This window comes from Daejeonella rubra (assembly GCF_900103545.1).
Lineage (GTDB): Bacteria > Bacteroidota > Bacteroidia > Sphingobacteriales > Sphingobacteriaceae > Daejeonella > Daejeonella rubra.
In genome coordinates, this window is sequence record NZ_FNHH01000025.1 from 1 (window position 1) to 57,671 (window position 57,671).

55 protein-coding genes are annotated in these 57,671 nt (G+C 38.5%); 46 read left to right on the forward strand and 9 right to left on the reverse strand.

Translation table 11 applies throughout. The features are described from left to right. Positions 1-232: 232 nt before the first annotated feature. Positions 233-1,636, forward strand: a complete 1,404-nt coding sequence (locus BLR27_RS14430) for an MBL fold metallo-hydrolase RNA specificity domain-containing protein (protein WP_090706045.1) — start codon at positions 233-235, stop codon at positions 1,634-1,636. A gap of 50 nt (positions 1,637-1,686) precedes the next feature. Further along, on the forward strand, positions 1,687-3,036 hold the full coding sequence (locus tag BLR27_RS14435; RefSeq protein ID WP_090706047.1) for a M20/M25/M40 family metallo-hydrolase: 1,350 nt from the start codon (positions 1,687-1,689) through the stop codon (positions 3,034-3,036). On the opposite strand, the gene BLR27_RS14440 is transcribed toward BLR27_RS14435, so the two are convergent. From BLR27_RS14440 to BLR27_RS18565, 3 genes are read right to left on the reverse strand one after another with little or no spacing between them, the layout of a single operon-like run. Continuing rightward, on the reverse strand, positions 3,037-3,837 hold the full coding sequence (locus BLR27_RS14440) for an ABC transporter permease (protein WP_090706048.1): 801 nt from the start codon (positions 3,835-3,837) through the stop codon (positions 3,037-3,039). Between the two features lie 6 nt (positions 3,838-3,843). Further along, positions 3,844-4,743, reverse strand: a complete 900-nt coding sequence (locus tag BLR27_RS14445; protein ID WP_090706050.1) for an ABC transporter ATP-binding protein — start codon at positions 4,741-4,743, stop codon at positions 3,844-3,846. Positions 4,744-4,749: 6 nt separating this feature from the next. Further along, on the reverse strand, positions 4,750-4,926 hold the full coding sequence (locus BLR27_RS18565) for a hypothetical protein (RefSeq protein ID WP_176767713.1): 177 nt from the start codon (positions 4,924-4,926) through the stop codon (positions 4,750-4,752). A 201-nt stretch (positions 4,927-5,127) separates the two neighbouring features. Between BLR27_RS18565 and BLR27_RS14450 the strand changes: the two genes are divergently transcribed. Both BLR27_RS14450 and BLR27_RS14455 read left to right on the forward strand, forming a co-directional pair. Continuing rightward, positions 5,128-6,138 carry a sensor histidine kinase gene (locus BLR27_RS14450; RefSeq protein ID WP_090706051.1) on the forward strand — a complete coding sequence of 337 codons (1,011 nt, stop codon included), beginning with the start codon at positions 5,128-5,130 and terminating at the stop codon, positions 6,136-6,138. Between the two features lies 1 nt (position 6,139). Beyond that, positions 6,140-6,859, forward strand: coding sequence for a LytR/AlgR family response regulator transcription factor (locus tag BLR27_RS14455; RefSeq protein ID WP_090706053.1), 720 nt, complete (start codon positions 6,140-6,142; stop codon positions 6,857-6,859). Positions 6,860-6,873: 14 nt separating this feature from the next. Here the strand turns inward: BLR27_RS14455 and BLR27_RS14460 are convergent, their stop codons facing one another. The 3 genes from BLR27_RS14460 to metK all read right to left on the reverse strand — a co-directional run bounded on the left by BLR27_RS14460 (position 6,874) and on the right by metK (position 9,528). Next, positions 6,874-7,605 (reverse strand): lysophospholipid acyltransferase family protein, encoded by a 732-nt coding sequence (locus BLR27_RS14460; RefSeq protein WP_090706054.1) that lies wholly within the window; start codon positions 7,603-7,605, stop codon positions 6,874-6,876. A 40-nt stretch (positions 7,606-7,645) separates the two neighbouring features. After that, the gene (locus tag BLR27_RS14465) at positions 7,646-8,203 is read right to left on the reverse strand and encodes an NUDIX domain-containing protein (protein WP_090706056.1); all 558 of its coding nucleotides are present in this window, start codon (positions 8,201-8,203) and stop codon (positions 7,646-7,648) included. A 68-nt stretch (positions 8,204-8,271) separates the two neighbouring features. Continuing rightward, positions 8,272-9,528 (reverse strand): methionine adenosyltransferase, encoded by a 1,257-nt coding sequence (metK, locus tag BLR27_RS14470; RefSeq protein ID WP_090706057.1) that lies wholly within the window; start codon positions 9,526-9,528, stop codon positions 8,272-8,274. Between the two features lie 220 nt (positions 9,529-9,748). Here metK and BLR27_RS14475 point away from each other — a divergent pair, with 220 nt between their 5' ends. The 34 genes from BLR27_RS14475 to BLR27_RS14640 all read left to right on the forward strand — a co-directional run bounded on the left by BLR27_RS14475 (position 9,749) and on the right by BLR27_RS14640 (position 44,076). Further along, entirely contained in the window at positions 9,749-10,621 is an 873-nt protein-coding gene (locus BLR27_RS14475; RefSeq protein ID WP_245704530.1) for a diacylglycerol/lipid kinase family protein, read from the forward strand. 3 nt (positions 10,622-10,624) lie between these two features. Beyond that, positions 10,625-10,969, forward strand: coding sequence for a translation initiation factor (locus BLR27_RS14480; protein ID WP_090706061.1), 345 nt, complete (start codon positions 10,625-10,627; stop codon positions 10,967-10,969). Positions 10,970-11,125: 156 nt separating this feature from the next. Beyond that, a complete protein-coding gene (pckA, locus tag BLR27_RS14485) occupies positions 11,126-12,727 on the forward strand; it encodes a phosphoenolpyruvate carboxykinase (ATP) (protein ID WP_090706142.1) in 1,602 nt (533 codons plus the stop codon). 338 nt (positions 12,728-13,065) lie between these two features. Further along, positions 13,066-13,893, forward strand: a complete 828-nt coding sequence (locus BLR27_RS14490; protein ID WP_090706063.1) for a MotA/TolQ/ExbB proton channel family protein — start codon at positions 13,066-13,068, stop codon at positions 13,891-13,893. Positions 13,894-13,979: 86 nt separating this feature from the next. After that, positions 13,980-14,606 (forward strand): ExbD/TolR family protein, encoded by a 627-nt coding sequence (locus tag BLR27_RS14495; protein ID WP_090706065.1) that lies wholly within the window; start codon positions 13,980-13,982, stop codon positions 14,604-14,606. A 24-nt stretch (positions 14,607-14,630) separates the two neighbouring features. Next, positions 14,631-15,182 (forward strand): ExbD/TolR family protein, encoded by a 552-nt coding sequence (locus BLR27_RS14500; protein WP_090706066.1) that lies wholly within the window; start codon positions 14,631-14,633, stop codon positions 15,180-15,182. Between the two features lie 38 nt (positions 15,183-15,220). Continuing rightward, complete coding sequence (locus tag BLR27_RS14505) at positions 15,221-16,045, forward strand: energy transducer TonB (RefSeq protein WP_090706068.1); 825 nt, start codon at positions 15,221-15,223, stop codon at positions 16,043-16,045. Positions 16,046-16,050: 5 nt separating this feature from the next. Continuing rightward, a complete protein-coding gene (locus BLR27_RS14510) occupies positions 16,051-16,272 on the forward strand; it encodes a hypothetical protein (protein ID WP_090706070.1) in 222 nt (73 codons plus the stop codon). Between the two features lie 11 nt (positions 16,273-16,283). Beyond that, positions 16,284-17,183, forward strand: coding sequence for a PstS family phosphate ABC transporter substrate-binding protein (locus BLR27_RS14515; RefSeq protein WP_090706072.1), 900 nt, complete (start codon positions 16,284-16,286; stop codon positions 17,181-17,183). Positions 17,184-17,194: 11 nt separating this feature from the next. Continuing rightward, positions 17,195-18,877, forward strand: a complete 1,683-nt coding sequence (locus BLR27_RS14520) for a tetratricopeptide repeat protein (RefSeq protein WP_090706074.1) — start codon at positions 17,195-17,197, stop codon at positions 18,875-18,877. A gap of 85 nt (positions 18,878-18,962) precedes the next feature. Next, on the forward strand, positions 18,963-19,334 hold the full coding sequence (locus tag BLR27_RS14525) for an NADH-quinone oxidoreductase subunit A (RefSeq protein ID WP_090706076.1): 372 nt from the start codon (positions 18,963-18,965) through the stop codon (positions 19,332-19,334). Positions 19,335-19,442: 108 nt separating this feature from the next. Continuing rightward, a complete protein-coding gene (locus BLR27_RS14530; protein ID WP_090706078.1) occupies positions 19,443-19,985 on the forward strand; it encodes an NADH-quinone oxidoreductase subunit B in 543 nt (180 codons plus the stop codon). Beyond that, entirely contained in the window at positions 19,985-20,488 is a 504-nt protein-coding gene (locus BLR27_RS14535) for an NADH-quinone oxidoreductase subunit C (RefSeq protein ID WP_090706080.1), read from the forward strand. The genes BLR27_RS14530 and BLR27_RS14535 overlap by 1 nt, the downstream gene beginning before the upstream one ends. Then, positions 20,485-21,696: an NADH-quinone oxidoreductase subunit D gene (locus tag BLR27_RS14540; protein WP_090706082.1), complete on the forward strand. Its 1,212-nt coding sequence runs from the start codon at positions 20,485-20,487 to the stop codon at positions 21,694-21,696. The genes BLR27_RS14535 and BLR27_RS14540 overlap by 4 nt, the downstream gene beginning before the upstream one ends. After that, positions 21,689-22,204, forward strand: a complete 516-nt coding sequence (locus BLR27_RS14545; protein ID WP_090706084.1) for an NADH-quinone oxidoreductase subunit NuoE family protein — start codon at positions 21,689-21,691, stop codon at positions 22,202-22,204. Before BLR27_RS14540 ends, BLR27_RS14545 begins: the two co-directional genes overlap by 8 nt. A gap of 85 nt (positions 22,205-22,289) precedes the next feature. Next, positions 22,290-23,660 carry an NADH-quinone oxidoreductase subunit NuoF gene (gene nuoF, locus BLR27_RS14550; protein ID WP_090706086.1) on the forward strand — a complete coding sequence of 457 codons (1,371 nt, stop codon included), beginning with the start codon at positions 22,290-22,292 and terminating at the stop codon, positions 23,658-23,660. 68 nt (positions 23,661-23,728) lie between these two features. Continuing rightward, the gene (locus BLR27_RS14555; protein ID WP_090706088.1) at positions 23,729-24,730 is read left to right on the forward strand and encodes a 2Fe-2S iron-sulfur cluster-binding protein; all 1,002 of its coding nucleotides are present in this window, start codon (positions 23,729-23,731) and stop codon (positions 24,728-24,730) included. Then, positions 24,730-25,767 (forward strand): NADH-quinone oxidoreductase subunit NuoH, encoded by a 1,038-nt coding sequence (gene nuoH, locus BLR27_RS14560; RefSeq protein WP_090706089.1) that lies wholly within the window; start codon positions 24,730-24,732, stop codon positions 25,765-25,767. Before BLR27_RS14555 ends, nuoH begins: the two co-directional genes overlap by 1 nt. Positions 25,768-25,834: 67 nt before the next feature. Continuing rightward, positions 25,835-26,332, forward strand: a complete 498-nt coding sequence (locus BLR27_RS14565; protein ID WP_090706091.1) for a NuoI/complex I 23 kDa subunit family protein — start codon at positions 25,835-25,837, stop codon at positions 26,330-26,332. A gap of 109 nt (positions 26,333-26,441) precedes the next feature. After that, the gene (locus BLR27_RS14570) at positions 26,442-26,939 is read left to right on the forward strand and encodes an NADH-quinone oxidoreductase subunit J family protein (RefSeq protein WP_407641189.1); all 498 of its coding nucleotides are present in this window, start codon (positions 26,442-26,444) and stop codon (positions 26,937-26,939) included. 2 nt (positions 26,940-26,941) lie between these two features. Further along, a complete protein-coding gene (nuoK, locus tag BLR27_RS14575; protein ID WP_090706095.1) occupies positions 26,942-27,271 on the forward strand; it encodes an NADH-quinone oxidoreductase subunit NuoK in 330 nt (109 codons plus the stop codon). Positions 27,272-27,317: 46 nt separating this feature from the next. Then, entirely contained in the window at positions 27,318-29,225 is a 1,908-nt protein-coding gene (gene nuoL, locus BLR27_RS14580) for an NADH-quinone oxidoreductase subunit L (RefSeq protein ID WP_090706097.1), read from the forward strand. A gap of 23 nt (positions 29,226-29,248) precedes the next feature. After that, positions 29,249-30,712, forward strand: coding sequence for a complex I subunit 4 family protein (locus BLR27_RS14585; RefSeq protein ID WP_090706099.1), 1,464 nt, complete (start codon positions 29,249-29,251; stop codon positions 30,710-30,712). A 4-nt stretch (positions 30,713-30,716) separates the two neighbouring features. Continuing rightward, positions 30,717-32,096: an NADH-quinone oxidoreductase subunit N gene (locus tag BLR27_RS14590; protein WP_090706102.1), complete on the forward strand. Its 1,380-nt coding sequence runs from the start codon at positions 30,717-30,719 to the stop codon at positions 32,094-32,096. Between the two features lie 45 nt (positions 32,097-32,141). Beyond that, positions 32,142-32,801: a DedA family protein gene (locus BLR27_RS14595; protein ID WP_090706103.1), complete on the forward strand. Its 660-nt coding sequence runs from the start codon at positions 32,142-32,144 to the stop codon at positions 32,799-32,801. 5 nt (positions 32,802-32,806) lie between these two features. Next, positions 32,807-33,349, forward strand: a complete 543-nt coding sequence (locus BLR27_RS14600) for an inorganic diphosphatase (RefSeq protein WP_090706105.1) — start codon at positions 32,807-32,809, stop codon at positions 33,347-33,349. Between the two features lie 5 nt (positions 33,350-33,354). Next, complete coding sequence (locus BLR27_RS14605) at positions 33,355-34,674, forward strand: hemolysin family protein (RefSeq protein WP_090706106.1); 1,320 nt, start codon at positions 33,355-33,357, stop codon at positions 34,672-34,674. Positions 34,675-34,689: 15 nt separating this feature from the next. Beyond that, positions 34,690-35,391: a 16S rRNA (uracil(1498)-N(3))-methyltransferase gene (locus BLR27_RS14610; RefSeq protein WP_090706108.1), complete on the forward strand. Its 702-nt coding sequence runs from the start codon at positions 34,690-34,692 to the stop codon at positions 35,389-35,391. Continuing rightward, on the forward strand, positions 35,388-36,059 hold the full coding sequence (locus BLR27_RS14615; protein WP_090706109.1) for a DUF4159 domain-containing protein: 672 nt from the start codon (positions 35,388-35,390) through the stop codon (positions 36,057-36,059). Before BLR27_RS14610 ends, BLR27_RS14615 begins: the two co-directional genes overlap by 4 nt. Positions 36,060-36,062: 3 nt before the next feature. Next, positions 36,063-36,563, forward strand: a complete 501-nt coding sequence (locus tag BLR27_RS14620) for an acetyl-CoA carboxylase biotin carboxyl carrier protein subunit (protein ID WP_090706111.1) — start codon at positions 36,063-36,065, stop codon at positions 36,561-36,563. A 116-nt stretch (positions 36,564-36,679) separates the two neighbouring features. Further along, on the forward strand, positions 36,680-38,419 hold the full coding sequence (locus tag BLR27_RS14625; RefSeq protein ID WP_090706113.1) for a GMC family oxidoreductase: 1,740 nt from the start codon (positions 36,680-36,682) through the stop codon (positions 38,417-38,419). 4 nt (positions 38,420-38,423) lie between these two features. Beyond that, positions 38,424-39,110, forward strand: a complete 687-nt coding sequence (locus BLR27_RS14630) for a gluconate 2-dehydrogenase subunit 3 family protein (RefSeq protein WP_090706115.1) — start codon at positions 38,424-38,426, stop codon at positions 39,108-39,110. Between the two features lie 180 nt (positions 39,111-39,290). Next, positions 39,291-41,750, forward strand: a complete 2,460-nt coding sequence (locus BLR27_RS14635; RefSeq protein ID WP_090706116.1) for a bifunctional YncE family protein/alkaline phosphatase family protein — start codon at positions 39,291-39,293, stop codon at positions 41,748-41,750. Positions 41,751-41,832: 82 nt separating this feature from the next. Further along, positions 41,833-44,076 carry a TonB-dependent receptor gene (locus BLR27_RS14640; RefSeq protein WP_090706118.1) on the forward strand — a complete coding sequence of 748 codons (2,244 nt, stop codon included), beginning with the start codon at positions 41,833-41,835 and terminating at the stop codon, positions 44,074-44,076. 439 nt (positions 44,077-44,515) lie between these two features. Here the strand turns inward: BLR27_RS14640 and BLR27_RS14645 are convergent, their stop codons facing one another. Next, positions 44,516-46,111, reverse strand: coding sequence for an SUMF1/EgtB/PvdO family nonheme iron enzyme (locus BLR27_RS14645; protein ID WP_090706120.1), 1,596 nt, complete (start codon positions 46,109-46,111; stop codon positions 44,516-44,518). A 425-nt stretch (positions 46,112-46,536) separates the two neighbouring features. On the opposite strand from BLR27_RS14645, the gene porV reads away from it, so the two are divergent. Both porV and ispF read left to right on the forward strand, forming a co-directional pair. Next, positions 46,537-47,691 (forward strand): type IX secretion system outer membrane channel protein PorV, encoded by a 1,155-nt coding sequence (gene porV, locus BLR27_RS14650; RefSeq protein ID WP_090706121.1) that lies wholly within the window; start codon positions 46,537-46,539, stop codon positions 47,689-47,691. Positions 47,692-47,695: 4 nt separating this feature from the next. Continuing rightward, on the forward strand, positions 47,696-48,178 hold the full coding sequence (gene ispF, locus BLR27_RS14655; RefSeq protein ID WP_090706123.1) for a 2-C-methyl-D-erythritol 2,4-cyclodiphosphate synthase: 483 nt from the start codon (positions 47,696-47,698) through the stop codon (positions 48,176-48,178). 4 nt (positions 48,179-48,182) lie between these two features. Here the strand turns inward: ispF and BLR27_RS14660 are convergent, their stop codons facing one another. Then, a complete protein-coding gene (locus BLR27_RS14660) occupies positions 48,183-48,350 on the reverse strand; it encodes a FeoB-associated Cys-rich membrane protein (protein ID WP_090706125.1) in 168 nt (55 codons plus the stop codon). A 273-nt stretch (positions 48,351-48,623) separates the two neighbouring features. On the opposite strand from BLR27_RS14660, the gene typA reads away from it, so the two are divergent. The 6 genes from typA to BLR27_RS14690 all read left to right on the forward strand — a co-directional run bounded on the left by typA (position 48,624) and on the right by BLR27_RS14690 (position 56,644). Beyond that, positions 48,624-50,435: a translational GTPase TypA gene (gene typA / locus BLR27_RS14665; RefSeq protein WP_090706127.1), complete on the forward strand. Its 1,812-nt coding sequence runs from the start codon at positions 48,624-48,626 to the stop codon at positions 50,433-50,435. Between the two features lie 143 nt (positions 50,436-50,578). After that, the gene (locus BLR27_RS14670) at positions 50,579-51,904 is read left to right on the forward strand and encodes a flippase (protein WP_090706129.1); all 1,326 of its coding nucleotides are present in this window, start codon (positions 50,579-50,581) and stop codon (positions 51,902-51,904) included. Continuing rightward, on the forward strand, positions 51,901-52,545 hold the full coding sequence (locus tag BLR27_RS14675) for an FkbM family methyltransferase (RefSeq protein WP_090706131.1): 645 nt from the start codon (positions 51,901-51,903) through the stop codon (positions 52,543-52,545). The genes BLR27_RS14670 and BLR27_RS14675 overlap by 4 nt, the downstream gene beginning before the upstream one ends. A gap of 1 nt (position 52,546) precedes the next feature. After that, positions 52,547-53,317, forward strand: a complete 771-nt coding sequence (locus BLR27_RS14680) for a class I SAM-dependent methyltransferase (protein ID WP_245704531.1) — start codon at positions 52,547-52,549, stop codon at positions 53,315-53,317. Between the two features lie 26 nt (positions 53,318-53,343). Further along, entirely contained in the window at positions 53,344-55,629 is a 2,286-nt protein-coding gene (locus BLR27_RS14685) for a DUF7133 domain-containing protein (protein ID WP_090706133.1), read from the forward strand. A 109-nt stretch (positions 55,630-55,738) separates the two neighbouring features. Next, positions 55,739-56,644, forward strand: a complete 906-nt coding sequence (locus tag BLR27_RS14690; protein WP_090706135.1) for a glycosyltransferase family protein — start codon at positions 55,739-55,741, stop codon at positions 56,642-56,644. On the opposite strand, the gene BLR27_RS14695 is transcribed toward BLR27_RS14690, so the two are convergent. Further along, positions 56,641-57,393 (reverse strand): class I SAM-dependent methyltransferase, encoded by a 753-nt coding sequence (locus BLR27_RS14695; protein ID WP_090706136.1) that lies wholly within the window; start codon positions 57,391-57,393, stop codon positions 56,641-56,643. The two genes, BLR27_RS14690 and BLR27_RS14695, sit on opposite strands and share 4 nt — an antisense overlap. Between the last annotated feature and the right edge of the window lie 278 nt (positions 57,394-57,671).

A 57,671-nucleotide genomic window follows, 5' to 3' on the forward strand; every position in this document is an offset into this window, starting at 1 on the left:
TACATCAATATACTGATTATCAATATATTATGCAAATTAACTTGTATATTTATTCCATAAAAAAGAGGCTGTCCTTTTGAGACAGCCTCTTTTTTTATTTATAGTCTTTTTTATTTGAGATTTGATATTAAGAAATAAAGTTCAGATATCGTCTTAACTTTTCTGGATCTTAACACAATTGTAATTTTTTCGACTAATTTTGAATGAAGCCTGATAAAATGGGTCAAAGGATATGCGAATAAGTTTTCATGGTGCCGCAAGAAATGTTACAGGAAGTAAACACTTGCTTACTCTGGATAATGGCACAAAGATTTTATTGGATTGCGGTATGTTTCAGGGTATGGGTGAAGAGACTGATGCCCTCAATGAGCATTTCGGATTTAATCCTGCTGAGGTTAATTATTTGATACTAAGTCATGCACATATTGATCATAGCGGATTGATACCTCGCCTGGTTGCCCAGGGATTTAAAGGAGAAATTTATTGTACTGCAGCTACAATGGATCTGGTCCGAATTTTACTGATGGATTCAGCTAAAATTCAACAGCAGGATTCAGAGTATAGCAATAAACACCGGGTCCGTAAAGGCCTGCCATTGTTGAAGCCATTATATACTGAAGACGATGCAATTGCTTGTTTGCGGCAATTCCGGATAGTGAAATATAATACTGAACTGCAAATTAATGAAGATATTAAGTTTGAACTGACTGATGTAGGGCATATTATTGGTAGTGCAGCCGTTCATTTGACCATAAATGAAAATGGAAAAACAAGCCGCCTAACTTTTAGTGGTGATGTTGGTCGCTATGGTGATCTGATCCTGAAATCACCTGAAACATTTGCACAGTCAGACTATATTCTTTTGGAGTCAACCTATGGAGATAGCCTGCATCAGGATGCAGAACCTGCTGAGGAATTACTGAAAGAGATCATTTATCAAACCTGCATCTTGCGTCAAGGCAAGGTGATCATTCCTGCATTTAGTGTTGGCCGTACGCAGGAATTACTTTATTCATTGAACCACCTTGAAGAAAGAGGAATTCTGCCGGATGTAAAATATTATGTAGATAGTCCTTTATCAATAAAGGCGACCAATGTTGTGAAAAGTCACCCTGAGAATTTTAATAAGCATGTTCAGGATGTCATGCTGCATGATGATGATCCCTTTAATTTTGAAAAATTAACCTTTATCCAGGATACTAGCGCCTCAAAGGCATTAAATATTGATCCTGATCCATGTGTTATAATTTCTGCTTCCGGAATGGCAGAGGCCGGAAGGGTTAAACACCACATCAAGAATAATATATCTGATGAAAAAAATACAATTTTGATGGTTGGTTATTGTGAGCCCAATTCTTTGGGAGGACGATTAATGGCGGGATATACTTCTGTTTCTATATTCGGTGAAGAGTATGCCGTCAAAGCTGAAGTCAGAACTATACGCTCAATGAGCGCACATGGAGATTATGAAGATCTCCTGAAATTTATTGCATGTCAGGATCCGTCAAAAGTGAAGAAGTTGTTCCTGGTTCATGGAGAATATAATGTCCAGGAAGCATTCAAAGAGAAGATCCTGGAAAAGGGATTCACTTCTGTAGAGATCCCGGAAAGACATCAGGAATTTATTCTTGAATAAAATCAGTATTGTTTTCATATTTATCAGAAATTAACCTACTTATTTATCACATGAAATATTTTTTATCCTTCATTCTAATTGCATCAGGTCTTAACAGCTGGTCGCAAACCTCAATTATCAGGCAGGATCAGCAGATCAAAACAATGGTTGAAGAGGTTTCTTCTCAAAATATAGAGGCTATTGTCAGGAAACTGGTGAGCTTTCAGACTCGTCATAGCATGAGCGATACTGTAAGCAACACTATCGGCATTGGGGCAGCCCGTAACTGGATAAAATCAGAACTTGGACGTTATTCTGCTGCCTCAGGAGGCAGACTTAAAGTTGAGTTTGATACATTCACCCAGGCTGCTGACGGAAGGAGGATAGCTACACCTACGGTAATGAAAAATGTATTAGGCATTCTTCCCGGAACAGACCCTGCAGATGACCGTGTATTTATTGTATCTGGTCATTATGATTCGAGGGCATCCGATGTAAATGATTCTAAAATATTTGCACCCGGTGCAAATGATGATGCATCAGGAACCGCTGCTGCTATGGAACTGGCCAGGGTAATGAGCAAGTTTAAGTTTAATTGCACGCTAATCTTTGTGGCCATGGTTGCCGAGGAACAAGGCTTATATGGAGCTGCCAATCTTGCAAAACGTGCAAAAGCAGAAGGTTGGAATGTTGCTGGCATGATCACTAATGATATTGTTGGTAATACTTATGGTATTGAAACCGGTTTAAAGGATAATAACAGTGTCAGGATATTCAGTGAAGGAGTATCGGTTGTAGAAAGCACTGAAGAAGCAGCCCGCCGGGCGAGTACAGGATCTGAGAATGATGGTAATGCAAGGCAGTTTGCAAGATATTTTAAGGAAATAGGTGAGCGGTATGTAAATCAGTTAGATGTTAAGCTGATCTATCGTCGCGACAGATATCTTCGTGGTGGTGATCATACACCCTTTTCTCAGCTTGGTTTTGCAGGAATCAGGATAACTGAAATGAATGAAAACTTTGATCGTCAGCACCAGACAGTACGCAAAGAAAACGGCACTGATTATGGTGATCTGCCTGATTTTGTAGATTATGAATATACCCGTAAAGTTACCCGTATGAATCTGGCTTCCTTAGCTAACCTGGCACTGGCTCCAAGAGAACCACTAAAGGTAGGTATCGTAACAAGTGGCCTGACAAATAAAACTGAACTTAGGTGGGAAATTCCTGCAGGTGAAAAACCTGTTGGGTATTATGTCGTAATGAGAGAAACAAGCAGCCCTCTTTGGGAAAAGAAATTCTTTGTCACTGATACAAAAGCTATTCTCAACTATTCAAAGGATAATTATTACTTTGGTGTACAGTCAGTTGATAGCGACGGGCATGAAAGTCTGGTTGTGATTCCCCGTTCAGTACGTTAATTATTTAACACTTCTGTTTCTGATCACAAAATAGCCAATAACAAAGGTTACAGTAGCAACTGCCAGACTAAACCATATTTCTTTGCTCATCAGATCAAAGGTCATTTGCTGATTCTTATTGTTTAGGACCTGTTTCATGATACTGTTTATTGCAAGCATAGGATGAGTGTACGGAATAGTAAATGCATATTTCCAACCTAAATTGGCTGTAATTATTCCAAACACTGTTAGTAATAGTCCAATACCCATTGGTTTCAGGAAATCAGCCCACAATAAACTGAACAGAAACTGGATTGATAAAATACCGGTGGAAGCCAGAAAAAGCTTCATATGCAGTTTGAAAAGGGTCCCCGCGAAACTGAATTCATTGAATTTTAACTCTGGTTTAAGCAAGTCAAGTATAATTCCCGACGCTAATATGAATGTGGCAAATAAGGTCAGGCACAAAGCGTTTAAAAATAATGCATAAACAAATTTAGCCGAGTATATACTCCATTTAGGAATAGGCAATGAAAAGAGGCTTTTCCACATTTCTGCCTTGTGTTCAATATTATTGATTGAAAAGGATTGAAATATGATAAGCAATGGTAAGAGTAAGCTGCCCATAACTCCAATAAACGCACCGCTAAATCTCATCCACTGCATTTCAGCAGAGTGGTTAACCATTTTATGGGCATTTAAATAAAATCCTGCAGAGACCATTAAACAAAGAGCCAGGGGTAACAGGATTGCTGACAAAAAGGCCAGTGTTTTGCGGGTTTTATAGAACTCAGACTGTAATGAAAGTATGAACCCCTGCATAAATTTTTATTGAGTGATAGAAAGAAATAAATTTTCCAGATTTTCCTGGCTCTGACTTAAACTATAAACTTTATGATTGTTTCTTACGAGTAGACTATTAATTTCAGCATTTTGCTCCTTTGATATGTATGGCGTATAGAGTATTTCAGCTAAAAGGTCTGTAGGATATCCGTTTTCTGATAATAGTACCTTTGCTTTAACAGGGTCACTTGCCTGAATCAGGATCTGTTTCTTACTTATTTTGTGAAGTTCTTCTAAACTTCCCTGGAATACTAGTTTACCGCGATTAATGATTCCGAGATGAGTAACCATTTTTTCAACTTCAGAAAGCATATGACTTGAAATGAAAACAGTTTTCCCCATTTCTGACACTAGTTTCCTTAGTAAGTTTCTTACATCAATAATTCCATTGGGGTCTAAACCATTAGTTGGTTCATCCAGAATTAGTAATTCTGGATCTGGTAAGAGTGCTAATCCAATGCCAAGCCTCTGCTTCATCCCTAAAGAATATTTACCTGCTTTCTTGTCTGCACTTTCTGTCAGGTCAACTAGTTTCAGTATTTCACCCACTCTGATTTTGGGAATCTGAAGGAGTCGGGCTCTGTTAATTAAATTCTCTCTGCCTGATAAGTGATGATATATTGCCGGCTGTTCAATAAGTGATCCTATCTTTGAAAGGATCTCGATTCGGTTCTTGCTGAATTCTTTACCAAAGAGATATACCTTATCTGAATCTGAATGCAACAGATTAAGCAATATTTTAATTGTTGTTGTTTTACCTGCTCCATTGGGGCCAAGGAATCCATAAATACTGCCAGCCTCAACCCTCAGAGATACGTTGTCCAATACCTGATTAATACCGAAATGGTAAGACAGGCTTTTAGTTTCAACGATCTGGTCAGGCACAATTAATTATTTAATCGCAGTTTGGATTATGGTCCTGATCGATGGTACCTGTAATTTTAAGCTAGCATTTTGCTTCTCAGCAGGAATTTCATTGTTTACACTTAATGCAAGAATTCCAATAAGAAAGAACAATGGCACTAACAACATGATGAATGGAGAAATACAGTTCGTCAACTTTTTCATATTACCTGATTTTGATTAAACAAAGAAATACCTAATAAATCTCATCCTGAAATGTATTAGACCAAGCTGCTTATTTATAAGACAAACTGTACTTTTTTCCTCTCTAAAGTTTAATAGCCTATATTGGGCGGTTGGCAGATTGCTTTTGCCTGTTGGTCGAAACTAATGCCCTCAGACAGTCTGAAATAATACTTTTAGGTTATGAATAAGTTGAAGCAAATAGTTCTTCATGCAATTGTTTGGATAGCAATTGTGCTGTTCTTTATGTATATGGCAAGTAATGGCAGGATTGTCCAATCAACCGTTGTGATTTTTGTTTATTTCGGATTTATAAATATTTCTCTTTTTTATATTAATTATCTTTTCATTCTGCCTACTTTTCTGAACCGGAAGAAATATTTATGGTGCGCCCTTGCTATGGTACTCCTGGTAATTGTTTCAGCTTTTATTAAATGCGGACTCGCTTATTATTTTTATGATATTGTAATAAAGAGGGATGGTGGCAAACATATTATGGACTTCTGGGATTATTACGCCAGTGCTGCGTTTGTTAGCTGTTTCTTTATCTTCCTTAGTACAGTATTGAAATTCATGCTGGATTGGTTCCTGAATGAGAAAGTTAAAAGTCATCTGGAAAACGAAAAGCTAATCGCGGAGCTTGCATTTTTGAAATCTCAAATAAACCCTCATTTTTTATTTAACTCCTTAAATAATATCTATTCTCTTGCCTATCAGAAAGCTGAGAAAACACCTGAAGCTATATTAAAGCTTTCCGAGATCATGAGATACATGCTTTATGAAAGCAATGTTGATAAGGTAGCACTCTCTGACGAAATCAGGTACCTTGAAAATTATATTGAACTTCAAAAGCTAAGATTTAAAGACAATATTTACATAAGATTTGAAGTAAATGGCGATCCTCAGGGGCTTAAGATTACCCCACTTGTGCTGATCTCTTTTGTGGAAAATGCCTTCAAGCATGGGATTGCAACAGATATTGAAAATCCGATAAGCATTATCCTGAATCTTTCAGCTGGTAAGCTTTTCTTTCAGGTAATTAATAAAAAAAGTACAATGAATAAGGATATTACAGGTGGGATTGGTTTGCAGAATGTGCAAAGGCGATTAGACTTATTGTATAAGGACCAGTATCGTCTGCATATTGATGACAGGAATGATGTATATAATTGTGAATTATATCTAAATTTATAAAATGATACGTTGTCTGGTTGTTGACGATGAGCCTCTTGCTCTGGATATTTTAGAAGATTATATCAGTAAGGTTCCGTTTTTGACCCTTGTAAAGACCACAACCAGTGCTATTGAGGGCTTGTCGCTTGTCCAAAGTGATGCCATTGATCTGGTTTTTCTTGATGTACAGATGCCTGAACTTACCGGTATACAGTTTTTAAAGATCATAAACGGGAAGTGTGATGTGATACTTACTACAGCGTATTCTCAATATGCACTTGATGGATATGAACTTGATGTGGTGGATTATCTGCTTAAGCCAATCGCATTTGATCGATTTTATAAAGCTGCACAAAAAGTGCTTCAGAATTCGGGTAATACTAATTCTTCAGCACCTGAAGTACTTCCTGCTCAGAAAAACCATGATTTCATTTTTGTAAAAACTGAACATAAGATCCAGAAGATCTACCTTGATGATATATTATACATTGAGGGCCTTAAGGATTATATCTCAATTTTTACCAAATCTGAAAGGATAATCACCTTGCAGAATATGAAAAAAATGGAAGAATCTTTGCCCTCAAAATCTTTTATCAGGGTACATAAATCATATATAATTGCTCTCGGCAAGATTGAAAGCATAGAGCGTAGCCGGATACAGATTGGTGAAAAGATAATACCAATTGGAGATACCTACCGTGAGTATTTTTTCAAGCAGATAGAAGATAAAAATATTGGATAAATAATCTTTGGAATTTATTTCAATGCTTCTTTTATAGCTTCTTCTGCCGCAGCTACAATTTCTTCCATTGTTTTCTTTTCCGGTTCTATTGGCTCAAGTACTTCCCAGGTTATTTTTTGTCCGGCACTTAATGGAAATTTCCCATATTGAACCAGCTTCCATGATCCGTTAATTGCAATAGGTACGATCAGAGCATTAGGTACTTTTTTCAATAATGTAGCTACCCCACCAATAGCAAAAGGTTTTAATTGCCCATTTTTTGCTCTTGTTCCTTCCGGAAAAATAACGGTAGACCAGTTGAATTTTTGCATGCGTTCAGCCAGTTTAAAAATTTCGGAAACTGCTTGCTTACTGTCTTTCCTGTCAATATTGGCCCCGCCTCCGTACTTCAGATTGAATGAGATGCTCGGAATACCTTTTGTCAGTTCTATTTTTGAAATGAACTTTGCATGATACCTTCTTAGAAACCAGATAAGTGCAGGTATATCATACATGCTCTGATGATTTGCAATAAAGATGATTGGCCTGTCTGTTGGTAAATCGTAGGGGTTTTTGAAGATTATTCTGCTTCCCATTATAAAATAGGTACCCAAAAGAAAGAAATTTAAAAGATCAACAGATTTTTTATGTCCTTCCTGACCTCCCAATTTTAAACATACCCATTGTACAGGGTGGAACAAACAAAGAAAAAGTCCGAATAGAAGATAGTGTATTGGAGTGAGGATATAGCCAAATAGTTTATTCATGAGTATCTAATTAACCTCGTGCAATTATTTTCTAATTTAATTATAATGAGTTAAAGTGCGTGATCTTCACTTTTAAAATGGCAGCCACACTTAAAGAGTCAGTTATTTCTCCAGTTAATACCATTTCATAGGCTTCCAAAAATGGTATTTTTCTAATAATAAGCTGTTCACTTTCTTCTGGGTTTGATTCTCCAAAGCTTAGATCCTGCGCAAGAAATATAATACCTGTTTCATCACTCACAGAATTAGAAAGGTGTATCCGCTGAATTTCTGTCCATGAAATTGCCTCAATACCTGTTTCTTCGAGTAATTCCCGTTTTGCTGAGGTCAGTGGATCAATATTTTCAGGTCCGCCGCCTTCAGGAATTTCCCAGCTATATGCTTTCAAAGGATAGCGATACTGACCAACGAGCCACGTATTATTAGCATCATCCAATACGATTACACCTATTGCCAGATTTTTGAAATGAACTTCTCCGTAAATACCCTTTCCTCCACCCGGATTTATTACCTGATGCTCTGTTAAACTGATCCAGGGATTGTCGTATATCTTTTTACTGGAAAGTGTTTGCCAGGGGTTAATGTCTTGCTCTTTCATCAATACAATATTAAAAAAAAAGCCTTCTTTCTACAAAGAAAGAAGGCTTTCAGATATAAGAATAACGATTAAGCTAAATTGAAAGCTTTTTTAACCTGATCCGTAAAATCAAGCTTTTCCCAAGTAAACAACTCAACATCTACAGTTTTTGATTCTCCGTTCGAACCATTAAATGTTTTCGTTACAACTTCATTTATTCTGCCCATATGTCCATATGCTGCAGTTTCAGAATAGATCGGATTACGAAGTTTTAAACGGGTTTCAATACCGTAAGGTGTCATGTCAAAAAGCGAAGATATTTTTTGTGCGATCTCACCATCGGTGAAATCAACATTTGCAGTACCGTAAGTATCTACAAAAATACCCATTGGATCTTTAACACCGATCGCATAGGATACCTGAACAAGTATCTCACTGCAAACACCTGCCGCAACAAGATTTTTAGCAATATGTCGTGTTGCATAAGCTGCAGAACGATCCACTTTGGAAGGGTCTTTTCCAGAGAATGCGCCGCCACCGTGTGCGCCTTTTCCACCGTAGGTATCAACAATGATCTTACGACCAGTTAATCCAGTGTCACCATGGGGACCACCGATCACGAATTTACCTGTAGGATTGATATGGTACTTTATAGCATCAGTAAATAAAGTCTGAAGTTCAGGTTTAAGCTGTGCTTTAATTCTTGGAATTAATATTGAAACAATATCCTGCTGGATCTTTTTCTGCATATTTTCTTCTGAATCGAAGTCGTCATGCTGAGTAGATACTACAATGGCATCGATGCGAACTGGCTTATGATCATCACTGTATTCAATGGTTACCTGTGACTTAGCATCAGGACGAAGATACTTGATAGATGAGTTTTCTCTTCTTAGGATTGCCAGCTCTGTTAAGATCTTATGAGCCAGATCCAATGCCAGTGGCATATAGTTATCAGTCTCATTGGTGGCATAACCAAACATCATACCCTGATCTCCGGCACCCTGATCTTGTTTATTTACACGGTCAACACCCTGATTGATATCTGCTGACTGCTCATGGATTGCTGAAATAACACCGCATGAATCTGCTTCGAACATATATTCGGATTTTGTGTATCCAATTTTACGAATTACATCACGAGCAATTTTTTGAGCATCTAAATAAACCTGAGATTTTACTTCTCCGGCTAATACAACAAGGCCGGTAGTGACTAATGTCTCACAGGCAACTTTTGAATCTGGATCCCAGGCTAAAAAATTATCGATTAAAGCGTCTGATATCTGATCAGCTACCTTGTCAGGATGTCCTTCTGATACAGATTCTGAGGTAAATAAATAAGGCATAGAGTTTTTATTAAATATTAAATATTCTAGACTGTTAACAATAATGCAGGAAAGTGGGGATAGTATTGATCGGAGTAAAAATCGGCAGAATGTTTTAGCACTTTTTTTTACGTGGTTGCAATCAACGCAAATCGATCCACTTTTTTGCATAGCAAAAGTAGGATAAATATTATGTTCTAAAAAATTTAAGAGTATTTTTGATGTTAAAATCTAAATTAACTTGAAAAGAAAAATTTTATTCGTTATCAATCCGATTTCAGGAGGAAAGACCAAATATAATTTTCCAGAAAAGATTGATAAATATCTGGATAAGAGCAAATTTGATTCTGAATGTGTCTTTACGGAATATCATGGTCATGGATCTCTTCTTGCAGCTGAAGCGCTCAGAAATGGAGTAGATATTCTGGTTGCAGTGGGAGGTGATGGTACAATAAATGAGGTAGCATCTGAAGTTGAGGGAACAAATAAGTTAATGGGAATAATACCATTTGGATCAGGGAATGGGCTGGCCAGATCTTTGGGGATTCCAATTGGTGATGTGCAAGCTATAAAAAGAATAAATAAACTTCATATTAGTAAAATCGATTCAGGCACATTTAACGGCAGGAAATTTTTTAATATGGCAGGAATTGGATTTGATGCTCAGATTAGTTCACGTTTTGCTGAAAATGTAAAGCGCGGTCTTAGCAGCTATGTTAAGATAGCTTTCTCAGAAGTTTCCAATTATCATTCTCAGCATTATAGTCTTACGATAGATGGAAAAGAATATGAGCATCAGGCCTTTATGATTAGCATTGCTAATTCATCTCAGTATGGTAACAACGCACATATTTCTCCTTTCGCCTCTCTGAATGATGGTATGCTGGATATTTGTATCCTAAAACCATTCCCTCTTTATATATTTCCTGCATTAGTGCTTAGAATGTTCAGAAAGACTACACATAAATCAAACTACCTGGAGATAATTCAGGGCAGAAAGATCATTATTACAAGAGAGAGCTCTGCAGCAGTTCATCTGGATGGAGATCCGTTTAATATGGGAACAATCCTGAGTATCGGAGTAAATCCACATTCTTTAAATATTCTTAATTAATTTATGTCTAAAAAGAATAAAAATTTTCTGGGGGTTGTATTTTCCACGGATCCTGACTTTGGGTATATTTCTGATGATTCTGAACCCCTGGAAACTCTGGAGCCCCGCCTCCAAGATCTGAGAGTTCAGCTCGACAGGAAACAACGCGGCGGTAAAGCAGTTACACTGGTTACCGGTTTTATTGGAACTAAGGAAGATCTTGAGATTCTGGGGAAAAAGTTAAAGCAAAAATGTGGAGTTGGCGGGACTGCCAAAGATGCCGAAATTATAATTCAGGGAGATTTTCGTGAAAAGGTCATGACATTGCTCCTGGCAGAAGGGTTTAAAGTAAAAAAAATCGGCGCTTAATAATTCAAAATATATATATATTAACTAATTGATTATTAATTAATTATGTCTTAGTGTCTTAATTACGTTCAGCTTCTTTTCAACATTATTTTATTTTTATTTATGCCTCAATAGGCATTATTTTTGATAAAAAAATCCGATAATGAAATGAACAGCATGAGGTTATCAAAAAGCAATCCAGACCTTCATTATCTAAATCTTGATAATGCAAAATTAATCAACTACCAATTATCGCCATCTGAATTAATCGAAATTGCTATCTGCAACGGAGAAGCATATTTAGCAGATAGTGGTGCACTTGCAGCCGATACAGGTGAATTTACCGGACGTTCACCTCGTGATCGTTTCATCGTATGCGATAAAATCACAGAAGAATCAGTTTGGTGGGGTGATATTAATATCAAGTTCAGTGAACTGGAATTTGATTCATTATTTATCAAAGTGACCCAATATCTTACTGAAAGGAAAATTTATGTGAGGGACGCTTATGCCTGTGCCAGTGAGGAATTCAGGTTGAATATCAGGGTAGTTACAGAAACTGCCTATCAAAACCTATTCGCAAACAACTTGTTTCTAAGGCCCGCGCACGTTGATCCGGCTTCAAGACCTGAATGGACGATTATTGCGGCTCCCGGATTTAAAGCGAATCCTGAAATTGATGGAACCAGGCAGGCTAACTTCTGTATCATTAATTTTACAAGACAAATTATTCTGATTGGAGGTACCGGGTACACTGGCGAGATTAAAAAAGGAATATTCTCAGTCCTTAATTTTATTTTACCTCACCAGCATAATGTTCTTTCTATGCATTGCTCTGCAAATATTGGTGCAGAGGGAGATACTGCAATATTTTTTGGTTTGTCAGGAACGGGTAAGACAACCCTTTCTGCCGATCCGGATCGGAGACTAATAGGTGATGATGAACATGGATGGAGTAAAAACAGTGTTTTTAATTTTGAAGGAGGATGTTATGCAAAGTGTGTGGATCTTAGTCCGGAGAAGGAACCTCAAATTTATAAGGCAATACGCTATGGTTCATTGTTAGAGAATATCAATTTTATTGAGGGAACCAGGACTGTTGATTTTAATAATATTGAAAAAACTGAGAACACGAGAGTAGCATATCCTATCAATTTTATAGATAATGCTTTTATTCCTTCTGTAGCTTCCGGTCCGAAAAACATCTTTTTTCTCACGGCTGATGCTTTTGGTGTATTACCTCCAATTTCACGGCTAAGTCCTGCTCAGGCAATGTATCATTTTATCTCAGGTTATACAGCTAAAGTAGCTGGAACTGAGGCTGGTATCAATGAGCCGCAGGTAACGTTCTCTGCGTGTTTTGGCAAGGCCTTTTTGCCCTTGCATCCTACAAAATATGCCGAACTTTTGGGTCGGAATATCGAACGGTATGGGGTTAATGTATGGCTTATTAATACCGGATGGACTGGTGGGGAATATGGTACCGGGACCAGAATGAAACTTTCTTATACCAGAGCTATGATAGCAGCAGCATTAAATGGTAGCTTGCAGGATGTAAAGTTTGAAGAGCATCCATTATTTGGATTGGCAATGCCTTTAACTTGTCCGGGTGTTCCTTCTGAAATTTTAAATCCAAGAAACACATGGAAAGACAAACAAGCCTATGACCTTAAGGCAGCAGGCTTGGTAGAAGCATTTGTATCAAATTTTAAACAATATTCAAAATATACTGATAATGAGTTACTTATGGATGAATCGAGGGTAAATGTGAATGCTTAAATTTTTAAAATCATGAGGTAAATTTGCATTTGCAATAAAAAATAGTTTTTATTGTAAAATGATTGCCGGATTTTGAAGGCGATCTTCTTTTAGAAAGGCATAGTTCTTGCTTAATTCTAGGGATGGCTTTGACAGGATTGAATTAATAAATTCACAAATAGTTTTTTATTAAGTCGAAAATTATATTTTTGTTAACCTTTAAGTATCAGGGTTACAGAAATATTATTTAGTTATATATTTAACACACATTATATTTAACATATTAAACAAGCAGTACCAAATAAAAATCAATTAACTTCTATTATTTAATCAACAACTAAAAACTAAATTTTAAAAAAATGGCGAACGCACCAAAACCAACAACAGCTAAGAAAGAGAGCTCTGGTTCAAGCATTTTTGCAAGTCTATCTATTGTGATGTGTATTCTTGTCGGAGTACTGTTATGGAAATTCGTAATGGGAGATCCTGCTAATTTTGAAGGTGGAGATCCTGAGAACGGTCACCCACTACCAGGTAACTACTTCGGAATGGTTTACAAAGGAGGATATGTTGTACCAGTACTGATGGGTTTATTCCTTATGGTGATCGTATTTTCATTCGAGCGTTTCTTTGTTATCGGAAAAGCTACAGGTAAAGGGAACATTGATTTATTTGTAAAGAAAGTACAAAGTTTTATCGGTGCTGGAAACATTGATTCAGCTATTGCTGAGTGCGATAAACAAGAAGGTTCTGTTGCAAATGTGATCAAATCTGGTTTGAAGAAATACAAAGAAATGGAAGTTGAACCTAAAATGGATACTGAGCAAAAATGTCTGGCTATTCAAAAGGATATTGAAGAAGCTACCGCTTTGGAAATGCCAATGTTAGAACAAAACTTAACTGTAATTGCAACTTTGGTATCAATTGGTACCCTGACTGGCCTGTTAGGTACAGTAACAGGTATGATCAAGGCCTTCGCGGCTTTATCAACTGCAGGCTCACCGGATCAGGCAGCTCTTGCAAATGGTATTTCTGAAGCATTGATCAATACTGCAACTGGTATCGCTACTTCTACTGTTGCGATCATCATGTATAATATATTCACTTCTAAAATTGATAAATTGACATATGCAATTGATGAGGCAGGCTTCTCTATTGTTCAAACTTACGCCAGTACTCATAAATAATAGGTTTTGAAAAATTTATTCCGGGTTTATGGAAAACCCGGAATATTTTCATCTCTATAATAAATCGTATTAATTTAAAATAAGCAATGTCTAGAATTAAAGTTGCCAGAAAAAGTACGGCTATCGACATGACAGCAATGTGTGACGTGTCCTTTTTGTTGCTTACCTTCTTTATCCTTACAGCAACAGCCCGTCAGCCTGAACCTCTTCCTGTTGATACCCCTGCATCAACAGTAAAGTTTAAATTGCCTGATTTGGATATAGCAACACTGACTATTGGTCAGAAAGGTAAAGTGTTTTTTGGAGTACCGGGTCAACCTATCCGCAAGCGGACTCTTGAATTGATGGGCGAAAAGTACCAGATCCAGTTTACCGATGAGGAAAAGACCCGTTTTTCAGTAATGGAAAGTTTTGGGGTTCCAATAGGAAACCTAAAGCAGATCATCATGTTAAAAGGAGATGAACGTAATGCAGCCGGGCTACAGCCTGGAATTCCTACAGATTCAGTAGGTCAGCGTCCATCCGAATTGCACGACTGGCTTTTATCAGCACGTTATGCAACGAAAGAACTTAATAATGTTGATATGCGTGTCAGTATTAAAGGTGATTCAGGGGAAGAATATCCTTCCATCAAGAAAATATTGGGAATCCTTCAGGATCAGAATATTAACAAATTTAGTCTGATCACCTCTCTGAGGGCAGACGAGAAGTAATTCGTATAATAAATATAAAACGCGATGGCAGAATTAGATACCTCCGGCGGGGGTAAGAATAAAGGCGGGAAAGTAAGAAGTAAGAAGCAATCAACACGTGTAGATTTAACTGCAATGGTGGATTTGGCTTTCCTTCTGATTACCTTCTTCATGCTTACCACTACGCTGGCTAAACCTCAGGCAATGGATTTAGCCATGCCTGATAAGGAAAAAGACGATCAGCAGGAATTAACAGTTGCTGATAACAGAACAATGACTATACTTTTAGGGGATAATAATCGCCTGGAATGGTATATGGGACTTGTTGATAAGCCTCTAACTCCTCCTCAGGTTGATAATTATGGAAGGAATGGCATCAGAAAAGCTTTGATCGAAAATGCTAAAAAGGTTATTGCAACTACTGGTGATCCAAGTAAAGGATTAATCGTTTTGATCAAACCTAGTGATCAGTCAAATTATAGAAATTTTGTAGATATCCTTGATGAAATGAAAGTTTCAAACATAGATAGGTACGCGATCGTTGAGATCTCTGAACCGGATATCGCTTTATTAAAGCGTGATGGCCTCTACAAATAGTTATATTAAACAATTATTAACCCTTTAAAGAATTAAATATGTTAGGGTCTAAAATAGATTTATTCAAACCGGAATGGCTGGATGTTGTGTTCGCCGGGAGAAATAAAAACTATGGTGCTTATGATTTAAGGAAAGATAATTCCAAAACCACAAGTCGCGCAGTTCTTATTGGTTCAATACTTTTTATTATAGTGGTTTCATTACCATTAATTATTAGGTATATATCCGGAATATTGCCAGAGGATGAAAAGGTAAAGATTACAGAAGTTGTTCTCGCACCTCCTCCTCCAATTAACAAAGAAGAGCTTCCACCGCCTCCTCCTGAACCTCCTAAACCAAAGATCGATCAGATCAAATTTCCTCCTCCGGTAGTTGTACCAGCAGAAGAAGTTAGAGATGAAGAGCCACCAACAATTGAAGAATTGAAAGTTGCTGATCCTGGTCAGAAGACTATTGAGGGTGATCCAAATGCAGACATCGTTATCGATGAACCAGTTGGCGAAGCTCCAAAAGAAGCTGAAGTTACTGAGGATAATAGCATCAAGGATTTTGCAAGTGTAGAAGTTCTTCCTGAATTTACAGGGGGTATGGCTGGATGGGGAAAATATCTTCAGAAAAATTTGAAGTATCCTCCAATGGCTCGTGAAAATAACATTACAGGTCGCGTTATTATGAGTTTCGTTGTTGAGAAAAATGGACAACTTACTGATATTAAGGTACTTCGTGGTATTGGGGGCGGTTGTGATGAAGAAGCGATCCGGGTATTGAAAAATGCACCAGCCTGGAAGCCAGGTATTCAAAATGGTCGCCCTGTAAGGGTTGCCTATACAATGCCTATTTTCTTCCAGTTGGCAGGTCAATAGTATTGATGTCTTTTTCTGAACAGGAACAGAACAAACAGAAATCGCCCGCAAAGCGATTTCTGTTTATTTTAGGGCTGGGGATGTTTGCCCTTTATTTTGCCTTAGGAGTAGCTATTATTTTCTGGAAAGATTTTCCTATTGATCTTTCCTTTGGATATAGATTAGCATTTGCCATACTATTGATTGTTTATTCATTTATCAGATTTGTACGTTTACTTCGTTCTTAGTACTAAATGTTATGAAAGTGTTGCAGATCTTACTTTATTTAGCAGTTCCATTTGTGTTAGTTTCCTGCCAGAGCAAACCTTTGGAACAGCAAACATATACAAGTGGTAAAGAGCAGATATTGGTTGACGAGTCATTTGCTCCGATAATTGAAGATCAGGCTTACCTTTTTGAAAGTACATATTCAGGTGCAAAACTTGATCTGGTAATGAAATCTGAAAATGAATTATTAAATTTGTTTTTAAGTGATAGTATTCAGGTTGCGATAGTATCAAGACTTTTAAATGCAGAGGAAACAAAGCATTTTGAATCAAAAAACATTAAAGTCCGGATAAATCGATTTGCTATTGATGGAATTGCCCTTATAACACACAATTCATCAAAATACGCAAATGCAGATGTTTCAGATATTATTAAGATCTTAAAGGGTGAGGCTTCATCTTTAGAGAGTTTAGTCTTTGACAATGCAAATTCTAGTACGGTAAGGTACTTTAAGGAACTTGCAGCTATTGAGGTTCTTCCTGCGGCAGGTATTTATGCTCTGAAATCAAACTCGGATGTTATTAAATATGTGAATGATAATCCCGGATCAATTGGAGTTGTAGGTGTCAACTGGATGGTACAACCACCGGTTCAACTAGAGAAAACCGTTGCGGAATTAAAAATATTGGGTGTTAAGAATATAAGTGGTCAGCCAGGTTCGGATGCCTATTATAAACCTACCCAAAATGATATCGCATTAGGAATGTATCCACTGACAAGGTCATTATATGTTATAAATTGTGAGGGTGGTGCAGGTTTGGGCACAGGTTTTGCATCATTCATAGCAGGTGAACGAGGACAGAGGATTGTACTAAAATCGGGACTTTTGCCTGATAGTATTCCTTCTCGTGAGATAAATATTGTAAATTAAATTATATTAAAATGATGAACAAGGCAATTAAGATAACCCTGGGTTTTATATTAGTAGGTTCGGCAGTTTTTGCTCAGAGTTTAACTGATGCCAGAAAGGCCATTGATGCTGAGCAGTATCAAAAAGGTAAGGCTATATTAAACACTTTAACAAGTACTCAGCCAACTAATCCCGAGAACTTTTTTTATTTAGGTAATTTATATCTAACAACGTCACCAATTTACATCAGACCTGACTATATCGACTCTGCCAAAACGGCATTTAATAAGGGTATAGCTGCTAATGTTGAATTCCCGCTGAATTATGTAGGTTTAGGAGCTATTGAGCTTGCAAAAAAGGGTAACCCTAGGGCAAACTTTGATAAAGCAATTTCACTCACTAAAAAGAAGGATCATGTCACAGACCTTTATATTGGGAGAGCGTATGTTAATGCGCCAGTACCAATGATCGCTGAAGGGATGGTTCATCTAAATAAAGCAAAGGTTCTGAACGAAAAGGATGCTCAGCTATATCTGGTATTAGGTGATGCATATCGTTCTGAAATGAAAAATAGTGAAGCATTCAGTGCCTATAGAACAGCATTCGATCTGGATAAAACTTTTTTAAGGTCAAAAGTTGAACTGGGGAAGATCAATAAGATGTCAAAAGCGTTTCCTGAGGCTATTGAAGAGTTTAACAGTGTAATTGCATTAGATGCAAATTATGGTCCTGCATATCGTGAACTGGCTGAGTCTTATTATCAGTGGGCCTGGACATCACAAAAAGAATATGATGGTCGTATTAAGCAAGCTTTGCAGTATTACGAAAAATACATGGATCTAACTGACCGTTCATTAGATTCCCGTTTGCGTCATGCTGACTTTTTATACCTTACAAAAGACTTTAAAGCTCTTGAAGCTGAAGCTAATGAAATGGCTAAGTTAGATAAGGTTAACCCAAGGGTTTTACGCTATTTGGCCTATTCTGCTTTTGAGAATGGAAATTTTATGGCAAGTTCTCAGGCTTTAAAGGATTTTATATCCAAAGTTGAGCCAAGCCGTTTGATCTCACAGGATTATCTTTATTTAGGCAGAGCTCAAATGAAGGATACTACCATGTTTGTAGAAGGTTTGGCGAATATTAACAAGGCAGTTGAACTTGATTCTACCAATGCCGCTGTTATGAGTGAGATTGGTCAGGCTTTATACAAAGGGAAAAAGTATGTTGAAGCTGCCCAGGCTTATGAAGTAGCAATAAAGAATCCTGAAAGAGCTTTACTTGATTATTACTATTTAGGAATGTCTTACTACTTTAACTATGGTGCTCAGAAGGCTGCAAATCTAAATCCAACAAAGGATCTTTTGGTAAAAGCAGATACTGCTTTCAGTTTTCTGGTACAACGCTCCCCAACTACTCAGGCGGGATGGCAGTACAGAGGAAGGATCAACCGTTTGATGGATGATGAAAATGACAGTCAGGGTTTAGCAGTTCCTTTTTATGAAACATATGTTAAGCTGGTAACTATTGATAAGCCTGAACTGGCTGCTAAAAGTACTGCAGGTTTGATCGAAGCGTATAACTACCTTGGATCTGTAGCTGCTAGAAAAGATGGAAATACAGCCAAGGCAAAGGAATATTTTGATAAAGTTCTTGTTCTTGACCCCTCAAATGCCACAGCTACTCAGGCCATTGCAGCCATTAGTGGTAGTAATTAGTAAGTAAAATATATTATTAAAGAGAAGTCCCTGAACATTGTTTAGGGGCTTCTTTTTTTTTATATTTGCATCGTAATATTTAAAAATGGAAGCACAAAGTACATCACTCAGTTATCTGCCTATTATATTTCAGATAATTGTGGCTCTAGGATTTGTAGTTCTGACAATGACTATTACCCATTTGGTTGGGCCGAAACGTAAAACCGCTGATAAACTGGTTGCATTCGAATCCGGAATTAAATCTGTTGGTAACGCCCGTCAGCCATTTTCTATTAAATATTTCTTAGTCGCAATATTATTTGTTCTTTTTGATATAGAGGTAATTTTCATGTATCCATGGGCTGTAAATTTCAGAGAATTTGGAGTTAATGGTCTGATTGAGATGTTCATATTTATGGGAACACTTTTACTTGGATTTATTTATATAATTAAAAAGAAAGCACTGGACTGGGAGTAGCATTTAGACTGGTTCTAAATAATGGTTTAAACAATTGAAAACATTAAATTTCTTAAATTTGGGCTCATTTTAGACTTGTCTGAACTGGGCTTTTTCTTTTGAAAGATTATGAGTGAAGTAAAAATAGTTGAAGCACCTCCGGGTATTGAGGGATCGGGTTTCTTTGCAACATCAATGGATAAGGTGGTCGGACTGGCAAGGTCTCACTCCTTGTGGCCATTGCCTTTTGCAACTTCCTGTTGTGGTATAGAGTTCATGGCTACCATGGGATCGCACTATGATTTTGCTCGTTTTGGATCAGAAAGACCAAGTTTTTCGCCACGTCAGGCAGATCTTCTGATGGTAATGGGTACTATTGCCAAGAAAATGGGACCTGTTTTAAAGCAGGTTTATCTTCAGATGGCAGAGCCCCGATGGGTAATTGCAGTAGGTGCATGTGCAAGTAGTGGTGGTATATTTGATACCTACTCAGTAATGCAAGGAATTGATGAGATCATCCCCGTTGATGTTTATGTACCTGGTTGTCCTCCAAGACCAGAAGCGATCATTGATGGCTTCAATAAGATACAGGAACTTGTAAAGAATGAATCCCTTCGCAGAAGAGAATCACCAGAGTATAAAGAATTATTAGGCAGATACGGAATCCAGTAATGGGCAAACTAAGCAACCAGCAAGTCGTACAAAGTTTAACTTCAAAGTTTGGGGATAGAATTTCTGTTCCAAATGAGCCATTTGGTTTACTGACATTTGAAACTTCGGTCGGCAATATCAGCGAAGTACTACGATTCCTCAAGGAGGATAAAGAACTTAAATTTAATTACCTGACCGATATTACCGGAATTCATTTCCCGGAGCAGGAACTTTCAATTGGTGTTATTTATCACCTGCACAGCCTGTCAAATAATATTCGTGTCAGAATAAAAGTTTTTCTTGATGGAATGGCTCCGCATATTCCAACTGCAACATCCTTATGGGAAGGCGCAAACTGGATGGAACGTGAATCTTATGATTTTTTCGGAATTATTTTCGATGGCCACCCAAACCTGATAAGAATTTTAAATGTTGATGATATGACAGTTTTCCCGATGCGAAGAGAGCATCCGCTGGAAGACCCAAATCGTGTTGATAAAAAGGATTATTTCTTCGGAAGATGACGAATCACCCCATATTTACAGATAACGACCCTCAAAAAGAAACGATCACGTTAAATCTTGGTCCTACCCATCCGGCAACGCATGGAGTTTTCCAGAATATTTTGGAAATGGACGGAGAAAGAATCGTAAGTGGTGTTTCTACGATAGGTTATATACATCGTGCGTTTGAAAAAATTGCTGAACATCGCCCCTTTTACCAGATAACACCTTTAACAGATCGTATGAACTATTGTTCATCCCCTATTAATAATATGGGATGGCATATGACCGTTGAAAAACTACTTGGCATCGAAACTCCCAAAAGAGTTGATTATCTGAGAGTAATTGTCATGGAACTTGCCCGTATTTCAGATCACCTGATTTGTAATGGGATTTTAGGTGTTGATACCGGCGCATTTACCGGCTTCCTGTATTTGATGGAAGAGAGAGAGCATATTTATGAGATCTATGAGGAAATATGTGGCGCTCGTCTAACCACTAACATCGGTCGTATTGGTGGTTTTGAACGTGATTTCAATGATATCGCATTTGCGAAGATCAAGCAGTTTCTGGTAAAATTCCCGCCTATACTCAAAGAATTTGAAATTTTATTTAATCGTAACAGGATCTTCATTGAGCGTACTTCTGGCGTTGGGGCAGTAGATCCTGAAACAGCGCTTAATTATAGCTGGAGCGGACCTATTTTGCGTGCCACAGGTGTAGATTATGATGTACGTGTAAACGAACCTTATTCATCCTATCAGGATTTTGATTTTGATATTCCGGTTGGTACAAGCGGAGATGTTTATGATCGTTATATCGTTCGTAACGAGGAAATGTGGCAGAGCTTAAGGATCATTGAGCAAGCACTTCAAAAGATTGAAAAAGAACCGAAAGGTGTTTTTCATGCCGATGTTCCTGAATTTTACCTTCCTCCAAAAGAAGAAGTTTATAATAATATGGAAGCGTTGATCTATCATTTCAAAATTGTAATGGGAGAGATCGATACTCCAAAAACTGAAGTCTACCATGCCGTTGAAGGTGGAAATGGAGAATTAGGTTTTTATCTGGTGAATGATGGAGGCAGATCGCCTTATCGTTTGCATTTCAGAAGACCTAGCTTTATAAACTACCAGATGTATGCGCCAATGAGTGCAGGTATGTTATTATCAGATGCCATTATCAATATGAGTAGCTTGAACGTAATTGCAGGAGAATTAGATGCTTAGTGTAACTGAACATAAAGAAATTGAATTTTCGGCAGACTTGATCAGCAAGTTTGAGGAAATTGTAACGCGTTATCCTGAAGGAAAACAAAAATCAGCGTTATTGCCTGTCCTGCATCTTGTGCAGGCTGAATATGGCTGGGTTAGTCCTGAAGCAATGGAAAAAGTTGCAGATTTTCTTCAGATCCAAGCCATTGAGGTTTATGAAGTAGCAACATTCTATACAATGTTCTTTCTTCGTCCTCAGGGTAAGTTTGTCCTTGAAGTATGCCGTACCGGACCTTGCTGCCTTGTAGGAGCTGAGAAGATCATGACTCATATTGAAAAGACATTAGGTGTGAAGGAAGGTGAAGTTACTGCAGATGGTAATTTCAGTTGGAGAGGGGTAGAATGTTTAGCAGCCTGTGGAATGGCTCCTGTTTTACAGATCGGACCTGAATATACTTTTTATGAGAATTTAACAGAAGAGAGTGTTGATAAATTGATAGAAAATTTAAAGAATAAGATATGAGTAAACAGATGAGAGACAGAAGTTTGGAACTTATTTCATTCGAATATCTCACATCTTTCATCTCAGATCTCACATCAAAATAAGAATGGCTCGCAAGTTATTATTAGAGAATATAAATGTACCAGGAATTCATACTTTCGATGTTTATCGTCAGAATGGAGGATATCGTGCGGTAGAAAAAGCTTTGAAAACCATGACACCGGATGCTGTGGTTGAAGAGGTTAAAACATCCGGATTACGCGGACGTGGAGGCGCTGGTTTCCCTACAGGCATGAAGTGGAGCTTTTTGGCTAAGCCAGAAGGCAGAGAGCGTTATCTGGTATGTAATGCGGATGAATCTGAGCCTGGTACTTTTAAGGATCGTTATCTGATGACTCACATTCCTCATCTATTGATCGAGGGAATGATCGTTGCCAGTTTTGCCCTTGGTGCAAAAACATCCTATATCTATGTTCGTGGTGAAATGATGCCCCAGATCAGGATACTGGAAAGAGCAATTGCTGAAGCTAAAAATGCCGGGTTTCTGGGGAAAAATATACTTGGATCCGGATATGATCTTGAATTATATGTTCAGCCAGGTGGTGGAGCCTATATTTGTGGTGAAGAAACTGCCTTGATCGAATCACTGGAAGGTAAACGTGGTAATCCGAGGATCAAACCACCTTTCCCGGCAATCTCAGGTGTATGGGCATGTCCTACTGTTGTTAATAATGTTGAAACTATAGCAGCAGTAGTTCCGATCATAAATGATGGAGGTGAAGAATATTCAAAAATCGGAAATGGTAGAAGTACAGGTACAAAACTTATCTCCGCTTCGGGTAATCTTAATAAGCCAGGTGTTTACGAAATAGAACTTGGGCTTCCGGTTGAAGAATTCATATATTCTGAAGAATATTGTGGTGGAATAGCCAATGGAAAGAGATTGAAGGCAGTTGTGGCGGGAGGATCTTCCGTTCCGATTTTGCCAGCCAACCTGATCCTGAAAACAATCAATGGTCAGCCACGTTTAATGAGTTATGAGTCACTATCTGATGGTGGTTTTCAAACTGGCTCCATGCTGGGCTCAGGTGGTTTTATTGCTTTTGATGAAGATCAGTGTATTGTTAGAAATACCTGGAATTTTTCCCGTTTTTACCATCATGAAAGCTGCGGACAATGTTCGCCATGTCGTGAAGGTACTGGATGGATGGAAAAGGTACTTCATAGTTTGGAGAATGGACATGGTAAAATGAGTGATATCGACCTTTTAGTTGATGTTTCTAAGAAAATAGAAGGCAATACGATTTGTCCTTTGGGAGATGCTGCCGCCTGGCCAGTTGCCAGTGCGATTCGTCATTTCAGAGATGAATTTGAATGGCATGTTACTAATCCAAAGGAAGTTATGGAACATAATTATGGTTTGGCGAAATATGCTGATCCACTGCCAAAACTGGAAGAGGTTGCAAGTCAAAATTAAAAATTAAAAAGTCAAAAATTTGGACGGAAAGCCCTTTGATATTAAGCACAGGTTTTGAATTTTAAACAATGAGCGATAAAGTTAAAGTAACAATAGATGGTATAACGGTTGAAGTAGAACCGGGTACAAGTATTCTCAATGCTGCTCGTCAGATAGGGGGAGATATTGTGCCGCCTGCTATGTGCTATTATTCTAAACTTGAAGGAAGTGGTGGTAAATGCCGTACCTGTCTGGTAAAAGTGAGCAAAGGTTCTGAAAAGGATCCGCGTCCAATGCCAAAGCTGGTAGCATCTTGCAGAACCGGAGTGATGGATGGAATGGAAGTGCAGAATATTACTTCACCTGAAGTTATAGAAGCGCGTAAGGGAGTTGTTGAGATGCTTCTAATCAATCATCCTCTGGATTGTCCGGTTTGTGATCAGGCTGGTGAATGTCATTTGCAGGATCTGTCTTATGAGCATGGTGTTGCTGATACCAGATATGAATTTGATCGTCGTACTTTCGAGAGAATAGACATTGGTGATAAGATTCAATTGCACATGACACGCTGCATTTTATGCTACAGATGTGTTTACGTTGCAGATCAGATCACGGATAACCGTGTTCATGGTATTTTGGGCCGTGGAGATGCTTCCGAAATATCAACCTACATTGAGAAAGCTATTGATAATGATTTTTCAGGGAACGTAATTGATGTTTGTCCGGTAGGTGCTTTAACTGATAAAACTTTCCGCTTTAAAAACCGCGTTTGGTTTACTAAACCGGTAGATGCTCATCGTGATTGCCCGAAATGTAAGGGTAAAGTAACACTTTGGTATAAAGGCGAAGAGGTATTAAGAGTAACAGGACGTAAAGATCAGTTTGGTGAAGTAGAAGACTTTATATGTAATACCTGCCGTTTTGATACTAAAAATACAAGTGATTGGGTAATTGAGGGTCCACGTCATATTTCGCATACTTCAGTAATTTCCTCCAATCACTATGAGATGACTCCTTTGCCAGTGATCAAGGATAATCCAATATTGATTGAAGCCAATAAAATTGAATTTGACAGAGCAACTAAGGTTTAATGGAACTAGCATTTATAATTGAAAAATTCGTTTTAGTAACGGTCATATTTCTGATCAGTTTAACTGTAGCAGCATATTCTACACTTGCTGAAAGAAAAATAGCCGGGTACTTACAAGATAGGGTAGGTCCAAACAGAGCCGGTCCCGGAGGTATGTTCCAGCCATTGGCAGATGGATTAAAGATGTTCTTCAAGGAAGAGATCATACCAACAGATTCAAGTAAAGCACTTTTTATTCTGGGGCCATCACTTGCATTATTAACTTCTTTAATTGGAAGTGCCGTAATTCCTTGGGGTGAAAGTATACAGATAGCTGACCGTCTGGTTAGTTTACAGATTGCTGATGTCAATGTTGGAATACTCTATATTTTCGGGGTGGTTTCACTTGGTGTATATGGAATTATGATCGGTGGATGGGCTTCCAATAATAAGTTTTCGCTTATGGGAGCTATCAGAGCAGCTTCACAAAGTATCAGTTATGAAATTCCGATGGGTTTGTCGATCATCGCATTATTGATGGCTACCAATACGCTGAGTATGAAAGAGATTGCCGAGCAGCAGCATGGTATGAACTGGAATATATTCTATCAGCCACTTGGTTTCATTATTTTCATGGTTTGTTCTTTTGCTGAAACAAATAGAACACCATTTGATTTGCCGGAATGTGAAACAGAGCTAGTAGGCGGTTATCACACAGAATATTCAGGATTTAAGATGGGAGCATTCATGTTCGCTGAATATCTGAATATGTTCCTTGCTTCAGCAGTAATGTCAACTCTTTACTTTGGGGGTTATAACTATCCGGGAATGGATTGGGTGAATAGTATGCTTGGCCCCTTGTTTGGTCCTTTGGTAGGAATGGCTGTATTGTTACTTAAGATCTTTGCTTTCATATTCTTTTTCATGTGGGTGAGGTGGACAGTTCCTCGTTTCAGATATGATCAGCTTATGAATCTGGGCTGGAAAGTATTGATTCCTTTGGCAATTGCAAACATTGTCATAACAGGAATTGTGATTACAATTTTTGACAAACTATAACTCGTCTGTTATTTTAACATTCAGATTGATAAATTTAAAAAAACCCTTTTAGGAGGATTTAGGGTCTATGGAACCATTAAGTAACAGGAAAAAAGTTTTAGAACAGAAACCAATGAATTTCTGGGAGCGTTTATATTTCCCGGCAATTTTCCAGGGGATGGGAATTACTTTCAGGCATATGTTCAAAAAGAAGGAAACTATTTTCTATCCTGAAGTTGAACGTGAATTTTCTGAGAACTGGAGAGGAATGCATTCTCTAAAAAGGGATGAACAAGGACGCGAACGTTGTACTGCCTGCGGACTTTGTGCTCTTTCATGTCCTGCAGAAGCAATAACAATGATCGCTGGCGAGCGCCAGAAAGGTGAAGAGGAATTGTACCGTGAAGAGAAGTATGCCGCTGTTTATGAGATCAATATGCTTCGCTGTATTTTCTGCGGACTATGTGAAGAGGCATGTCCGAAAGAGGCTATTTATCTGGATGGGCCTATAGTTCCAGCGGATTATTTAAGAAAGGATTTTATTTACGGTAAAGATAAATTAGTTGAAGAGCCTTTGAAAGCTTAATGACTGCATAAATTTATAATTGGGCAAGCCGGATCCTGTAAATAATTCGGCAGAAATTATACCTTTGCCCCAGATTTGGAGTGAAGATTAAAATACCTTATTAATGAGTATATCTCTATTTTATTTTGTTGCTTTCCTGTCCATATTCTTCGCACTCATGGTGATCTTTGCGAAGAATCCGGTACATAGCGTGCTGTATCTCATTGTCACTTTTTTCACTTTCACTATTCATTACATTCTGTTGAATGCACAGTTTCTGGCAATAGTGAATTTCATTGTTTATATGGGAGCAATTATGGTATTATTCCTCTTTGTACTCATGCTTCTTAATCTTAATGAGGGTTCAGTCGGATCAAAATCCAATTTGCTTAAAATGATAGGTGTAATTGCAGGGATGTGTTTAATAATTACACTGGTAGGTTCTGCCAGAGTGTTGAATGCTTCTGAACCTCTGGTACTTCAAACTCAGGATCTTGGATTGGTAAAAAACCTCGGTAAGGTATTGTTCAGTAAATTCCTGCTGCCATTTGAGATTTCATCTATCTTATTACTCTCAGCTATGGTTGGAGCAGTTTTGTTGGCTAAAAAAGATATTAAACGGGTATAATAATGGAAAATGTAACTCAGGCAATTCAGGGCGTACCTTTAAATCATTATATCCTGTTATGTACTATCATCTTTTCGATCGGTGTGATCGGAGTATTGATCCGAAGGAATGCAATCGTAATTTTCATGTCTGTTGAGTTGATGCTCAATGCAGTAAATTTATTACTTACAGCATTTTCTGTACATCATAATGATCCCTCCGGACAGGTATTTGTGTTTTTTATTATGGCATTGGCCGCAGCGGAAGTTGCAGTAGGTCTGGCCATAATCGTTATGATCTTCCGAAATACAAATTCAACGGATGTTAATATTTTGAATAAATTAAAGTGGTAATAAAGCAAGATCCTCTGCTTTCGCACAGGACAAATAGAATATAATAATGATAAATTTAGTCTGGTTAATTCCTTTATTTCCACTTTTAGGTTTCCTCATTAACGGGTTAGGCCGCAATACGCTGTCTAAAACTGTAGTGGGCTTTGTTGGATGTCTGACTGTTCTGGCTTCTTTTGCCGTCAGTATAGGAATATTCCTTGAACTCAATTCTTCCGAAACAAAATCATTTATCATTCCGATTTTCGATTGGATCAGTGCCGGATCTGTTAAAATTCCATTTTCATTCCTGGTTGATCCATTGAGCGCATTAATGCTGCTTATCGTCACAGGGATCGGATTCTTGATCCATGTCTATTCTACCGGTTATATGCATCATGATGCAGGGTTTGGCAAATTCTTTTCATACCTGAATCTGTTTATTTTCTTCATGCTCCTGCTGGTACTTGGATCTAATTATGTTGTAATGTTCATAGGATGGGAAGGTGTTGGCTTATGCTCTTATCTTCTTATCGGATTCTGGTTCAGCAATTCAGCTTATGCAAGTGCTGCAAAAAAAGCATTTGTAATGAACCGTATTGGAGACCTTGGTTTCCTGATTGCGGTATTCCTGATCTTTACCACATTCAATAGTGTTGAGTTTGCAAGCGTATTCCCACAGGCTGCCAATATGGCTTCCGGTGATTCAACACTTATTCTGATCACTGCCCTGCTATTTGTAGGTGCAATTGGTAAATCAGCTCAAATTCCTTTATTTACCTGGTTACCCGATGCGATGGCTGGTCCGACTCCGGTTTCTGCATTGATCCACGCGGCCACCATGGTAACTGCAGGTATCTATATGATCGCACGATCTAATATACTTTTTACATTAGCTCCTGAGACTTTGGGCGTGGTTTCCATTATCGGACTTGCCACTCTCTTTCTTGCTGCAGCAATTGCAGTATCACAAACTGACATTAAAAAAGTATTGGCATACTCAACTGTTTCACAGTTAGGTTATATGTTTTTAGGTTTAGGTGTTGGGGCTTATACAGGTGCATTTTTCCATGTGATCACTCACGCATTTTTCAAGGCATTACTGTTCCTTGGAGCAGGTTCTGTGATCCATGCGATGAGTAATGAGCAGGATATGAGGAATATGGGCGGATTAAAAAAGAAATTGCCGGTTACCTTCCTGACCATGATGATAGGTACTATTGCGATTGCTGGTCTGCCTCCTTTCTCAGGTTTTTTCTCAAAGGATGAGATATTAGCTCATGTATACGAACACAACAAAGTATTCTGGGTGATCGCCGTGATCGGGGCAATGTTTACTGCCTTTTATATGTTCCGCATGATGTTTCTCACTTTTAACGGAGGTTTCCGTGGTACTACAGATCAGGAACATCATCTGCATGAATCACCTGCTTCAATGACCATTCCTTTGATTGTGCTTGCAGTTTTATCTGCATTGGGAGGCTTGATCGGAATTCCTGCTGTGCTGGGTGGCGGACATTGGCTGGAAAGCTTCCTTGCTCCGGTTTTTGCAGTTTCTGCAACTAAAACAGGTGCAATGACTCTGGATCATACCACTGAATATATTCTGATGGCAATTTCAGTTGCTGCTGCATTGATAGCCATGTTATATGCTTATAGCCGATATGTTAAACAGGCGCATGTTCCTGCCGACGACCGGACAGATCGTGGTATGCTTGCACGTTTATCCTACAACAAATTTTACGTCGACGAAGTTTATAATTCATTGATCACCCGTCCTTTGGATGCCTTGTCAGGCTTTTTTTACAAAACAGTGGATAAAGCTGGAATTGATGGGATTGTAAATGGATTTGGAAAAGGTGCAGTTGAAGCCAGTAAAGGATTCAGATTGCTTCAAACAGGTATGGTTGGCTTTTACATCTTTATGATGGTTGCCGGAATACTTGCATTACTGTTTTATAGTATGTACAAAATTTAATATTAAAGAGTAGAACGAGATAAATGGAAATTTTACTGTTACAAATTTTTATTCCGCTAATTGCTGCACTCATCATTCTTGTGTCAGGTAAAACTATCGTGAGAGGTCTGGCGGGTGCATTCTCTTTAGTATCATTACTCATTACTGTTTACCTGTATTTGAATTTTACGCCTGATGCCACTACACAATTTCTTGTGGATCTGGCCTGGATCCCCCAATTCGGAATACATTTTAAGGCAGGTGTTGATGGAATAAGCATGGTCTTATTATTATTGACAAATCTCCTGATTCCAATAATAGTTTTATCCAGTTTCAAACAGGATGTAAAAGATCAGAATGCATTTTATGCATTGATATTCTTTATGCAAAGTGGATTACTGATTGTATTTACAGCTCTTGATGCTTTTCTATTCTATATCGGCTGGGAAGTTGCCCTTATCCCTGTTTATTTTATATGCGCCTTGTGGGGTGGAGAAAATCGTATCAAGGTTAACTTGAAATTCTTTGTCTATACCATTGCAGGTAGTTTATTGATGTTGTTAGCCATCATTTATCTTCATTTGCAAACACCGGGTAATAGTTATGATATCGCAGAATTTTATAAACTGGAGCTAGACTCAGTTACTCAGGGATGGATATTTTGGGCATTTTTTATCGCGTTTGCCATAAAAATGCCGGTATTCCCTTTCCATACATGGCAGCCTGATACCTATACGGAGGCACCTACTACAGGCACGATGCTTCTTGCTGGTATTATGCTTAAAATGGGAATTTATGGTGTGATCCGCTGGTTAATTCCTGTTGCACCACTTGGATTTCAGGCCTGGGGTGAAACGGCACTGATATTATCAGTAATAGGTGTTGTTTATGCCTCAATTATTGCATTCACCCAAAATGATATCAAGCGACTGATCGCATATTCTTCAATAGCTCACGTCGGATTGATCTCTGCGGGTATTTTTGCATGGAATGTTCAGGGTCTGCAGGGAGCGATGATTCAGATGCTGAATCATGGAATCAATGTGGTTGGGATGTTTTTTATAGCAGATATTATTATCCGCAGATTAAATACCCGGGACTTAAGCCTGATGGGTGGAATTGCAAAGCCGGCTCCTATGCTCGCCATTGCATTTCTGATAGTTTTATTGGGTACTGTTGCTTTACCATTGACCAACGGCTTCGTAGGAGAGTTCCTTCTTCTAATGGGAGTTTATAATTTCAATATCTGGTATGCAGCAATTGCTGGTTTGACCATTATACTTGGAGCTGTTTATATGCTCAGAATGTATCAAAAAGTAATGCTGGGTCAAGTAAATACCAGCACTTCCGCATTTTTGGACCTTGATGGAACAGAGAAATCTGTATTACTGATCATTTCAGTATTGATTATTTTTATAGGAGTATACCCACAGCCCATTTTGAATATATCAGAAGCGGCAGTTATCAACCTGCTTGATCAGGTTAATCAAAAGATTTTAGTTAAATAAAAGCATGAACGCATTAATAACCCTATCTGTTTTAGCCATTCTGGTACTTTACCTGGGCTTGTATAAGGCAAAAAATGCTTTGCTGCCTGTAACCTTAATAGGTTTGGCGGCTGCCCTGGCTTTAAGTATCCTCGAATGGAATTCCGGAGCTGCTCCAATTTATAGCGGCATGATGCTGTTTGATAATTTTGCCGTTGCATTTACATCGATCTGCATCATTTCTACCATGCTTATTCTGCTGATCTCAAAGGATTATTTTGAACATATCAGTGAGCATGTGGCAGAATATTATACCATTATACTTTTCGCTTTGATTGGAATTCTGGTCATGGTTTCATTCCATAATCTTTCTATGCTGTTTATCGGTATAGAGATCATGTCTGTGAGTCTATATATTCTTGCCGGTATCAGAAAGCATGATTTCAAATCAAATGAAGCTGCATTGAAGTATTTTTTAATGGGTGCGTTTTCTACCGGATTCCTGTTGCTTGGAATTGCATTTCTTTATGGAGCAAGCGGAAGTTTCGACCTGACTGCCATTAAAGAATATGTCATCGCTAACCCTACAGGTATTTCACCTCTTTTTTATAGTGGAGTAACTTTGATGATCATCGGGCTAAGTTTCAAAATAGGAGCTGCCCCATTTCATTTCTGGACACCTGATGTTTATGAAGGCTCACCAACATTGATCACTGCTTTCATGAGTACCGTAGTTAAGACTGCAGGATTTGCTGCATTTCTTCGATTATTCATGGTTTGCTTTGCACCATTACATGATTTCTGGATGCCTGTATTACTGGTTATCTCTGTTCTGACACTATTTATAGGTAATGTTACAGCCCTGTATCAGCATAGCTTTAAAAGAATGCTTGCTTTCTCAAGTATTTCACATGCAGGTTATATGCTTTTTGCTATCGTTGCTTTAGGACCGCTTTCAGGAAACTCAGTGTTTGTTTATGCAAGTGCCTATTCTATTGCTTCAATTATTGCATTTGCGGTTTTGATCCTTGTTAAGCGCCAAACAGGATCAGATAATTTCGAAAGCTTCAATGGTCTGGCCCGTAAAAATCCATTTATTGCCTTTACCCTGACCGTTGCGATGCTTTCTCTTGCAGGTATACCTTTGACAGCCGGTTTTATAGGTAAGTTCATGATGTTTTCAACTGCACTTTCAGAGTATCATATCATCATGGTAGTTCTTGCAGTAGTGAACGCAGTAATTGGTATTTTCTACTATTTAAAAGTTATTGTATCCATGTATTTTAAATCTGCAGAACGTAATGAGGTACAGTCTTCACCATACTTTAATTTCGTACTCGGCTTTTCTGCATTACTTACAATAATTGTTGGTGTATATCCTGGCTTTATATCCAACCTTTTCTAAGCTAAAATATTCTATAAATAGTGTAGCTTTACGCATATCGAACTTATGCACGAGATTTGGGATTATCTTCAACATCTTATTGATCCGGTAAAGCTGCTTAGGGAGGGAGGATTTTATCTTCTTCTTTTTGTCATTTTTGCGGAAACAGGATTATTTTTTGGGTTTTTCCTTCCCGGAGATTATCTGTTATTTCTTGCAGGTATGTTTGTTGCGACAGGCAAGCTGGATGTTTCTATTTATATTTTAATTGCTGGTTTAATTGCTGCTGCTATCAGTGGAAATTTTGTTGGTTATTGGTTTGGCAATAAAACTGGTCCTGTTTTGTATCAAAGAGAGGATACTTTTTTCTTTAAGAAGAAATATCTTAAAGCCGCTGAGGTTTACTACAGGAAGCAGGGTGCATTTGCATTAATTATGGGTAGATTCATACCTATCGTACGGACATTTGCGCCAATTATTGCAGGTATAGTAAAACTTGATTTTAATAAATTTGCATTTTATAATATTACAGGTGCTTTTCTATGGATTACATCCTTAACTTTGCTAGGATTCTTTCTTGGCCGAAGTTTTGAGAAGGAGATCAATGATTACTTATTATACATCATTGTAGGTTTCATTTTAATTACTACTATTCCGCTTATTGTAACCTATTTGAAAAGGAAGATCGGAGGAGACAGAAGCGATGAAGAAGAGCCAAATCCTTAAAAAATATGAATAAAGACCACCCCTGGCATAATGTTTCTCCTGGTGAAGATATCCCTTCCATTGTAAATGCTATCATAGAGATTCCGAAAGGATCGAAAGCTAAATATGAGATCGATAAGGAATCGGGCCTTATCCGTTTAGACCGTGTATTATTTTCTTCAGTTATGTACCCTGCTAATTATGGCTTTATCCCGCAAACTTATTGTGATGATAAGGATCCATTGGATATATTAGTATTGTGTTCTGTAGATGTTTATCCCATGTCTATTGTTGAAGCGAAAGTGGTTGGAGTAATGCATATGGTAGATAATGGCGAGCAGGATGATAAAATCATAGCTGTGGCTAAAAATGACATGTCAGTAAACTATATTGAAGATCTTAAGGAATTGCCGCCTCACACTATGACAGAAATTGTGAGATTTTTCCAGGATTATAAGGCTTTGGAACGCAAAAATGTAAGTATTGAACATTTGCTGGGTAAGAACTATGCCTACAAAGTAATCAGAGAAAGTTTAGAATTGTATAAGACCACTTTTGTAAATTTATAGACAATATGGGTCTCGCACTGTTTTTTACATTTTTCCTGGTTTTTCTTAACGGATTTTTTGTTGCAGCGGAATTTGCTCTGGTAAAAGTTCGGGCATCCCAGATCGAAATTAAAGCAAAAACAGGTAGTCGTGTAGCAAAAATTGCAAAACACATGACCCAGCACCTGGATGGTTATCTGGCAGCAACCCAGTTGGGAATAACCTTAGCCTCACTTGGCCTCGGTTGGGTTGGAGAAGCTGTAATGACAGATATCGTTAGCCGGTTCTTCAATTTTATACAGGTAGATATGTCTTCTTCAGTTGCTACCAATATTGGCCATGTCCTTGCTTTCGCAATTATTACGGTATTGCACATTGTTTTTGGAGAGTTAGCCCCTAAATCATTAGCTATTCAGCGCCCGATTGGAACTACCATGGGTATTGCCCTGCCCCTTCACTTTTTCTATCTGGTGTTCAGGCCTTTTATTTGGCTGCTGAATGGGTTCGCTAATTTTATTCTGAAGCTCCTTGGTATAAGCACTCTCGGTGGTCATGAGGCTCACCATAGTTCTGAAGAATTGCAGTATCTGCTTGATCAGGGAAAAGAAAGTGGTGCTTTGGAAACCAATGAGCATGAGCTTATAAAAAACGTATTTGATTTTAATGAGCGTGTTGTAAAGAATATTATGGTTCCCAGAACCAAGATATCTGGTATTGAACTGAATACACCTCATAAAGAGGTTCTTGAAATTATTATCCGTGAAGGTTATTCCAGAATTCCTGTCTATGATGAAACCATAGATAAGATCGTTGGAATTGTTCATGCAAAAGATATTCTTCCTTTATTGGCTGATAGCAAAGAGTGTATACTTAAGGACATTATCCGTAAGCCCTATTTTATTCCTGAAACTAAAAAGATCAATGATCTGCTAAGTGAACTTCAGTTGAAGCGCATCCAGATTGCAATTGTACTTGATGAATTTGGTGGTACTGCCGGTATGGTAACTTTAGAAGATATTGTTGAAGAGCTGGTTGGAGAGATCCAGGATGAATATGATGAAGAAAAGCCGATAGTTGAGATAATATCAGAAAATGAATTTATTATTGATGCAACAGCCTCAATTTATGACGTAAACGAGTTCCTGCCTCATGATCTTCCTGAAGATGGTGATTATGATACTGTGGCTGGTCTTGTGAGCGAGATCTTTGGAAAGATACCAGAGGTTGGAGAAACAAGTGATTTCAATGGATATACCATTACCATTCTCAAAAAGGCAGATCAGAACGTTGAATCTGTGAAGCTGGAATTGGTAATTAATAGTGAGGATGCTGTAGATTTACACTAACAAGGAGGTCGGCTTATGCATATATTCTATACACCCGATATTAACTTAGAAACCTATATTCTTAGCGAAGAAGAAAGTAAACACTGTATAAAAGTTCTAAGGCTTGATTCGGGAAGTTTACTTTATTTGGTGGATGGCAATGGAGGATTTTATGATGCGATCATAGAAGATCCGCATCCTAAAAGAACCAAACTTAAGATATTGGGCAAGGTGGAAAATTTCGGTAAGCGAAACCATTATTTGCACATTGCTATTGCTCCAACTAAAAATATTGAACGTGTTGAATGGTTTTTGGAAAAAGCCACAGAAATTGGGATCGATGAAATTACCCCGATAATTTGTGATCGTTCTGAAAGAAAGGAAATCAAAACCGAGCGTTTGAATAAAGTAATTACTTCGGCCATAAAGCAATCCATTAAGGCCTACCACCCAAAACTTAATGAAGCTGTACGTTTTAACGACCTCATCACCCAAAATGCAAATACTCAGAAGTTTATAGCTCATTGTATGGACGGAGGTAAGGTCACTATTAAGGAATTGCTCATTCCAAATTCCAATTATTTGATAGTGATTGGTCCGGAGGGTGATTTTACTTTAGAAGAAGTTGAAGCTGCGGTAAACAATAATTTTATACCTGTTAGCCTGGGAGATTCAAGGCTAAGAACAGAAACGGCAGCTCTTGAAGCCTGTTTTGAAATAAATTTTTTAAACAGATGAAATATTTATTAAGCTATGGCTTAGTATTTCTATTTTTTCTCTTTGCAGGGATATCTTTTTCATTTAATGCCCCATCTTATAAAATTGCAAAGCTGAAATATAACGGTGGTGGCGACTGGTATGCCAACCGAACGGCACTTTCTAATCTGATCGATTTTTGCAATAAGAATCTGGGTACCAATTTTGACAAAGATGAGGCAATTGTTGAGGCTGGAAGTTCAGATATTTTTAACTATCCATTCGTGTATTTAACCGGCCATGGTAACATTGTGTTCAGTGATCAGGAAGCAGAAAATTTGCGTAAGTATTTAATGGGCGGAGGATTTTTGCATATTGATGATAACTACGGTTTGGATAAATTTATCAGGCCTCAAATGAAACGGGTTTTTCCAGAGCTTGATTTTGAAGAGTTGCCTGCAAATCATATTCTATATAACCAAAAGTTCAAGTTTCCATCTGGTCTTCCTAAAATTCATGAACATGATGGGAAGCGGCCTCAGGGGATGGCTTTGATCTATAAGGGACGAGTTGTTTGTTATTATACTTTTGAAAGCGACCTGGGCAATGGCTGGGAAGATTCAGGAACTTATGCAGGTGATTCCGAGGAAGCAAGGCAAAGGGCTCTGAAAATGGGTTCAAATTTAATACAGTACGCTTTAACGCAGTAATACATGCTCAAGATAAAGGTAAATAACAAGTTCAATTTTGAGCTTTCTTCAGAACGCAATCAAACATTAATTAACGGACTTCCTTTTCAGGGTGATATTTTAAAGGTTAATAGTCGTTCATTTAATGTATTGTATAATAATAAGTCATTTAATGCCGAGCTGATCGAGTTTGATAAGCAGAAAAAAACCTGTTCGGTTAAAGTGGGAAACAATATTTATTCCATGCAAATGACCGATCAGTTTGATGAGCTTTTGCATCAACTTGGAATGGATAATTTGAACATAGTAAAGGTTTCAGAAATTAAAGCACCAATGCCTGGTTTGGTTTTAAGAATTCTGGCATCTGAAGGCGAAGTGGTACAAAAAGGGGGCAACCTGCTTGTGCTTGAAGCTATGAAGATGGAAAATATTATTAAAGCACCTGCCGATGTGATCATCAAGTCTGTAAAGGTAAATCCGGGTGATAAAGTTGAAAAGAATCAGGTGATGATGATCTTTTCCTGATAAATTACTTTTACACCAGGAATACGTTAATCTTCAATTATATTTTCTTTAGGCAAGTAAATATTGTTTATTTTCAAAAAACTTTTAAGTTAAAAAGTTAAAACAATATTTATCTGATGGCTATAGAAATTAAAACCAAGGGCGAATTATACGATGTGTGTATTGTAGGTTCAGGTGCAGGTGGGGGAATGGCGGCGAAAATACTCACAGAAGCAGGACTAAAGGTTGCATTGCTTGAAGCAGGGCCTGACTATGATCCGGCAAATCCAGAACAGCAAACTCAACTAAAGTGGCCATATGAATCTCCTAGAAGGGGTGCTGGTACAAACCGTGCCTTTGGCGACTTCGATGCTGCCTATGGTGGATGGGAAATAGAAGGTGAACCTTACACCAGGAAAAATGGAACTCAATTTGATTGGTTCCGATCCAGAATGCTTGGTGGTCGTACCAATCACTGGGGCAGGATCTCCCTTCGATTTGGTCCTAAAGATTTTAAGCGCAGAGATTTTGACGGATTAGGGGATAACTGGCCTATCGGCTACGATGATGTTAAGCCATATTATGATCGCATTGATAAAATGATCGGTGTATTTGGCACCAAAGAGGGAATCTATAATGAACCTGATGGTTACTTTCTTCCCCCTCCAAAGCCAAGGCTTCATGAGTTAATGATTAAAAAGGCTGCAACTAACATTGGGATTCCTGTTATTCCGGCTCGATTGTCAATTTTGACAAGACCTATAAATAAAGATCGCGGTTCCTGCTTCTTTTGTAACCAGTGTAATCGCGGCTGTTCTGTTCACGCCGATTTTTCATCTTCTACATGTCTGGTTAAACCAGCAAGAAAAACCGGGAATGCCGATGTGTATGTAAATGCGATGGCACGTGAGGTATTAACTGATAAAGAAGGAAAAGCAACAGGTGTTTCTTATGTAGATAAGACCGATATGCAGGAATATCAGGTCAATGCAAAGGTAGTTGTTCTGGCTGCAAGTGCTTGTGAATCTGCGCGTTTACTTCTTAACTCAAAATCTTCAGCCCACCCGAATGGATTGGCAAATTCAAGTGGAATGGTTGGAAAATATCTGCATGACTCTACAGGAGCTTCCAGGGGAGCATTTATCCCTCAGCTAATGGATAGAGAACGATATAATGAAGATGGAGTTGGGGGATTACATTTGTATATTCCATGGTGGCTTGACAATAAAAAGCTTGATTTTGCCCGTGGCTATCACATTGAATTTTGGGGTGGATTAGGAATGCCTTCTTATGGATTCGGTTTTGGAATGGAAAACACCAATGGAAAATATCCTGGGAAAGATGGTAAAATGAAGGCTGCCGGTGGATATGGCGCATCTCTTAAAGATGATTACCGTAGATATTATGGTTCAACAGTAGGTTTTGCCGGTAGAGGTGAAAGTATTCCAAGAGTTGAAAACTATTGTGAAATTGATCCGGGAGTTGTAGATAAATATGGAATTCCGGTATTAAGATTCAATTATAACTGGACAGATCAGGAAGTAAAACAAGCAAAACATATGCAGGATACTTTCGAAGAACTTATCCATTCTATGGGGGGTATTGCAAGTGGTGAAAAACCAGGCGAAGACCGTAAATATGGACTTGAAGCCCCGGGAAGGATCATACATGAAGTGGGTACTACCCGTATGGGAAATGACCGCAATACTTCGGTATTAAATAAATATAATCAGGCACATGATGTAAAAAATCTGTTCGTGGTTGATGGAGGTGCCTTTGTTTCTCAGGCGGATAAAAATCCTACCTGGACCATCTTAGCCTTATCTATGCGGGCTTCAGAATACATCATTGATCAGTTAAAAAAGCAAAATATTTAATCAGATGAACAGAAGAGACTCACTCAAAGCATTGGCTGTTGGAACAGTTAGCGTTGGTACTATTTTAGCAACTTCATGTGATAAAAAAGATTCTAAGAACACTGCAGACAGCGGAAAATCAGGTGTCTATGGTCGTACCGCTGAAGAAAAGCTGATCGACGAGAAGCTGATGTCGGAGACTTTCTTTAGTGCTGCAGAACTAAGTACGATCACCATTCTTGCAGATATCATCATTCCACGTGATGAGCATTCTGGTAGTGCAAGTGAAGCTAAAGTGCCTGAATTTATCGAATTTATTGTGAAGGATCAGCCAAGGTATCAGCTCCCAATGAGAGGCGGATTAAAATGGCTCGATATTAAATCACTTAAACTATTTAAAAAATCATTTGCCGAAGCTGGTAAAGAACAGCAAATTGAATTAGTTGAACTGATCGCATTCCCTGAGAAAGCTGCTCCGGAGAACTCTGCAGGAGTAAGCTTTTTTAATACCATGCGTAACTTAACTGCAACCGGTTTCTTTACGAGTAAGGAAGGGATTTCAGATATGGCTTATAAAGGTAATCAGCCAAATGAGTGGAATGGTGTTCCTGATAAGGTTTTAAAACAATACGGACTTGAATATGATCAGAAAACTCTGGATCAATGTCTTAAGCCTGAAGACAGGGGTAAGATCATGACCTGGGATAGTTAATTGATTGTAAGTACTTTGTTGTTATTAATTTAAATGCATAAGACTGAAGCAATTGTTTCAGTCTTATGCATTTAAATTGATCTTGTCCTAATGTCTTATTAATACGAATGGCCTTAATTTGTACGATAGAGATTATTATAGATTTTTTTATTCTGAATTGATTACATCTAATCATAGACTATGCAGTTTTTCAAAAACCATTCGATTTTAAGAGTAAGTACTCTTTTAGTTTTGCCTTTGCTTCTGGCAACATATGCTTTGGCCCAGAATATTCCCGGAAACTCAAAACCAGCGAAAGTTCTATTGCCTAATGGCTGGTCTTTAAGCCCGGCTGGAAGGTCGCTTCCATTAGGTGATCTGCCCTTAAATATTCAGATCTCTGCTTCTCAAAAGTTAATGGCAGTAACCAATAATGGGCAAAGCAAGCAGAGCATCCAATTGATCGACCCTCAGTCAGAGAAGATCTTACATGATCAACCGATTGGAAAGGCATGGTATGGTTTAAAGTTCAGTGCAGATGAGAAGAAACTCTATGCATCTGGTGCAAATGATAATATTGTGTTGGTTTATCCGATAATAGACAAAAAGCTTGGGAAAGCTGATACGATCATACTTGGAAAAGCATGGCCTAAAGAGAAAATTGGTCCGACAGGTATTGAGGTTGATGATGCTGGAAATCGTTTATATGCTGTTACCAAGGAAAATAATTCGCTCTATGTTTTTGACCTGAGGACAAAAAAAGTATTGAATAAAGTTAATCTTGGGTCAGAGGCCTATGATTGCTTGCTTTCTCCTGATAAGGCGAAGCTTTATATCTCCTTATGGGGGGCTGATAAACTGGCTGTTTATGATATAAAGGCCCAAAAGATAAGTTCTGAAATCTTTACAGAGAGTCATCCTAATGAGATCATTCAAAACAGAACAGGTAAATATCTATTTGTTGCCAATGCCAATGATAATTCAGTATCCGTAATTGATACGAAGGCCGGCAAGGTGATCGAAGTAATTTCAACGGCTCTGTATCCAACCAGGCTTACAGGTTCAACTACCAATGGCCTGGCATTATCTGAGGATGAGAAAACCTTGTATGTTGCCAATGCTGATAATAACTGTCTGGCAGTATTTAATGTATCAAATCCCGGAAAGAGCAGTTCAAAGGGTTTTATTCCTACGGGTTGGTATCCAACCAATGTGAGGGTTGCTGGTAAAAAAATATTCGTTTCTAATGGCAAGGGATTTACCTCAATGGCAAATCCGGATGGTCCTCAGCCAATAAAAAAGACAGATGATAGCGGTGTTCATATAGGAATAAGTGCGCAAAAGGAGGTTCAGTATATTGGTGGATTGTTCAAAGGAACCTTATCTGTTATTGATCAGCCCACTGATACACAGTTGGAATCGTTTTCTAAGCAGGTTTATGCTAATACACCTTATAACAAGCAGACTGAAGCAATTTCAAAAGGCCTGGCCAATAACCCCGTTCCTAATATTCAGGGTGGGAAATCGCCTATAAAATATGTGTTCTATGTAATTAAAGAGAATCGTACATATGATCAGGTTTTTGGGGATATAAAAGAGGGTAACGGAGATCCCAGCCTATGTATTTTTCCTGAAAAGGTAACACCAAATCATCATGCACTTGCCAGAGAATTTGTACTTCTAGACAATTTTTATGTTGATGCCGAAGTGAGTGCCGACGGACATAATTGGAGTATGGCCGCTTATGCAACAGATTATACAGAGAAAACCTGGCCTACAAGTTATGGAAGCAGAGGTGGTACATATGATTATGAAGGAAGTCGTAATATTGCTTACCCCCGGGATGGCTATATCTGGGATTATGCGAAAAGGGTAGGTATTTCTTACCGTAGTTATGGGGAATTCGTTACAAAGGATGGTCCTACAACTAAATCACTTATAGGCCATATTGCAGCAAAGTATCCCAGCTATAATCTGGATATAAAGGACATTGACAGGATCGCCGCTTTCAAATCAGATTTCGATTCTCTATTGGCAATAAATTCTGTGGCCCAATTTAATACGATCAGGCTTGGGAATGATCATACCAGCGGACAGCGTATTGGAAAACTAACTCCTACTGCTCAGGTTGCGGATAATGATCTTGCGCTGGGCCTGTTGGTGGAACATATTTCAAATAGCAGTATCTGGAATGAGTCTGCTATTTTCGTTCTTGAAGATGATGCTCAAAATGGTCCTGATCATGTTGATGCACACCGTTCACCAGCTTTCGTGATTAGCCCCTATACAAAACGTAATTCTGTGAACAGTTCGATGTTTTCCACTTCCGGTATGCTTCGAACAATGGAGCTGATCCTGGGTCTGCCACCGATGAGTCAGTATGATGCCGCAGCAGTGCCATTATCTGACTGTTTCACAACAACTCCGGACTTTAAGCCTTACAAGGTGAAGTCAGCTAATGTAGACCTTGAGCAACGTAATGTTGCCTGGAACAAAAGTGCTAAGCGTTCTCAGGAATGGAATTTTGCCAGAGAAGATGCTGCACCTGACCTTGATCTTAATGAGGTGGTTTGGAAATCAGTGAAAGGCGAGGATTCCATAATGCCTGCTCCTCGTAGAAGTGCATTTGTTAAACTTGAACAAAAGAAAAAAGACGACTGATAATATCATTTTAATACATTCAAAATAGTATTCTCTGATCTGGGAGAGTACTATTCCTATTTAAATAAATTTTTAATCTGGAATGAAAAAATACCTGTTTGCTTTTTTTCTAATTACGATATCTCTCCCTTTATTTTCACAGAATTTAAATGGAAGGATCTTCAGCGAAGTAACGAAGAACAAGATTCCGGGGGTAAATATTAAGCTTGAAGGTCCTGTTTCATACAGATTAGCTACTAATGATCAGGGCAAATTTATTTTTAAGGAGTTAGTGCCTGGAAGATATAGCCTAAGTGCAAGCAGAATAGGGTATGAAACCTATACTGTATTTCTTGAACTTCAATCCGGTCAGTTAATGGATCTTGAAATTCCGCTGATTGAAAGTTCAAATTCTCTTCCTGAGATTGAGGTTATTTCAGCATCCAGAAGGAATACCTCCAGTTTAAAATTGCCATTTGCCTCCAGTATTTTGAGCAGGCCGTCGCAATCAGAAAATATTCCACGGTCAACGCCAGAATCATTAAGTATTATACCGGGGGTATTTGTGCAGAAAACAAATCACGGCGGGGGCTCGCCCTTCATTAGGGGCTTGACAGGCAATCAGACTCTCATTTTGGTTGATGGCATCCGAATGAATAATTCAACTTTCAGATACGGACCTAATCAGTATTTAAATACGGTAGATCCTTTCTCAATTGATAAGATTGAGGTGCTTAGAGGTAGTGGATCTGTTCAGTATGGTTCGGATGCGATGGGTGGAGTGATTCAGGTTTTTACTAAAGATCCGGGGTTTTCGGAAAGCAATAATTTTAAGGGGGGTGTAAATGCTCGCTATGGCAGCGGAAATATGGAAAGATCCGGAAGTACTGAATTTGTGTATTCATCTTCAAAATTGGTTTTTTCTGGTGTTGTTGGATTAAAGAACTTTGGAGATCTTATTGGAGGAGACACTACCGGCAGACAATCGCCTTCAGGATATACCGAGTCTGATGCGAGTTTAAAGCTTAAAATGAAGCTTTCAGAAAAGGCAGAACTCACTTTTGCCAATCAATTTGTTCAGCAGAAAGATGTGGATGTCTTTCATAAGGTCAGGCTTGAGAATTTCAAGATCAATAAAATGGGAGTTCAGGGCAGGAACCTGAGTTATGTAAAATTCAGGATGGAAGGGCCCAGCCCGCTTTTTAAAGAAATTAATATTACGGGCTCCCTGAATAACACAATTGAGGAAAGAAACAGCCTGAAAAATGCAAGTCTTATTACCGGACTTGAAAGAGATAAGGTAAGTTCATCTAATCTGGCAGTAGAACTGTTTTCTGATCTGACGAAGTATTGGACGGTAAACAGCGGACTGGAATATTACAGAGACAAAGTAAATAGCATCCGGAATAATATAAATAACCAGAGTGGATCCCTGACAATGCTGCGGGGTTTGTATCCCAATAATTCTTCCTATTTAAATACTTCTTTATATTCTCTTCATCATTTGGAGTTGGGTGGATTTAATGCAGAAGCGGGTCTTAGATATAATTGGTTAAAGGCCTCCATATTTGATAATGATCTTGGTCAGCTGGAAGTATCCCCTGGTGCTTTTGTATGGAACACAGGACTTAACTACACGTTAAAAAATCATCATCTGTATGTATCTCTTAATAGTGGATACCGTGCTCCCAATATCGACGATATGGGTACTTTGGGTATTGTAGATTTCAGATATGAACTTCCATCTTACTCTTTAAAACCTGAGAAAAGTTATAACTCTGAGCTTGGATATAAATATGCTTTCGGGAGTTTGAGTCTCGGAGCAGCCTTATACCGTAATAAAATGATAGATCTTATTACCAGAGTGCAAACAGCTCAGATAATAGATGGGTATAAAGTATATAAGAAGGAGAATACGGAAGAGGCACTGATTAAAGGAGTTGAGGGTTTTCTTGAATGGCAGGCTAACCGAAATTTGTCTGTTGATATGTTCGCCTCCTTTAATCATGGGCAAAATCTTTCAAAATCTGAGCCATTGCGAAGAGTGCCTCCCTTTAATGGGAATATTTCAATGAAATATAAATTGACCAGGCTGTATGTTAAGGGCGAATTAGCTTGGGCTGATAAGCAAGACCGTTTAGCTCAAGGTGATAGGGATGATAACCGGATTCCTTTTAATGGCACACCAGGATGGAAGGTTCTGAACATTTATTCAGGTTATACTTTCGGTAAGGCCCATTTACGATTGAGTGCTCAGAATCTATTTAATGTGGATTACCGTACTCATGGAAGCGGAATCAATGCCGTGGGCAGGAGTTTATGGATGAACGTACAGTACGATCTATAAGAAATTAGCAAAAGAATTTCAAGCTTTAAAAAGGGAATATGTCCTTATTCTTTGCTCTTGCTCCTTTCTGAAATTATTTATTGATGAATTTGAGAAGGACCACCCCCTTTAATTCCCCCACTCCAATGGAGTCCCACGGACCAGTGGTGGACACTGGGGGCTAGGAAAATTTGACTCGTCCTGAAAAAAATTTACAGTTTTTACGAAGGTGCCTCACCTGCGGAAGAGCAGGTTTCGGCATGACATTAGTTTTAGATTGATTTTAATCCTTTTTGTCTATATGAGTGCATGTTCGAATAAAGAAGAAAAAAAGCATTAAAACAATTTTAATGCTTTCAATGATCTTCCAATTCTGGAAATTTGAAATCAAAGCAAGTTTTTGAACAAAAAGGGAATATGTCCTTATTCTTTGCTCCTTGTTCTGAAGAATTTGGAGGGCCTATTTGCTCTTAGCTTTTGATTTACCCTGAGTGAACTGAGGTTTGCCTTTACTGATTATCTCAGGAGCACCAACCAATGTCATTGCAGAGCGGAATCCCATTTCAGCACTTGTTTCATCTTGCTGCATGAATCTTCTGGTTGCAGGATTTAACCAATATGCTCTGTCATTCCATGAACCGCCTTTGTAAACGCGTGAACGATCGTTTACAAGAGTGGTAGTCCCATAAAGGCTTGTATTTACAGTATCAAGATGACCTCTGAAGTCAGGCTTGTATGGTTTACCGGCTAATGAAGTTGAATCAACGCTGGCAACATCGCTTTGCATTTCAGACCATTTTTGCTTTTTGCCTGATTTTGCAGCATCCTTGATCGGGCGGCCATATTTATCCTTTGCATATAGACCTTTTTCTCTGTCTGATAAACGTTTGTTTACGAATTCATTACCACGGAATGGGTTGAAATCTGAAAAATCTTCAAAGCTTAGTTTCCTGTAAACATCTGCTGTCCATTCGTTCACATTTCCTGCCATGTTATAAAGTCCAAAGTCATTTGGGACATAATTTCTAACAGGACCGGTTATGTCGGCCTTATCATTCAGGTAACCACCTGTTCCCATGTTGTCACCTTCACCACGCTTAAAGTTAGCTAAGATCATACCCTGAGTACGTTTTTTAGGTGATCTAACACCTAATCCATTCCAAGGATAAATTCTTCCGTCAGCTATATTTTCATATTCCGTGTTACCAGCTAATGCCAGAGCAGCATATTCCCATTCTGCTTCAGTTGGTAAACGGTATGGTTGTTTTAGAACTCCATCCTCCAGACGAACAGGCCTTACTGGTCCTGATTTACCTGTCGTTGCACCGCCTGCTGCTGCATTAGGGTTAAGGTCTTTTTTCATTTTTTTTCCGTCAATACCTTCTCCCCGGAATTGACCGTTCAAATAAATGTCTGTATTGAATGGATCTGCTGAAGCAGTGGCGGTAGCCGGTGCTCCTCCTTTACCACCACCAGCAAGGGTTTTGTAATCCATCAAATAACCATCCCTTCTAAGTATCTCTTCATTCACACGGTCTGTACGCCATGCACAATAGTCATTTGCCTGCTCCCAGGTAACTCCTACAACCGGATAGTCCTGAAATGCAGGATGTCTCAGGTAATTGTTAACGTAAGGCTCATTGTATGAAAGTGGCTGTCTCCAAACCAGCGTGTCAGGAAGTGCATTATAGTAATATTCAGCATCAGTAGGATAACTGCGTCTGATCCAGTGTAAGTATTCCAGCCAATCCACATTCGCAACCTCAGTTTCATCCATGTAGAAAGAAGCTACTGTTACTCTGCGTCTTACATTATCAAACTCATACCCCAGATCCTGGTTGAGGCTTCCTCCCATAACAAAGGTACCGCCTTCAATTGCTATCAATCCGGGACCGGGACCAGCTTTAACTTTGTTATTTACCTCAAAGCCGCCATTGTATTTATTGTTGTAAGCCATGCCTGTTTTTGAAGAGGACTGACTCGTGGTTTTATTACAGGATGTTATAATTCCGAATAGAAATAGTCCTGCTGTAAAATATATGGTAATTCGTTTCATTCCTGTCGATGTAATTGGAGCATTAATTTGTTAAAAATACAAAATTGGTTAATATCACCAATGGATTTTTTTATATCAATCTCTGGTGCCATTTAAGCTACCTACTCAAACGGAAAAAAAGTATTAAGGTTTCATTGGAATATACGTTAAATAGACATTAAAACGTTGTCTTGTTGCTGTTATTGCATTTCTGAACTATTAGTTTATCCCTATACTATCAATACTTATGTACTTGTAAATAGTTCAATATCAATTAGTTAATATTTATTATTGAAATTAAAATTGGCCTTAAGACTTTTTTATTCTTTGATATTATTTTCATATTTAAAGCGTTTAATAAATCATGATGATATTAAATATATCTTTATAATTGTTTATATTTAGAACACAGGATAGTATAGATTTGGGTTGATTTTTTTAAATTAATGATCAAAAAGCGCTCGTTTTTTAATTCTTTAGTCGTATTTATTCTCGGTTTACCCGTTTTAGGCTTAGCACAGACGACGCAAAGCGATGGTAAGCGAAGTAATACTATACAAACGGCTGCCCCATTTTTATTAATCACTCCCGATGCCAGGTCAGGAGCTATGGGTGATGCTGGAGTCGCCATTTCACCTGATGCAAATTCATTGCATTGGAATCCTGCTAAGATGGCTTTTCTGGACAAACCAACAGGACTTTCAGCTTCTTATACTCCCTGGTTAAGAAACCTTGTGCCGGATGTAGATCTGGGCTATCTAACTATTTATCATCGTTTAGACAGTAGAAATACAATTGGAGGTGCATTGCGGTATTTCTCTTATGGTTCTATTCAACTAACTGATAATAGCCAGAATGATATCGGGGTTTACAGTCCGAATGAGTTTTCTATAGAAGGTACATACTCCAGAAAGTTTGGAGATAGCTTTTCCCTGGGAACAGCGATCAGATATATCAGATCCAGTTTGAGTAACGGTCAGTTCAATGGCCAGGATATACAGCCGGCTACGGCTCTTGCTGCTGATGCCTCTGCCTATTACAAGTCTGGAACTATCCTCTTTGGAAAGGATGCTGAGTTAGCTTTTGGCCTTAATATTTCTAATGTTGGTTCCAAGATGAGTTATTCAGATAATGGTTCCAAATCTTTTCTTCCTACCAATATGAAACTGGGTGGAGCCAGTACTTTTATGCTGGATGACCTGAGTACAATTACTTTTGCCCTCGATCTGAATAAACTATTGGTGCCAACAAGTCCTATCAGAGATGCCAATGGTCAGATCATCAGTGGTAAAGATCCGGACAGATCGGTACCTTCCGCAATATTTGGTTCTTTCACTGATGCTCCTGGTGGTTTTTCAGAGGAGATAAGCGAGATCAGTTATTCATTAGGTACAGAATACTGGTATAATAAGCAATTCGCTATCCGCTCCGGATATTTTTATGAAACGCCTACCAAGGGCGACAGAAGATATTTTACAGTAGGTGCGGGTTTAAAGTACAATGTATTTAATCTCGACTTTGCTTACCTCATGGCAAATCAGCAAACCAGTCCTTTGGCACAGACTCTGCGCTTTTCACTGGTGTTTAATTTCGAAAAATAATTTAATGAAGATCAGAGTTGGATTTGGGTTTGATGTGCACCAGTTAGTTGAAAAGCATCCTTTTATTTTGGGCGGAGTTAAATTAGACCATTCCTCAGGTGCTTTTGGGCATTCTGATGCAGATGTTCTGGTTCACGCTATCTGCGATGCCTTGCTTGGAGCTGCCAATCTCCGGGATATTGGTTTTCATTTTTCGAATACTGATGATCGCTGGAAAGGTATCAGTAGTTTGATCCTTCTGAAGGAATGTGTTTCTCTCCTTAATCAAAAGGGTTGGAGCCTAGGCAATATCGATGCTATGCTTTGCCTTGAAGCTCCAAAGATCAATCCTTACATTCCACAAATGAAGGTCAATATTGCTGAGGCTGCAGGAATAAGTGAAGAAGATATATCGATTAAAGCAACCACTAATGAGACTATGGGTTTTATTGGAAGGAAAGAAGGACTTGTAGCGTATGCTGTTTGCCTGATAGAAAAGGCAGTATAGATCTCTAATTTGATTTAGTTTCAGGGATTTTTATCTCGCTGAAATCAGCAGCACATTTGCCACAATTACTCGCACATCCTTTTTTGCTGTTCATGCTATTATAGACCAGCCTTCCCACGTAGATTATGGCAAGAACAAATAAGATAATAACCAGAATTAGCTGTAAGTCCATATTACAAAATTAAAAAAATCCATTAAGTTTCCGGTCAGTGGCTTGTAAATTCATTATTGAATCATTTTGATTGGAATTCTTTGTTTTAGAAGATGTTTCTTCGAATTAAAATGAATCACCATGTCTGTAATTTCCTTTTGAAGGCAAGCTATAGAGCCTTATTTCGGCAATAAATAGATAATTCAGTGAGCCTTATCTACTTCAATTACTTCATTTTGTGGAATTCTCCTTTATAAATCATACCTTTGCAAAAAATTTAAGAGTAATTTTTTAATGCAAAAAATAAGAAACATAGCGATCATCGCTCACGTTGACCACGGTAAAACTACATTGGTTGATAAAATTTTACACCAAACCAATTTGTTCCGTGACAATCAGGCAACTGGTGATCTGATACTGGACAGCAATGATCTTGAACGTGAACGTGGTATTACCATTGTTTCCAAGAACGTGTCTGTTAACTATAAAGGTGTCAAAATTAATATTATTGATACTCCTGGTCACGCCGATTTCGGTGGTGAGGTAGAACGGGTTCTTAAAATGGCTGACGGAGTAGTTCTTTTAGTCGATGCTTTTGAAGGAGCTATGCCTCAAACCCGATTTGTAACTCAAAAAGCACTTTCATTAGGATTAAAGCCTGTTGTAATTGTAAATAAGGTTGATAAAGAAAATTGTCGCCCGGAAGAGGTTTATGAATCAATTTTCGAATTGTTCTTTAACCTTGAAGCAACTGAAGACCAGCTGGATTTCCCTGTTTTATACGGTTCATCCAAGCAAGGCTGGATGAGTCATGACTGGAAAGTACAGACTGAAGATATTACACCATTGCTTGATACTATTTTAGAGCATATTCCGGCAGCACCTAGTTTTGATGGTACACTTCAAATGCAGATCACTTCATTGGATTATTCTTCCTTTGTCGGACGTATCGCAATTGGTCGTGTAGCACGCGGGGTGATCAAAGAAAATCAGCCGGTATCTTTAGTTAAACGTGATGGAACTATTCAAAAATCAAGGATCAAAGAATTATATACTTTCGAAGGACTAGGAAAGATCAGAGTTCAGGAGGTTGGTTCAGGAGATATTTGTGCGGTTGTAGGAATTGATGGTTTTGATATTGGTGATACGATTGCAGATTTTGAGAAGCCGGAACAACTTGAAGTTATAAAGATCGATGAGCCAACAATGAATATGTTGTTTACCATCAACAATTCCCCGATGTTCGGTAAGGAAGGGAAATTTGTAACCTCACAGCGTTTGCGTGAGCGTCTTTACAAAGAGATGGAGAAAAACCTTGCCCTTAAAGTTGTTGAAACTGATTCACCTGATTCATACCTTGTGTATGGCCGTGGTATTCTGCATTTATCAGTTTTGATCGAAACGATGCGTCGTGAAGGTTATGAGCTGCAAGTTGGTCAACCACAGGTAATTATAAAGGAAATTGATGGCGCTAAATGTGAGCCTATTGAAACTCTTATTGTTGATGTTCCTGCAGAAGTTTCCGGAAAAGTTATTGAGCTTGTTACTCAGCGTAAAGGTGAGTTACTGATCATGGAACCAAAAGGAGATCTTCAGCATCTTGAATTTGAGATTCCGGCACGTGGTATCATTGGATTACGTAATAACGTGTTAACTGCTACTGCTGGTGAAGCTATTATGGCACATCGCTTTAAGTCTTATGAGCCATGGAAGGGAAATATCCCGGGTCGTTTGAATGGTGTTCTTGTTTCTATGGAAAAAGGATCAACTACAGCATATTCAATTGATAAATTACAGGATCGTGGCCGTTTCTTTATTGAACCGGGTGTGGAAGTGTATGAAGGTCAGATCATGGGTGAGCATATTCGTGATAATGATCTTGTTGTAAACGTTGTGAAAGGAAAGGCATTAACCAATATGCGCGCATCAGGTACTGATGATAATGCACGTATTGCAACAGCCATTAAATTCTCACTTGAAGAAGCAATGGAATACATTCAGGCTGATGAGTATATCGAAATTACTCCTAAGAGCATGCGTTTACGTAAGATCTACCTGAGTGAAAATGAACGTAAGATCAATGCAAAGAAGTTTGTAAATCAATAAATCATTAGAATCACTTCAGATAAAAATAAAGGCTCAGTGTAAACTGGGCCTTTTCTTTTTTAAAGCTCGCAGGATTTATCCCGCGTCTGCCGGATGGAAAAACAATTTTAGTCTAATGAAAAACTTTATCTAAGTTTGTTTTAATGAAGTTTCCAGTCGTGCCCGGTTTTGACCAGCAAGCTTTTAATAAATACCTTAAAAACACTGGCTGGTTGTTCCTTGCCAGAGTTGGTAGTCTGATCATAAAGATCCTTGCCGGTATTGCAGTTGCAAATTATTTGGGTAAGACAGAAAATGGCTTGCTTAACTACCCACTCGTCTTCGTTACATTTTTTATCGCTGCTGCCGCCCTGGGTCTCGATGGCTTTGTTACGCGCGAATTGCTTGCATCTCCCGGAAATAAGAATAAACTATTAGGAACAGCATTTCGTATGCGTTTTCTGGCAGGCTTAATCATTATTCCTCTTGCGGCTTTAACATTTCTGCTATTTAAAGGGAATAACTCAGATATACCTGTCAGTTATATCCTGATAGCCTCTTGTATAGGACTGGCACAATCCTTAAATATCATTGACAGTTATTTCCAGTCGCAGGTTCAGGGCAAATATGTCATGATGGTCCAGGTAGCTGGAAATCTGCTTTCTGCAGGTATTAAGTTATTTCTAATACTTATTTCTGCACCCTTATACTGGTTTATATGGACTTTATTAGCCGATGCGGTTTTATTGGGGATAGGTTACTTAATTGTTTACAGAGCGAGAGGTAATAAAATTTCTGAATGGCAATTTGAAAGCAAATTAGCGGGAAATCTCCTTAAGCATTCCTGGCCGCTTGCTTTTTCTGCCATCCTGGTAACAGTTTATATGAAGATAGGCCAGTTGATGGTAGAGAGTTTCCTGGGAGTAGCTGCATTGGGAGTTTATTCAACCGTTGTAAACTGGAGTGAAAGCTGGTATTTTATTCCTGTGGCAATAGTTACATCAGTATTCCCTGCCATAATGAACGCACGCAGAGATGATCCGGTACGTTATCATAAAAGGCTCAGGGATATGTATGACCTGATGATGGTGATCAGCCTGAGTATTGCCATATTCATGACCTTTGCATCTCCTTTTATTTATAAGTATTTTTATGCTGCTGAGTTTGCAGAAGGAGCTAAAATATTATCCATTCATATTTGGGCGGGTGTTTTTGTGTTTTTAGGGAGCGCCAGTGGTCAATATCTTATTGCTGAGGGTTATACCAAATATTCACTATATCGTACAGGTGCAGGTGCTGTTATTAATGTAGTTCTGGGCTTTTTCTGGATACCACTATACGGACTTCAGGGCGCTGCATTTGCTACATTGATCGCCTATTTCTCAGCAACTTTTTTTATCCTTGTTTTTCCTGAAACCAGGAAGCAGGGAATTAATATGCTTAAATCGTTATTTTTAATTTCACTCATACAAAAAATCTCAAAACGTTGAAAAAAACGGAATCATATACCAGTTTGCTTAGTCCCGCAAGAATAAAAACATTGTTATCCTTCGGAATAAAGGGCTATCTATCAGAAGTTGGCTGGTTTAAAGCCTTTGATACAAAATCTCCTGTTGATCGTGATGGTGAACCTATTCCATGGGTAACCTATTCATTCATTGATTTTATTGCTGACCGCATTAAAAAAGATCATTCTGTTTTTGAATTCGGTTCCGGTAATTCAACTTTTTACTATGCAAAGCGAGCCTTAAAAGTTGTCTCTGTTGAACATGATCAGGCATGGTTTAATAAAATTTCAGCAACCAAGCCTTCCAACTCTGAGATGATATTCTGTGAACTGGAGACCGGTGGTGAATACAGTAAAATGCCAGCCAGCATGGGCTTGAAATTTGACATTATCATTGTTGATGGTCGCGACAGGGTTAATTGCTGTATTCAATCCTTGTCAGCATTAAGCGATCATGGTGTGGTTGTTCTTGATGATTCAGAACGGGAAAATTATGCAGCAGCCATAAGTTTCTTCAAGAAGGAAGGATATAAAGAATTGTCATTTAGCGGAATCTCTCCCGGCTTGTTTTATCGTAAGTCTACTTCGGTATTTTATAGAACGGATAACTGCCTGGATATTTAAAATGGCTGAGGAAATTGTAAGTGCAGATGTAAAAAATGCCTATGATGAATTTTATCTTGGGCGTGATGAGCAGTGGCGGATGCTGGGTGCCCGATACAAGGCAAAAAATATTATTGATGTTACCAGGGGGCATGATTTTAAAAAAGTTCTGGAGGTTGGTGCCGGCGATGGAAGTATTTTAAGGCATCTTTCTGCATGGAGTACCTTTCCGGAAATGCATGCCCTGGAAATATCGCAGAGTGGGGTAGATCAGATTAAAGCACTTGGACTTAAGAACCTAAGCTCAGTTAATATTTTTGATGGTTATCACATCCCTTTTAAGGATAATGAGATTGACCTGGTTATTTTATCCCATGTACTTGAACATGTAGAATTTGAACGGATGTTATTGCGTGAGATCAAGCGTGTTTCAAAATACCTGATCATTGAGGTTCCCTGTGATTATCGGTATGGGGTAGATAAAAGGATGAAACATTTTTTGAATTACGGTCATATCAATATGTACACACCTTCCTCCTTACGCTTTCTAGTGCAATCAGAAGGGTTTGAAGTATTGAGTGATAAGATCTCTATGATCGAGCCTGAAGTTACCAAGTTTAACACTTTTGTAAATCAGAAAAAAGCCAAAAGCCTTTTAACAATATTGCGTATTGATCTGGAGTTCTTAGTAAAGAAGTTTATCATCAGGATTAGCGGCAAAAAGAGACATGAGTCCTTTGCTAATGCCTATACTGCCCTTTTGAGAAATCAGGGGGATCTTGACATTTTTTAAAATTGTATTAATCACCCTGAATATTTATGAAGGCAATTCTCTTTTCAATACCACTTCTGCTGGTAATTTTCCTGCAATTGATTAGCGGAGGTAGATTCCATGGATCAGCATTGGGAAATGGTTTTGCTGATACGATTGGTCTGAAGGATGAATTTTCTAAATCACCTGTACTTTCTGCTGAGGAATCTATCAGAAAAATGAAACTGGAAGACGGGTTTAGTATTCAGATCGTTGCAGATGAGCCTCTTCTTAACTCGCCTGTTGCTTTGAGTTTTGATAATAAGGGCCGTATCTGGGTTGTTGAAATGGAAAATTACATGCCCGATACTTTGGGTACTGGTGAGGATCTGCCAACTGGTAAGATCGTGATCCTGAGTGATAAAAATAGAGATGGCAGGATGGACGAAAGGACGGTGTTTTTGGATTCACTTGTCCTGCCCCGTGCCATTAGCTTTTATGAAAATGGGATTCTTGTCGCAGAATCACCAAACCTATGGTTTTATGAAATTGCCAACGACAAGCCAGTAAGTAAAATTCTGGTTGACGCTGCCTATGCAGAGGGCGGAAACGTAGAACACCAGCCAAATGGTTTGTTCAGAGCTTTGGATAACTGGATCTATAATGCCAAATCAGGAAAACGGTATAGAAAAAAGGATGGCAAATGGTTAATTGAAAGAACTCATTTTCGTGGACAATGGGGTATTTCTCAGGATGATCAGGGCCGGCTTTTCTATAATAATAATTCGGAAAACCTTCAGGGCGATTATTTTAGTCCGGGTTTGGGTGCAAACAATGAAAATCAGCAAAGAGTTGCCGGCTTTTCTGAAAGTATCATTAAGAATAATAAAGTTTACCCTATCAGACAGACTCCGGGTGTAAACAGAGCATATATGGATGGGATTCTGGATGATAGCCATCGTCTGGTTAATTTTACGGCTGCCTGCGGACCGGTAATTTTCAATAGTACCTTATTTGGTGGGGATTATTATGGCAATGCTTTTGTTGCTGAACCATCTGCAAATCTGATCAAGCGGAATATCATGACAAATACAGGCTATATTGTAGCAGGTAAACAGGCATATTCAGGCAGGGAGTTTTTGGCAAGTACTGATGAACGGTTCAGACCTGTGAATTTGTCGGTCGGACCCGATGGGGCTCTATACATAGTAGATATGTACCGGGGAATTATTCAGCATAAAACCTATTTAACACCGTATTTAAAAGGACAGATCAAAGCTAGGGATCTTTCTGAGCCATTAAACTACGGCCGGATTTATAAAATAGTTCCCCATGGTAAAAAAGCGAAAGGATTGAGTTTTACAAATGATTCTCGTCGTTTGCTGAAGCTCTTAGCTCATTCAAATGGCTGGGTCCGTAACAAAGCTCAGCAAATGATTGTCGATTCAAAAGATAAGCGACTTGAAATTCCATTAAGAAAAATTTTGAATAACACCAGTCGGCCATTAGCAGCAATCCATGCACTTTGGACTATGGAAGGGCTTTCTGTTTTAAAGAAGGAAGATGTTCTTCCTTTTTTGAAAAATCAAGACTGGACCTTCCGTATGCAGGCATTAAGCGTTATTCCCTCTATGTTAAATAGGGAGAATTACAAAGAGTTTTCGTCGATTTTCAGGCTAATGTTAAACCAGGATGATGTCCTTGCAGCTCCTTATCTGGCATTTTTAAATTCCTTTGTAGCAGCTTTTGATCCAATAGCTGCAAAACAGTTATTGATGGATCTGGCGAAGAAGTATCCGAATAATATTTATACTTCTGATGCGGTGATCAGCAATCTAAAGAACAAGGAATCTGCATTTTACACTGAACTTGCCGCTGATACCAGTCTTACAATCAGTAAGCGATTGAAAAAGGTCATCGAAGACCAGGAAAAAAAGAGTGGAAATTCTGTTGATGTTTCAAAGGAATACCCGAAAGGAGCTGCTCTGTTTCGTTCAATTTGCCAAACCTGCCATGGTGCTGATGGTAATGGAATAAATGGACTGGCGCCTCCCTTAAATAGGTCTGACTGGGTTACAGGTGATAAGAGCAGATTGATCAAAGTTATTCTGTATGGTTTGAGCGGACCAATAAAAATCGGGGCTAAGGTTTACAAGTCTCCTGAAGTCAGTGGTGAAATGCCGGGTATTGCCTCGAATAGCAATTTTTCAGATGAAGATATAGCACAGGTAGCTAATTATATCCGAAATTCATGGGCCAATAAGGGGGATAAGATTTCCAGGGAAGCGGTATCTGAAATTCGCGAAAAGTATAAAGGCAGACAAAAGGCTTTTACTGAGGCGGAGTTTAACTGAAAATTCAAACTGATTTAGATATATCAATTCAATTGTAAAACCTATGGATTCAAATTTTGTTAATCTGATAGATATTCAAATTTTACCTTAGATATTTTTACTATAGATCATGCAAAATTTTGCTCCCATAGCCTTATTCGTCTATAATCGCCCGGAACATACCCGGCGAACGATCAAGTTTTTAAGGCAAAATTTATTAGCTGAGGAATCCCGTCTATTTATTTTTTCTGATGCTCCGAAGGATGAAATCAATCAAATGCTTGTTGAGGAAGTGAGGGAGATCATCAGATCTGTGGATGGTTTTAAGGAGGTCGAAATTATTGAGCGTAAAAGCAATCTGGGATTGGCTGATTCAATCATTGACGGAGTCAGCAGATTGGTTAAGGAGTATGGCAAGGTGATCGTTTTTGAAGATGACCTGATTAGTTCCACCTATACACTTCAGTATTTCAACGATGCGCTGAAACGTTTTCAGAACGAAGAGAAGGTGATGCATATTGGTGCCTATATGTATGCTTTGAAGGATGAGAATTTACCTGAGACATTTTTTTACCGGGCTGCAACCAGCTGGGGATGGGCAACCTGGGATCGTGCCTGGAAGAATTTTGAGCCGGATGTTGATCAATTGATCAGTCAGTTTGACAGGGAAAAAAAGCATCAGTTCTCTATTGAGGGAACAATGAATTTTTGGAAGCAGATCGAAGAATTTAAAAGCGGGAAAAATAATTCATGGGCTATCCGGTGGTATGCCTCTATTTTTCTGAAGGGGGGATTAACATTGAATCCATCTCAATCATTGATAAATAATATTGGGCATGATGGTACAGGAATTCATTCCGGTTTGAATGATATTTATAATGTGATCATTAACCCGCGTCCTTTACGTTCTTTTCCTGACAAAATTGAGGAGGATCAGCAAGCGTATCAGGCCATCAGGGAGTTCCTTAAAAACCGGAAGGGAAATCTGTGGCAAAGAATACTTCGCTTTGCTAAACAGAAAATAAACCGGTCTTAAAGTTTCTTTTTAGCTTCCAGGATAATATAGGGTGACAGAACCTTTGATTCAAAAGGAATAATGGTTGTGGCAACCTTCCCGATAAACCAGATGGATTTAATAAAGGCCTTAGTCAGACTTGATTTCTGATCTTTATTTTCAAGCCAAACGCTGTATTTACCCAGGTATGATGCTCTAACTACTTCCAGGCCAATGTCTTCCATCGTCTTTTTGAGAAATTCGGGGTCCATGCAGTCAATATTGTGCTTCAGATAATTATCCCTGTCGAAGGTCTTTTGAACCCAGCCGTTCACACCTCTGAAATTAGGCAGGGTAATGAACAAGGTGCCTTCGGGTTTTAGGAATTCCAGATGCCTTTCAATGATGTCTTTTGTATCCTTAAAATGTTCAATTAATCCGCAGGATAGTACCAGGTCATATTTTTCTATCGGTTTATATTGGAAAAGATCAGATTCAATTACTGTGATATCATCCTTATTCAGGCCATTCTTAGTTAATACCTTTTTTAAGATGTCCGGGTGAATAAAGTAATCGAATAAGGTAGTTTTTACGCCTAAATATTTTCTAAGGAAAATTGAATAATAGCCTGGAAATCCACCCAACTCTATGGCGGTCTGAATGTTGTTCTTTTTGATTATTAGTTCCAGCTGCTGGTGGAATAAATAATTTTTATCGATTGAAATGGCAAGATCAGGTTTTGATTCCCAGTAGTTTGTCCAGAATTTCCGGTCGGTTAATTGATTCTCCATGCATTAGCAAAGAAAACAAAAAGATTACATATGCGGATGATATTACAAAGGTTTTGAGTTTGTATTGGAAATCAATTCCTGCTGTTTTCGTCAATGGTTCGGTCTGAGGATATTTAAACGGCAAAAACCTTTCTCCCCAACCACCAGCGGTGGACAGCATAACGGATGAAAAAATTGCATTCAATATTGGGATTTTTAGTTTACAGCAAATTCCCTAGCCACTCAGTGTCCTCCGCTGGGGGAGAAATTGCAAATGCTAATTCCAAAACCTCTTTTAT

Coding starts and splice junctions, on each gene's coding strand:
- BLR27_RS14430 (WP_090706045.1), top strand. CDS start 233: ATGCGAATAAGTTTTCATGGTGCCGCAAGAAATGTTACAGGAAGTAAA.
- BLR27_RS14615 (WP_090706109.1), top strand. CDS start 35,388: ATGAAATATTTATTAAGCTATGGCTTAGTATTTCTATTTTTTCTCTTT.
- BLR27_RS14635 (WP_090706116.1), top strand. CDS start 39,291: ATGCAGTTTTTCAAAAACCATTCGATTTTAAGAGTAAGTACTCTTTTA.
- BLR27_RS14535 (WP_090706080.1), top strand. CDS start 19,985: ATGGGCAAACTAAGCAACCAGCAAGTCGTACAAAGTTTAACTTCAAAG.
- BLR27_RS14590 (WP_090706102.1), top strand. CDS start 30,717: ATGAACGCATTAATAACCCTATCTGTTTTAGCCATTCTGGTACTTTAC.
- BLR27_RS14610 (WP_090706108.1), top strand. CDS start 34,690: ATGCATATATTCTATACACCCGATATTAACTTAGAAACCTATATTCTT.
- BLR27_RS14695 (WP_090706136.1), bottom strand. CDS start 57,393: ATGGAGAATCAATTAACCGACCGGAAATTCTGGACAAACTACTGGGAA.
- BLR27_RS14690 (WP_090706135.1), top strand. CDS start 55,739: ATGCAAAATTTTGCTCCCATAGCCTTATTCGTCTATAATCGCCCGGAA.
- BLR27_RS14625 (WP_090706113.1), top strand. CDS start 36,680: ATGGCTATAGAAATTAAAACCAAGGGCGAATTATACGATGTGTGTATT.
- BLR27_RS14620 (WP_090706111.1), top strand. CDS start 36,063: ATGCTCAAGATAAAGGTAAATAACAAGTTCAATTTTGAGCTTTCTTCA.
- BLR27_RS14510 (WP_090706070.1), top strand. CDS start 16,051: ATGTCTTTTTCTGAACAGGAACAGAACAAACAGAAATCGCCCGCAAAG.
- BLR27_RS14545 (WP_090706084.1), top strand. CDS start 21,689: ATGCTTAGTGTAACTGAACATAAAGAAATTGAATTTTCGGCAGACTTG.
- nuoF (WP_090706086.1), top strand. CDS start 22,290: ATGGCTCGCAAGTTATTATTAGAGAATATAAATGTACCAGGAATTCAT.
- porV (WP_090706121.1), top strand. CDS start 46,537: ATGATCAAAAAGCGCTCGTTTTTTAATTCTTTAGTCGTATTTATTCTC.
- pckA (WP_090706142.1), top strand. CDS start 11,126: ATGAGGTTATCAAAAAGCAATCCAGACCTTCATTATCTAAATCTTGAT.
- BLR27_RS14480 (WP_090706061.1), top strand. CDS start 10,625: ATGTCTAAAAAGAATAAAAATTTTCTGGGGGTTGTATTTTCCACGGAT.
- BLR27_RS18565 (WP_176767713.1), bottom strand. CDS start 4,926: ATGAAAAAGTTGACGAACTGTATTTCTCCATTCATCATGTTGTTAGTG.
- BLR27_RS14595 (WP_090706103.1), top strand. CDS start 32,142: ATGCACGAGATTTGGGATTATCTTCAACATCTTATTGATCCGGTAAAG.
- nuoK (WP_090706095.1), top strand. CDS start 26,942: ATGGAAAATGTAACTCAGGCAATTCAGGGCGTACCTTTAAATCATTAT.
- BLR27_RS14645 (WP_090706120.1), bottom strand. CDS start 46,111: ATGAAACGAATTACCATATATTTTACAGCAGGACTATTTCTATTCGGA.
- BLR27_RS14495 (WP_090706065.1), top strand. CDS start 13,980: ATGTCTAGAATTAAAGTTGCCAGAAAAAGTACGGCTATCGACATGACA.
- BLR27_RS14490 (WP_090706063.1), top strand. CDS start 13,066: ATGGCGAACGCACCAAAACCAACAACAGCTAAGAAAGAGAGCTCTGGT.
- BLR27_RS14565 (WP_090706091.1), top strand. CDS start 25,835: ATGGAACCATTAAGTAACAGGAAAAAAGTTTTAGAACAGAAACCAATG.
- BLR27_RS14460 (WP_090706054.1), bottom strand. CDS start 7,605: ATGAATAAACTATTTGGCTATATCCTCACTCCAATACACTATCTTCTA.
- BLR27_RS14600 (WP_090706105.1), top strand. CDS start 32,807: ATGAATAAAGACCACCCCTGGCATAATGTTTCTCCTGGTGAAGATATC.
- ispF (WP_090706123.1), top strand. CDS start 47,696: ATGAAGATCAGAGTTGGATTTGGGTTTGATGTGCACCAGTTAGTTGAA.
- BLR27_RS14630 (WP_090706115.1), top strand. CDS start 38,424: ATGAACAGAAGAGACTCACTCAAAGCATTGGCTGTTGGAACAGTTAGC.
- BLR27_RS14605 (WP_090706106.1), top strand. CDS start 33,355: ATGGGTCTCGCACTGTTTTTTACATTTTTCCTGGTTTTTCTTAACGGA.
- BLR27_RS14680 (WP_245704531.1), top strand. CDS start 52,547: ATGGCTGAGGAAATTGTAAGTGCAGATGTAAAAAATGCCTATGATGAA.
- BLR27_RS14540 (WP_090706082.1), top strand. CDS start 20,485: ATGACGAATCACCCCATATTTACAGATAACGACCCTCAAAAAGAAACG.
- typA (WP_090706127.1), top strand. CDS start 48,624: ATGCAAAAAATAAGAAACATAGCGATCATCGCTCACGTTGACCACGGT.
- BLR27_RS14555 (WP_090706088.1), top strand. CDS start 23,729: ATGAGCGATAAAGTTAAAGTAACAATAGATGGTATAACGGTTGAAGTA.
- BLR27_RS14520 (WP_090706074.1), top strand. CDS start 17,195: ATGATGAACAAGGCAATTAAGATAACCCTGGGTTTTATATTAGTAGGT.
- BLR27_RS14660 (WP_090706125.1), bottom strand. CDS start 48,350: ATGGACTTACAGCTAATTCTGGTTATTATCTTATTTGTTCTTGCCATA.
- BLR27_RS14525 (WP_090706076.1), top strand. CDS start 18,963: ATGGAAGCACAAAGTACATCACTCAGTTATCTGCCTATTATATTTCAG.
- BLR27_RS14670 (WP_090706129.1), top strand. CDS start 50,579: ATGAAGTTTCCAGTCGTGCCCGGTTTTGACCAGCAAGCTTTTAATAAA.
- BLR27_RS14440 (WP_090706048.1), bottom strand. CDS start 3,837: ATGCAGGGGTTCATACTTTCATTACAGTCTGAGTTCTATAAAACCCGC.
- BLR27_RS14640 (WP_090706118.1), top strand. CDS start 41,833: ATGAAAAAATACCTGTTTGCTTTTTTTCTAATTACGATATCTCTCCCT.
- BLR27_RS14500 (WP_090706066.1), top strand. CDS start 14,631: ATGGCAGAATTAGATACCTCCGGCGGGGGTAAGAATAAAGGCGGGAAA.
- BLR27_RS14435 (WP_090706047.1), top strand. CDS start 1,687: ATGAAATATTTTTTATCCTTCATTCTAATTGCATCAGGTCTTAACAGC.
- BLR27_RS14465 (WP_090706056.1), bottom strand. CDS start 8,203: ATGAAAGAGCAAGACATTAACCCCTGGCAAACACTTTCCAGTAAAAAG.
- metK (WP_090706057.1), bottom strand. CDS start 9,528: ATGCCTTATTTATTTACCTCAGAATCTGTATCAGAAGGACATCCTGAC.
- BLR27_RS14505 (WP_090706068.1), top strand. CDS start 15,221: ATGTTAGGGTCTAAAATAGATTTATTCAAACCGGAATGGCTGGATGTT.
- BLR27_RS14450 (WP_090706051.1), top strand. CDS start 5,128: ATGAATAAGTTGAAGCAAATAGTTCTTCATGCAATTGTTTGGATAGCA.
- BLR27_RS14685 (WP_090706133.1), top strand. CDS start 53,344: ATGAAGGCAATTCTCTTTTCAATACCACTTCTGCTGGTAATTTTCCTG.
- nuoL (WP_090706097.1), top strand. CDS start 27,318: ATGATAAATTTAGTCTGGTTAATTCCTTTATTTCCACTTTTAGGTTTC.
- BLR27_RS14455 (WP_090706053.1), top strand. CDS start 6,140: ATGATACGTTGTCTGGTTGTTGACGATGAGCCTCTTGCTCTGGATATT.
- nuoH (WP_090706089.1), top strand. CDS start 24,730: ATGGAACTAGCATTTATAATTGAAAAATTCGTTTTAGTAACGGTCATA.
- BLR27_RS14530 (WP_090706078.1), top strand. CDS start 19,443: ATGAGTGAAGTAAAAATAGTTGAAGCACCTCCGGGTATTGAGGGATCG.
- BLR27_RS14585 (WP_090706099.1), top strand. CDS start 29,249: ATGGAAATTTTACTGTTACAAATTTTTATTCCGCTAATTGCTGCACTC.
- BLR27_RS14515 (WP_090706072.1), top strand. CDS start 16,284: ATGAAAGTGTTGCAGATCTTACTTTATTTAGCAGTTCCATTTGTGTTA.